This is a genomic window from Paraburkholderia sp. BR10141 (genome assembly GCF_056155635.1).
The window spans coordinates 1-57,251 of sequence record NZ_JBMIQH010000018.1; the positions used below are offsets into that span (position 1 = coordinate 1).

Sequence of the window (57,251 nt, forward strand, 5' to 3'; positions counted from 1 at the left end):
AAAAACACGACATCTGTAAATAGCCAGAACACGACATTAGGACGTAGCCCCCACATATAAAACTGCGATAATTTATCTTATGTTAAATAAGAAAAATCCACGGGCGGCGCCACCTGCCAAGCTTGCGCCGCTCTGTCATTGAGCTTCCTCGAACGAAGGCCGCACGGCAGCCGGCTCCAGTTCGATTCGCTTCGCACCGGGTTTCACATGCAACGCGAATGTCGATGCGACGAACGACGGCGCCAGATTCCAGTGGTACGTCACTTCATGACGCGGCCTCGAAGGCTGGGTCGTGTCGGTCACGACCAGATGGCACGGCAGCGGTCGCCGTCCCTGCTCGATCCACATTTCCCAGTCGGCGCCACGCTGCTGAAACGCGTAATGCGTGCACCGGCGCGCATCGACCATTTCGACGCCGAGCACCTGCGCCGCCGTGATCGCCGCGTTGTCGTCCTTGCCGTTGCCCCAATAGAAAAGCTCCGCGAGCGGCGCCTCGATACGCCAGGTATTCGCGAGTTCACGTACGAGGCCATCGAGCGTCGGTGGCGCGTCATTGCGCGTGTAAAAGCCCTTCTTTTCGTTGAAGGTCATGAACTCGCGTCCGTCATAGACCAGCCCGCGCAAGTTGCCGTTGGCCGTGATTTCGGCGCGCAGCCGGTCGGGCCGCTTGACCTCGAGCACCGTATGGCGCAGCAACGCGGCGTTCTGGCCGTTGTCGAGCACGACGTCGGTCGACGTGTCCGCGTTGACCTCGAACTTGCGCAACGTGCGCAGATAAGCGCCCATGGCATTGAGCGCGTCGAGCGCCTGCGCATCGACGGCTGCCTGCGGCGTGTTCGCGGCGGCGGTTCCCTCGCCGTTATCGAGATCGGTGAGCGGCGATGGAACATTCGATTGCGCCTGCGTGTAGCCCCCGCTCTCCGGATGCGCACAGCCGGAGAGCGCAATAGCGGCGCAGAGCGACAAGGCGAACTCGGCAGGAACCCCGGAAAAGACTTTCTTCTTCAAGACGTCTCCTGACTGAGCATCCGCATAAAACGACGGGCTTGGAGCACACGGCATGCCCAGTGGACCGCTGTGAGGCACACGTCGCCTCTCCCTGCATGCACGACTCAGTAAAAGTCCTGGTCGGTTGGCCCACCGCCTCGCAGTATCATCGACCCATATTTTTAGAACGACGTTCTGTCAAACAGAACGGACAGACACGCAAACGAAGCGTTCAGGAGATTCCGATGTCCAGCTTGCCAATCGGAGCGACACGCGCGTCGCTCCGGGACCATGCCGCCGCGCCCGTCAGTGCGGCCGAGATCAACGCGCGCATTGACCGCCTGCCGGCCACGCGCGCCATCTGGACGCTCGTGCTCCTGCTTTCGCTGGGCGGCTGGTTCGAGTTCTACGATCTGTTCTTCACGGCCTATGTCGGGCCGGGCCTCGTGAAAAGCGGTCTCTACTCGACCACCACGGCTTCGTTCTTCGGCTTCTCGGGTCTCGGCGCCTTCGTCGCGGCGTCGTTCGCGGGGCTCTTCATCGGCACGTTCTGCTTGACAGGTCTCGCCGACCGCTATGGCCGCCGCACGCTGTTCACCGCATCGTTGCTCTGGTATTCGGTGGCGACATGCATCATGGCGCTGCAGACGGGCGCGCCCGGCATCAACCTGTGGCGCCTCATCGCGGGCATTGGCGTGGGCGTCGAACTCGTCACCATCGACACCTACGTGAGCGAACTCGTGCCCAAGCACATGCGCGGCCGCGCGTTCGCGTTCGTGCATCTGGTGCAGTACACGGCAGTGCCGGCCGTTGCGTTGCTTGCGTGGTGGTTCGTGCCGCGCGCGCCGCTCGGCTTCGACGGCTGGCGCTGGGTCGTGATGTTCGGCGCGTTCGGCGCGCTCATCGCCTGGGCGATCCGCCGTCGCGTGCCCGAGAGCGCGCGCTGGCTCGCGCAGCGCGGCCGCACCGAGGAAGCTGCACGCATTCTCGCGAGGCTCGAAGCGAAGATCGAGGCGCAGCACGGTCGCTCGCTGCCTGCGCCTGTCGTGGAACCTGCCAGCGCGCAAACACTTGCCAAGGCGCGTTTCGCCGAGATCTGGCAGCCGCCTTACCGCCGCCGCACGATCACGCTGCTCGTCTTCAATCTGTTTCAGGCCATCGGCTTCTACGGCTTCGCCTCGTGGGTGCCGACGCTGCTCGTTTCCAAGGGCGTCACGGTCACGCACAGCCTGCTCTACTCGTTCGTGATCGCGGCGTCGAATCCGTTCGGGCCGCTGCTCGGCATGGCGATTGCCGACCGCATCGAGCGCAAGACGCTCGTCGTACTCTCCGCGCTCGCCATCGCCGTCTGCGGCACGCTGTTCGCCATGCAAACCTCGGCCGGCATGCTCATGTTCCTCGGTGTGCTCATTACGCTGGGCGGTACCCTCCTCTCGGTCGGCTACCACGCGTACCAGGTCGAGCTCTTCCCCACGCGCATGCGCGCCACCGCTGTTGGCTTTGTCTATTCGATGTCGCGTCTTTCCGCGATGTTCTCGGGCTTCATGATCGCGTTCGCGTTGCGCCACTTCGGGGTGCCAGGCGTTTTCGCGCTGATTACCGGCGCGATGATCGTGGTGATGGCGGCCATTGGCATCTTCGGGCCGCGCACGAAGAATCGCGCGCTCGACGACATCTCCCACTAATTTTTTCAATACGAGGCGGTAACCATGCTCCCGTTAGCCGGCGTGCGCGTCCTGGATCTGTCGAATGTGCTCGCGGGTCCCTTCTGCGCCTATCAACTCGCGCTCTTCGGCGCCGAAGTCACCAAGGTCGAGCATCCTGAAGGCGGCGACCTGGCGCGCCGCCTCGGGGCCGACAAGGACGCCGCGGCGCGCAATATGGGCGCGTCGTTCGTGGCCGTGAATGCGGGCAAGCGCTCGATCACGCTGAACCTGAAAGACCCGCGCGGCAAGGCCATTTTGCTCGATCTGGTACGCCACGCCGACGTGCTCGTCGAAAACTTCCGGCCCGGCGTGATGGACCGCCTCGAACTCGGCTACGATCAGTTATCCAAAGTGAATCCGGCGCTGGTCTACTGTGCGATTTCCGGTTTCGGCGATGAAGGCGAGCTGTCGCGCCGCCCGGCCTACGACCAGATCATTCAGGGCATGTCCGGCGTGATGAGCGTGACGGGCGACGCGCACAGCGCGCCGCTGCGCGTAGGCTATCCCGTCTCCGATACCGTGGGCGGCCTCACCGCCGCATTCGGCATTTGCGCGGCGCTCGTCGACGCGCGAACGAGCGGCCGCGGGCGGCGCCTCGACGTTTCGATGCTCGAAGCCACGCTCGCGAGCATGGGCTGGGTCGTGTCGAACTACCTGAACGCCGGCGTCGAGCCCGCGCCGATGGGCAACGAGAATTTCACGGCCGCGCCGTCGGGCACCTTCCGCACGGGCGCGGGGCTGCTCAATATTGCGGCAAACGAAACGCGCCAGTTCGAAAGCCTGTGCGAGGTGATCGGCCGCCCGGACCTGCCGCGCGACGCGCGCTTCTCCGCGCGCCATTCGCGCAAGCAGCATCGCGAAGCGCTCAAGGCCGAGATCGAAACCGCGCTCGCCCCAGACAGCGCGGCCAACTGGGAAACGCGCCTGCTCGAGCGCGGCGTGCCCGTGGGCCGCGTGCTCTCGGTGCCCGAAATCCTCGCGCATCCGCATCTGGCCGAACGGCGCTTCATACGCGAGTTCGAACCGGCACAGGGCGAAGCCGCGCAACGCGTGACGCGCGCGGGCCTGCGGCTCGCCGATGCCGACGCCGCGCCCGCCACGCCCGCGCCGGTTCTTGGCGCCCACACGCGCGAAACGCTCGCACAACTCGGTTACGAAGCCGCCCAAATCGAAGCTCTCCACGATGACGGAGTGATCTGACCATGCCGACGACGAACACAGCCACGCCCGATCTCGCCGCCCTTTGCGCCGACTACTGGAGCACCTCGATCATCGACATCCATCCGGGCTCCATCAAGGTGCGCGGCTATCCGATCCAGGAGCTGATCGGCAGCGTGAGTTTCCCGCAGATGATCTGGCTGATGCTGCGCGGCGAACTGCCCGGCGACGAAGAGGCCACGCTGCTCGAAGCAGCGCTCGTAGCCTCGGTCGATCACGGACCACACGCGCCTTCGATCGCGATCTCGCGCATGGCCACGAGCTGCGGCTTGCCGATCAACGGCGCAATGGCCTCGGCGCTCAACGCACTCGACGACGTGCACGGCGGCGCCGGCCAGCAGGCGGTCGAACTCTATGCCGACATCGCCGCGCGCATCGTGGCAGGCGCCCCATTCGACGCGGCGGTCGAAGCCGGCGTCGACGAGTTCATCTCCGCTCACGGCAAGTATCTCCCGGGCTTCGGCCATCGCTTCCATCCGGTCGATCCGCGCGCCGGACGGCTGCTCGCGCTCGTCGACGCACGTGTGGCGTCGGGCACCATCAAGGGCCGCTACGCCGCGATTGCGCGCGGCATCGAAGCACTGCTGAAAAAGCGCAAGGACCGCCCCGTGCCGATGAACATCGACGGCGTAACGGCCGTTATCTACGCCGAACTGGGCTTTGCGCCCGAACTGGCGCGCGGCGTGTTTTGCCTCTCGCGCGCGGTGGGCATCCTCGCGCATGCGTGGGAGCAGCGCGGGCGCGGCGAGCGTAACAAGGGGCCCATGCCGCGTCAGATTCCGTATGCCTATACTGGTGCGCCGGAGCGGCATCTAGAGCAGTCCTGATCAACGCCCCGTGAAAGCGACCGTGTGCAAACGGTGCTTTGCGCCTGCAATGTATGCGCTAGCCGCGCGTGGCTTCAGGCGTCCTGACGTGCGTGCGCGGCGTGCGCACGTTGGGCGGCGCGCAGCGCGCGCGAGTCGCCGCCGAGCGCGTCGGTAGCGCGTATCGCGCACTCGAACAGCGCGTCGAGATGACGCTCGACGAACGCCGCGTCGATACGCGAACTCGGCCCGGCGAGCGTGAGCACGCCACGCAAGGTGTCGTGAACGCCGAACACGGGCATGGACACGCCGGCGGTTTCGCGGTCGCGCTCACCGATCGAGATGCAGTAGAAGTCGTGGCGAATGGTCTCGAACGGCTCGCCCGGTTCGCCGCCGAATGCCAGCAGCGCGCGGCCGCCAGATCCGCTTTCGAGCGGCAGCACGTCGCCCTCTCGCACATGGTGACGCACCACATGATGCGAATCGACGCGATGCAGGCACACGCGCACCGCGTTGTCACGCACGTAGAACGAAACGCTCTCGCCGCTCGCCGCGGCCAGTTCACGCATGAGCGGCAGCAGAATGTCTCCCATGTTGAGACCGCGCTGATAGAGCGCGCCCAGCGCGAACGTGGCGGGGCCGAGCTGGTAGCGGCCGTCGTCGAGGCGCAGCAGCAGGCGATGCTGAATCAGCGCACCGGCCAGCCGCAGCAACGTGCTTTTATAGAGGCCCGTGCGCGCTGCGAGTTCGGCGAGCGTGAGCGCGCTGTCTCCGGGGCGAAACGCAAACAGGATGGCACACGCGCGGTCGATGACAGCGACGCCTTCTTCTTTCTTGACCGTACCAGCCGGGTCTTGCGCGGGCATGAATGGAAAACGTGGGGATTGGGAATGCGTTCGATTTTACGCGACTTGCCGTCTCCCGGGTGCGCCCCCCTCACCTTCGACTCCAGCGCTGCTGCTCGTTGCACGGGACGCGCGCGTTACTTTGCCCGCGCCACCGAATCGCGCAGCGTCACGCTTACGGGAAACGTGCGCTCGATCGGCCACTGCGTGCCGTAGCACTGGTTGATGAGCCAGCGCACCGCATTGCGCGTGAGCTCCGCTGTGGGAATGTGCACCGAGGTCAGCGCAGGCGCCATGTAGGCCGCCGAATAATCGTCGTCGTAGCCGATCACCGAAACGTCGTGGGGCACGCGCAACCCTGCCTGCTGCAGACGCGCGAGCGCACTCATGGCCATCGTGTCGTTCGCGCAGAAAAGCCCGGTGAAGCGATGTTTGCGTTCGAGGAGCGTCCCGGCCGCCACATAGCCACCCTCGGGCGAGAAGTCCGAGACGATATGCGGCACGGTCCTGCGCTCGATGCCGTGACGCGCCAGCTCGGCGAAAAAACCATGCAGACGCGCCGCATTGTCCGAGGACGTGGACGGGCCGCCGATCACCGCAAGCTCGCGATGGCCGTGCTCGATGAGCGTGCGGGCTGCCATCTCGCCGCCGTGAAAGTGATCGGCGCAAAACGATGCTTCGGGTAACTGATCGAATGAGCGGTTCAGGAAGGCCATGCGCGGGTGCATGGCGTGCAGCATCTGCAGGTCGTCGTCGTACAGATCGTGGCTGATGACCACGACGCCGTCGCAATCGCGGCCGATGAGGAAGCGCACGGCCTCGATGGCCTGCTCGCGCGGCGAGGCTTCACCGCAACCGGTTGCCACGACCACATGACGCCGCACGGCGCGCAGCTGCGTGTCGGTTTCCTTCAGGATAGTGCCGTAGTACGAGCCGAAAAACGTCGGTACGAAGATACCGATGATGCCGAGCGACTTCGTGGCCATCGCCCGCCCGATGGACGAAGGCCGGAAATTGAGCTGTTCGATCGCAGCCTGCACGCGCGCGGCTGCTTCTGCCGATACCGGGCCGTTGCCCGATATCGCCCGCGAAGCTGTCGAAAGGCCCACGCCGGCCAACGCCGCCACGTCTTTCAGGGTCGCCACGTTCCTGGCCTCTCTGTCTTTATCGGTTGTGTGCATCAAATGCGTGCGCCGGTTTCTTCGTCGAATAGCGAAACATGCGCACCGTCGATGGAGAACGGCACCGCCGCCCCACTCGCCAGCGGCGTCTTGTCCTGATCGATCGACGCGATCTGCCCCCCCTGATGCTCGATCCACAGGACACGATGATTGCCCATGGGCTCCACGAGCGTCAAGTGGCCTTCCCACGACGCCTCGTGCGGGCGCACTGCACCGCCTGCACGCACGTCTTCCGGGCGCACGCCGAGCACGCAGGGGCGTGTCGGATCCGGCGTGCCCTTGAACGCGTAAGCCGACACATCCACGTCGAGGCCTGACCCGCGAAAGCGCAGCCGGCCTTCGTCGGCTTCGAGCCTGCCACGCAGCAGGTTCATCGGCGGCGCGCCGAGGAAGGTCGCGACGAACAGGTTCTCTGGGCGCGCGTAGACTTCGGCCGGTGTGCCGAACTGCTGGATCGCCCCGCCCTTCATCACCGCCATGCGCGTGGCGAGCGTCATCGCCTCGACCTGGTCGTGCGTCACGTAGATCATCGTCGCGCCGAGTTGCTGATGCAACTGCTTGAGTTCGCGGCGCAATTCGGTGCGCAGCTTGGCGTCGAGATTCGAGAGCGGCTCGTCGAACAGGAACACGTCCGCCTCGCGTACGAGTGCGCGCCCGATCGCCACACGCTGGCGCTGGCCGCCCGAGAGCTGCGCGGGTTTGCGCGAAAGCAGTGGCCCGAGCTGCAGCATGTCGGCGGCGCGTTTCACGCGGCGGTCGATCTCCGCCTTCGGCGTGCCATTGATACGCAGTGCGAACGAGAGATTGCGCTCCACGTTCATGGTCGGATAGAGCGCGTACGACTGGAACACGAGCGCCACGCCCCGATCCTTCGGGTCGGCCCACGTCATGTCCTCGCCGCCGATCTCGATGCTGCCGTCGGTCACGTCGACGAGGCCCGCGATGCTGTGCAGCAAGGTGGATTTGCCACAGCCCGAAGGCCCGAGCAACACGACGAACTCGCCTGCGCGCACATCGAGATCGAGTTCGTCGATCACCGTGTTCGCGCCGAGGTCGATGCGCAGGTTGCGTACGGAAACGTTCGTGAGATTGCCCATGCCCTGCTCCTAGCCTTTCACCGCGCCCGAGGCGATGCCGCGCACGAACCAGCGCCCCGAAATGAAGTAGATCGCGAGCGGCACGGCCGACGTGAGGATCGTCGCGGCCATGTTGACGTTATAGATACGCTCGCCGGTCGTCGTGTTGATGATGTTGTTCAGCTGCACCGTCATCGGCAGGTTTCTCGTGCCCGCGAACACGAGGCCGAGAATGTAGTCGTTCCAGATGCCGGTGACCTGCATGATGATCGCCACGACAATGATCGGCACCGACATCGGCAGCATGAGCTGCATGAAGATGCGCCAGAACCCGCCGCCGTCGATGCGCGCGGCCTTGAACAGCTCCTGTGGCAACGACGCATAGTAGTTGCGGAACAGGAGCGTCATGACCGGCATGCCGAAGATCGTGTGTATCAGGACGATGCCCGGCAGCGAGCTGAACAGATGCACGAAGGCCAGCACGCGCACGAGCGGGTACACCATCACCTGCACGGGAATGAACGCGCCCGCGAGCAGAATGCCGAACAGCACGCCCGCGCCGCGCGGCCGCCAGAACGACAGCGCGTAACCGTTCACGGCGCCCACGGCAATGGAGATGACCGTGCTCGGCACGACGATGCGCACCGAATTCCAGAAGCCCACGCGAATGCCGCTGCAGTCGAGCCCCGTGCACGCGGAGGACCACGCGTCGCGCCACGGCGCGAGCGTCCACTGCACCGGCAGTGCGAGCAGATGACCGAGGCGGATCTCGGTCATCGGCTTGACCGAAGTCACCAGCATCACATAGAGCGGCAGCAGGAAGAACAGCGCCGCCGTGAACAGAAACGCATAGACGCCGAGCCGCGCGGGCGTGAAGCGGCTGCGCGGCTTGCGCCGCTTTTGCGCCGCACGCGCGGAAGCGGGCGCGGGACGCAGCGAATCGGCCAAAGGCGTGCTCATGCCCGGTCTCCTTTGAGCGCCGCGCGGCTGCGCGCGTAGAAGAATGGCGCAAGAATCGCGAGGACGGTAGCGAGCAGCACGATCGACGCTGCCGAAGCGAGCCCGATGTTCGCGCGATTGAACAGGTAATCCATGATGAATTTCGCCGGCACCTCGCTCGCGGTGCCGGGGCCGCCTTGGGTCATCGCGACCACGGCGTCGTAAAGCTTCACGACCATCACGAAGAGCAGCACGAATGCCGTGGAAAGCGAGGTCTTGAGCATCGGCACGACGATGCTCGCGTACACGCGCCAGCGCGGAATGCCGTCGAGGCGCGCGGCCTTCCATATTTCGTCGTCGATGCCGCGCAGCCCCGCGAGCATCAGCGCCATCACGAGACCCGAGGCCTGCCACACGGTGGCGATCACGAGCGTGTAGATCGCGAAGCGCTGCGTGACGATCCAGTCGAAGCGCGCGTGCTCGAATCCCATGTGCCGCAGCACGGCCTGCACGCCGAGTTCGGGGTTGAGGATCCACTGCCAGACGAGGCCCGTTGCGACGAACGACATCGCATAGGGATAGAGAAACACCGTGCGCAGCGCGCCTTCCGCCACGACGCGCTGGTCGATGAAGATCGCGAGCAGTAGCCCGATCACGAGGCACGCCGCGATGAAGCACACGCCGTAGATCACGAGATTCTGCAGCGACAGGATCCAGCGGTCGTTCTCGAAGAGCCGCACGTACTGCGTCACGCCCGCGAAGGTATTGGTGGGCAGCGAGCGCGAGAGGCTGAGCGAGACGCGCGCCGTCCACAGCATGGTGCCGAGATACGCGAACAGGACCGTCGCCGCCATCGGCGCGAGCGCGATCCAGGCGGCGAGCGAGAGCCGCCGCCGCGCGGGGCGCGCGCTGCGCACTTGCCCCGCTTGGCGTTTGGCCGGGTGCAGCTTGGCGGCGTACATGGTTGCGCTCAGCTCTGGATTGCCGTGGCAAAGGCTTTCTGCGCGTCTTCGGCCGACTGGTTCTTGTTCCAGAAGTTCGTGATGACGTCCTGCAGCGCGCCCTGGACATCAGGCGGAATCAGCATTTCCGGATTCGGCAGTTGCCGCGACTTGTCCTTCATGATCGTCATGCCCTCCTTCGCGCAGATGTCGAAGCCCGAGGTGTCCACGTCGGGGCGAATCGGAATCGAGCCCTTCTTCTGGTTGAACGCGACCTGTGCGGCAGGCGACGTCATCACCGTGGCGAGCAGTTGCTGCGCCTTGACCTGCTCGGGATTGTCGGTCTTCGGGAACACGAACACGTCGCCGGCGATCATGTACGGCGACTTCGGGAAACCGGGGAAGCATCCGAAGTCCTTGCCCGCCACCTGGTTCGCGGCCGAAAATTCGCCCTTGGCCCAGTCGCCCATGATCTGCATGCCCGCCTTGCCGGAAATCACGAGCGCCGTGGCGTCGTTCCAGTTGCGGCCAGGCGAGCCCGGATCCACGTAATTATGCAGCCGCTTGAAGGTCGTGAGCACGTTGCGGAACGCGGGCGAATTCACGGCGTTCGCGTCGCGGTCGCGGTAGACCTTCATGTAGAGATCGCGGTCCATGTCGGCGAAGATGGCGTCGAAGGTGATCTTCTCCTGCCATGCCTGACCACCCAGCGCGAGCGGAATCACCCCAGCCGACTTGAGCTTGTCGAGATCGGCGAAGAGTTCGTCGAAATTCTGCGGTTCGCCCTTGATCCCGGCCTTGGCGAACGCGGGCTTGGAATAGAAGAACCAGTCCTGCATGTGGATGTTCACGGGCGCGGCATAGTAGTGCCCTTTGACCTTGATCGCCGTGAGAATCGATTCAGGGAAGCTGGCGCTCCAGTTCTCCTTCGTTGCGACCGCATCGACATTGTTCAGGAGTCCCTGGTCGATGAGATCGTGAAACTGCCTGGACGTATTGAACTGCGCAGCGGTGGGCGGATCGCCGCCCACGATGCGGTTGATTGCCGTTGCGCGCGCCTGGTCCCCGCCGGCGATCGCGTTGTCCACCCACTTTCCACCCGCCTGATCGTAGGCAAGCGCGAACTGCTTGATCGCGGCCGACTCGCCGCCCGACGTCCACCAGTGAATCACGTTGGCCTTCAGCGGCTCCGCGGCGTGGGCCGCGAGCGCGCCGGCCAGCGCGAGAGCGGCCACGATGCCGCGCAGAACGGGTGCGTTGTGCTTCATTGCGTCTCCTGTCGATCCGGAGCTGGCGCTTCAGCTGTCGCCTGGCGTCAGTGCTTTCGGCACCGGCGTCGGGCCCATGCAGGGCTCCGGTTGCTCCGGGTTGGTCTGCAAAAGCTTTTGGGTTGGAAATTTCGTCGGCCCACGGCGCGTCGTACGGCATGCCCGAGCGTCGCATGCCCTGCCGTGGTTGTCACGCTAGTTGTTGCCCTTGCTCGGTAACCCTGTCAAGCGCCCTTGATGTGCCATCAAGCGCCGTCGAGCGCGCGCCGCTGCGCGATGAAACGCGCAATGAGTTCCGCACTGCGCTTGGGCGTGCGAACCTGCGTGTCGTAATCGACATGCACGACACCGAAGCGCCGCTCATAGCCAAACGCCCATTCGAAGTTGTCGAGCAGCGACCAGACGAAATAGCCGCGCACGTCCACGCCCGCCTTGATCGCGGCGTCCACCGCGGCGAGATGGCGCTTGAGGAACGAGATGCGTTGCGTATCGTTGACCTCGCCTTCGCTCACGCGGTCGTCCGAAGCCATGCCGTTCTCGGTGATATAGATCGGCGGCAGGTTCTCGTAGGTGCGACCGAAACCGATCAGCAGGTCGCGCAGACCGTCGGGGTGAACCTCCCACCCCATCTGCGTGCGCTCGACGTCCTTCAGCGGCACTTCGACGAAGCCGTGCGCGCCGTCGCTCTTCACGTTGGTGCGGAAATAGTAGTTGATGCCGAGGAAATCGAGCGGCGCCGAGATCGTCTTCATGTCGCCTTCGAGCACGAGCGGCTCGGTGCCCGGCCACAGCTCGAAGAGTTCTTCGGGGTACGCGCCCTTGAGCAGCGGATCGAGAATCCACGCGTTGTGCTGCACTTCGAAGCGGCGTGCGGCGCGCACATCTTCCGGCGACGAGGAATCGGGCGTGCCGCGTCCCACGTTCGCCACGATGCCCTTGGTCGAGCCCGGATCGTTCGCGCGCAGCACGCCGGTAGCGAGGCCGTGGCCGAGCAGCAGATGATGCATCGCCTGGGTGGCATAGCGGCCGTTCGCGAGGCCCGGCGCGTGATGGCCGTTGCCGTAGCCGAGGTACGCCGAGCACCACGGCTCGTTGAGCGTCATCCATGCGTCGACGAGGCCGGACAGTTCGCGGCTCATGAGGTCGGCGTAGTCGGCGAAGCGGTATGCGGTGTCGCGATTGAGCCAGCCGCCGCGATCTTCCAGATGCTGCGGCAGGTCCCAGTGGTAGAGCGTGGCGAAGGTGCGCACGCCCTTCTCCCTCAGGCGCTCCAGCAAGCGCTTGTAGAAGGCGATGCCTTTGGCATTGGGCCGGCCCGCCTCGTCCATGACGCGCGGCCACGCGATCGAAAAGCGATAGGCCTCGAAGTTAAGGCTCTCGAGCAGATCGAGATCGGACTCCCAACGGTGATAGTGGTCGCAGGCCACGGCGCCCGTGTCGCCCGCGAGCACCTTGCCCGGCGTGGCGCTGAACGTGTCCCAGATCGAGGGGATGCGCCCGTCCTCGTGAATGGCGCCTTCGATCTGATACGAAGCCGTGGCCGCGCCCAGGAGGAAGTCGCTGCGCCACAGTGCGGAGCTGGCGGGCGGAGTGAACGGATCGTCGGCAACTGCGGCGGCGGAATGCGGCAATGCGGTGTCCTGAGTCACGAAGCCTCCTGCGCGGAAGTCACCGGCGTTCTGGGTAGCCGGATCGGGTTGGAGTGGAAGCGCTTCCACAGCGCTTGAGGCGCACAATAGCAGCGGCGAATTCCGGCGGGCAATCGGGGTTTTTATGGACGTTATTATGTAGCTGCTTCACACGTTTTCCGCATACACGCTCGTCTGGCTTGTAGCATGGCTACACGGGCGTCACGCATCCGAGCGCGACTCCAGTTCGGGACGCACTGCCGCGAGCGCTTCGTGCAGGGTCGGAAAGATGTTCGCACGGCCCACCACGGCTGTGATGCCATGCCGATCCATGTCCGAAAGCAGATAGCGGTTCACGCGCCCGAAAATCACCTTCACGCCGCGCTCCGCGAGTTCCGCGCAGAGGTCGATGACGGAGCGCCCCGCGGAATAGTCGAGATCGGTGATCGCCCCCGCATCCACGACCACGCAGTGCACGGGCGACGGCGCGCGATCGATCAGCATGCGCAGTTCGTCGACGAACAAATGGTCGTTCGCATAGAACAGGTCCGCACCGAAGCGATAGACGATCAGCCCTGCCGCCGTGAGCTGGCCCGCTTGCGCGGGCTCGGGCAGCCAGTGCCCCTCGTCGTTCGGCACGAGCACCATGGTGTGCGGCCGGTAGCTATGGCGCACGTGGCGCAGTAACGACAGGCCGATCGCGATGAGGATACCGTTCTCCACGCCGATCACGACGACGGCGAGCGCCGTCGTCACCGCGAGCCGGAATTCGCCGGGACTTTCGCGGCGAATGTCGATCAGCTGGCGAATGTTCACGAGCCCCACGGCAATCGTGAAGACGATCGCGGCCAGCACGCAGTGCGGCAGATATTGCAGCAGGTGGCTGAAGAACAACAGCACCACGAGCACGACGCCCGCGAACACGAGCTGCGCGAACTGGCTGCGCGCGCCGGCCTGATCGGCCATGGCGGTCTGCGTGAGGCTGCCGTTCACGACGAACGCGCCGCTCATCGAAGCCGCCGCATTGGCCGCCGCGAGGCCGAGGAGATTGGTGTCTTCGTCGGTGCGCTCGCCGTAGCGCTCGGCAAACGCGCGGCTCGTGGCGGCGCTTTGCGCGACGATGATGACGAAGCACGACGCCGCCACCTGCAGCAGATCGATCATCTGGAACCAGCCCACCGCGGGAAAGCTCAGGCGCGGCAAGCCGCCCTGCACTGGCCCGATCACCGAAATGCCGTGGGCCGCGAAGTTCAGCATGGCGCTCGCGGCGATGCTGCCCGCCACGGCGACGAGCGGCACCGGCCAGCGCGGCCGGTACGTCTTGAAGACCAGAATCGCCGCTACGACCACCACGGCGATGGCAAGCGTCTGCCAGTGAATCGTGCCCAGTTGCGTGACGATCTGCTTGATCTGCAGGACCGTGCGGCGTGAATTGACAGTAATGCCAAGCATGTCGCCGAGCATCGCCACGCCCACTTGCACGCCCACGCCCGTGAGAAAACCTGCGAGGACGGTGCGCGAGAGAAAGTCCGCGAGAAAGCCGAGCCGAAACAGGCGTGCGATCAACAACATCACGGCCGTGAGCAAGGCGGTCATGCCCGCGAGCGCGACATACTCAGCGCTCGAAGGCGCTGCCATGGTCGTGAGACGGCTCGCGAAAATGGTGGCCGTGGCGGAATCGGCGGCAACCACGAGATGGCGCGACGCGCCAAAGAGTGCAAACGCAACGAGCGGCAGAAAGCCTGTGTACAGACCGGTGACGGCAGGCATGCCCGCGATGCGCGCATAGCCAAGCAGTTGCGGCACGTTCATCGAGGCAAGCTGCACGCCGGCGAGCGCATCACGCAATGCAGACGCACGAGACAGCGGACGCACGCCGCGAAACAGTTCAAACGCCATTACGCCATCCTTTCGAAATCCGCCTCTTCGGGCGGTGTTTTTTTTAGCTGCGGGCTCACTGGCGCAGTATGTTAGCGCGCGGGCGCGTTCCAGTACGTGTTCGATTGCAACGTCGTTGCTCGCGCATCAATGAAAGAGGCCAGCCCGCAGGCTGGCCTCATGACTGATCCGCTCAACCGCGTCACGCAGCGCGATGGCTATACCCGAATCGGCGGCGGCATATAACGGCATTCGTAGCGTTTTCGTACCGTGCCGTTCTCATCCACGCTTTCGAGGAACACGTCGAACTGCCAGAGGCGCGCCATGTGGCGCAGCACTTCGTCGGTGTCACCCGATAGATGGCGATTGTCGCTCATGAAGTGACGCAGCGTGAGGCTACGATCGCCGCGCGTGTTCACCGACCACACCTGAATATTCGGTTCGCGGTGATGCATGTCGTACTGACGCGAGAGCGCCTGGCGTACGTACTGGTAGCCGCTTTCGTCGTGGATGGCCGAGACTTCGAGTGCGTCGCGCATGTCGTCGTCGAGCACCGAAAAGAGCCGCATTTCGCGGATCAGATGCGGCGACAGGTATTGCGCCACGAAGCTCTCGTCCTTGAAGTTGCGCATGGCATAGTGCAGCGCCTTGAGCCACGGACTGCCGGCCAGCTCGGGGAACCACTTGCGGTCCTCCTCCGTGGGGTTCTCGCAGATGCGGCGAATGTCGCTCATCATCGAAAAGCCGAGCGCATACGGATTGATGCCGCTGTAATACGGCTTCGTCACCGGCGGCTGATAGATCACGTTGCTGTGCGAATGCAGGAACTCCATCATGAAGCCGTCTTCGAGCTTGCCCTGCGTATAGAGCGTGTTGAGCAGCGTGTAATGCCAGAATGTGGCCCAGCCTTCGTTCATGACCTGGGTTTGCCGCTGCGGATAGAAGTACTGCCCGATCTTGCGCACGATGCGTATGACTTCGCGCTCCCACGGCTCGAGCAGCGGCGAGTTCTTTTCGGCGAAATACAGCAGGTTTTCCTGCGGCTCCGGCGGAAAGCGCTCGTCGATCTCCTCGGCAACGGGCATTTGCTGCTTCGGCAGCGTGCGCCATAGTTCATTGACCTGGGACTGCAGATAAGCCTCGCGTTCCCGGCGCAATGCGGCCTCGCGCTCGAGCGACAGCTTTTGCGGACGTTTGTAGCGGTCTACGCCGTAATTCATGAGCGCGTGGCACGAGTCGAGCAACTCTTCCACGCGGTCGAGACCATAACGCTCCTCGCATTCGGCGATGTAATTCTTCGCATACACGAGGTAATCGATGATGGCGTGCGCGTCCGTCCAGAGACGGAACAGATAATTGCCCTTGAAGAACGAGTTGTGCCCGTACGCGGCGTGCGCGATCACGAGCGCCTGCATCGTCATGGTGTTCTCTTCCATGAGATACGCGATGCAGGGGTTGGAGTTGATGACGATCTCGTAGGCGAGGCCCATCTGGCCGCGGCGATAGCTCTTTTCGGTGGAGAGAAAGTGCTTGCCGAATGACCAGTGGCGATAGTTCACCGGCATGCCGACGGACGCATAGGCGTCCATCATCTGCTCGGCGCTGATCAGTTCGAGCTGGATCGGATAAACATCCAGTTCGTATTGCTCTGCAACATGCGAGATATGAGTGTCGTACTCCTCGATGAGTTCGAAGGTCCAGTCGGAGGGGCACGGCAACGGCCGTTTGTCGGCTACGTTCATTTGCACTTCCCTTTGCTGGGCGAGCCCATGCTCCTTGTGGCGAGCAGCCCCGGCGGCATGTCCCGGCGCTTCGGCGTCTTCATGGTGGCCGGGCTTGCGCTCGTCACCGTGTTCGCCATGATGCCCTTTTTCGTGGCCGCTCGTCTTCCGGCGCTCCGGCTGGTAGCCGCGCGCCTCATTGTGCAGGTGGCGTGTCGTCATGAGTGTTCCACCTGCTTTTCGAAAAGCTCCCGGAACACCGGGTAGATGTCCGCCGCGGTGTCGACTTTCTTCATCGCCAGATGCGGTTCGGTGAGTGCGAGCTGCGCGTATTCGAGCCAGAGGTTCTGCTCCTCCGGCGTGACCTGAATATACGCAAAATAGCGCACCTGCGGCAGTATGTCATCCGCGAGAATCTTGCGGCATTTGGGCGAATCGTCAGTCCAATTGTCGCCGTCCGAAGCCTGTGCGCCGTAGATGTTCCAGTCGCTTGGCGAATAACGGTCCTCGATCACTTTTTTCATCAGCTCCAGTGCGCTCGACACGACCGTGCCGCCGCTTTCGGTGGAATGAAAGAAGGTGTCCTCGTCCACTTCCTCGGCGCGCGTGTGGTGGCGAATGAAGACCACCTCGATCTTTTCGTAATTGCGCTTGAGGAACAGGTACAGCAGGATGAAGAAGCGCTTGGACAAGTCCTTGCGCTGCTCGTCCATCGAGCCCGACACGTCCATTAGGCAGAACATCACGGCCTGGCTCGACGGTTGCGGCTGCTTCACGCGATTCACGTAACGCAGATCGAACGGGTCGATGAACGGAATGCGCCAGATGCGCCCGCGCAGGTGATGGATCTGCTCTTCGAGCCGCGCGATTTCTTCACGCCGGTCGGCCGGGTCGGCCTTGAGCGCTTCGAGCTGCTCCTCGAGTTCGTGCAGTTCGTTGACGAGCGGCGCGCCGAGCGCGATGCGACGGCCAAGCGCGCTGCGCAGCGATCTCACGACATCGATGTTGTTCGGCGTGCCTTCGGCAGCCCAGCCCGCGCGGATGCTCTTCCACGTTGGCACGGCCATGAGATGGGTTTTGACGAGGCGCGGCAGTTCGAGGTCGTCGAAGAAGTACTGCATGAATTCTTCGCGGGAGAGTTCGAACACGAAGTCGTCCTGACCTTCGCCCTCGTTGCTCGCCTGGCTGCCGCCACCGCCGCCGCCGCCCTGTGGACGCGGAATGCGGTCGCCGCGAATATAGTCCTCGTTGCCTGGGTGAACCATTTCGCGCTTGCCGCCGGGGCCGTGCCGGAACGACGGCTCTGCGATGTCCTTGCGCGGAATGGTGATGCTCTGGTTGCTCTGTATGTCCTTGATGCTGCGGTCACGCACCGCTTCCGAAACGGCGTGACGAATATAGTTCTTCACGCGGCGCAAAAAGCGCTCGCGGTTAGCAATGCTCTTGTTCTTTCCGGCTAGCCTGCGGTCGATGATTTGATGAAGCACATCCAGTCTCCCGCTCCAGTTGCGAATGGGCGAGGTGCGCAGTGTTCATTGCCGCGTCTGCCATCGTGCGTGCCGCGTTCACCCGCTCATGGCCACGCCGCCTGCGCCCCGCCGGGGGTCCTTTTGCGCCGCCGCAAAACTGCGGCAGCGCACTCGGACGGTAAAGCCTCTTCGTTCACGACGACTTGCGCACCCGCAGATACCAGTCGCAGAGCAACCGGACCTGCTTCGGCGTATAACCCTTCGCCACCATGCGGTTGACGAAGTCTTCGTGCTTGCGCTGCTCTTCCGCCGAGCCTTTCGCATTGAACGAGATGACCGGCAAAAGTTCTTCCGTGTTCGAAAACATTTTCTTTTCGATCACTACGCGCAGCTTCTCGTAGCTGATCCAGGCCGGGTTCTTGCCGGCGTTGGCCGCACGCGCACGCAGCACGAAATTCACGATCTCGTTGCGGAAGTCCTTCGGGTTGCTGATGCCCGCGGGCTTCTCGATCTTCTCGAGCTCGGCATTCAATGCCGCGCGATCGAAGCTTTCGCCCGTGTCGTGATCGCGGAACTCCTGGTCCTGAATCCAGAAGTCGGCGTAGGTGACATAGCGGTCGAAGATGTTCTGCCCATATTCGGAATACGACTCGAGGTAGGCGGTCTGGATCTCCTTGCCGATGAACTCCGCGTAACGCGAGGCCAGCACGTCCTTCACGAACGACAGATACTTCTGCTCGGTTTCCGGCGGGAACTGCTCGCGCTCGATCTGCTGTTCGAGCACATACATGAGGTGCACCGGATTCGCGGCCACTTCAGTCGAGTCGAAGTTGAACACGCGCGAGAGGATCTTGAACGCGAAGCGCGTCGAAACCCCGTTCATCCCTTCGTCCACGCCCGCGAAGTCGCGGTACTCCTGGTACGACTTCGCTTTTGGATCGGTGTCCTTGAGGTTTTCGCCGTCGTACACCTGCATCTTCGAGAAGAGACTCGAGTTCTCCGGCTCCTGCAGGCGCGTGAGCACCGACATCTGCGCCATCATCTTCAGCGTGCCAGGCGCGCACACGGCCTCGGCCAGCGACGAATTGCGCAACAGCTTCTCGTAGATCTTCATCTCTTCCGAGTAGCGCAGGCAGTACGGCACCTTCACCACGAAGATACGATCGAGCAGTGCCTCGTTGTTGCGGTTGTTGCGGAACGCCTTCCACTCCGACTCGTTCGAGTGCGCGAGGATGATGCCGTTGAACGGAATCGCCCCGAATCCTTCGGTGCCCTTGAAGTTGCCTTCCTGGGTGGCCGTGAGCAGCGGGTGCAGCACCTTGATCGGCGCCTTGAACATTTCGACGAATTCGAGCAGGCCCTGATTCGCGAGACACAGGCCGCCCGAGTAGCTGTAGGCGTCGGCGTCGTCCTGGGCATATTGCTCGAGCTTGCGGATGTCCACCTTGCCGACGAGCGACGAGATGTCCTGATTGTTCTCGTCGCCAGGTTCGGTCTTCGCGATGCCGATCTGGCGCAGGATGGACGGGAAGCGGCGCACCACGCGGAACTTGCGGATGTCGCCGTTGTATTCGTGCAGGCGCTTCACGGCCCACGGGCTCAAGATGCTGCGCAGGTAACGGCGCGGTATGCCGTATTGCTCTTCGAGTATCGGGCCATCTTCGTCGTAGTCGAACAGCCCGAGCGGAGACTCGTTCACGGGCGAGCCCTTGATCGAGTAGAACGGCACGCGCTCCATGAGCTGCTTCAGCCGCTCGGCGATGGAGGACTTGCCGCCGCCCACCGGACCGAGCAGATAGAGAATCTGCTTCTTCTCTTCGAGTCCTTGCGCCGCATGGCGGAAGTACGCGACGACCTGCTCGATCACGTCTTCCATGCCATAGAACTCGCGGAATGCGGGATACACCTTGATGACCTTGTTCGCAAAGATGCGCGACAGACGCGGATCGTTGCGGGTGTCGATCTGTTCGGGTTCGCCGATTGCCGTCAGCATGCGTTCGCCAGCCGTGGCGTACGCATTGGGATCTTCCTTGCAGAGCGCGAGATACTCCTCGAGCGAGAACTCCTCCTCTCGCGTTTTTTCGAAGCGGGTCGCGAAGCTGCTATAGATATCCATGCTACCTCCTCGCCAAGATCTGCGACCGATGTCGTGCGCGGCGCGCTATTCGGAAACGACATCGCTCAAATTCATCCTAAACCCTTTTGAAATTTTTCGCACCGTTAAATCGCGCCTGATGTGCCCTCTAAAGCTAAGCATTATTGAGCGCTTGGAGGGCGCCAGACAACGACTTACAATGATCTTCCCTACTGGTGCAAATTTCAGACCGGGGTCACGCTCCTTCCCACATGCTGTGCCTGCGTGTTGGCTAATTCCATCGGGCCGGGCATTCGCAGCACGCCACTTTCTACCTGATGTTCGACCGGCTTTTCGCCTTGTCATGCGGCCTGTCCGGCACTCCGGCATACGCAGCGCCTCTTCATCAAACGCACCAACGCAGCGCCGGTGCACACCCATTCGTTACGATTTGTTCGCGAGCCCGCAGAACGCGCGCGCATTGCGAACTGCCACGCAAATGTTGTGAGCACGCGTCAATGCGATTTTTTTCCCGTTTTACGCGTCGATTTCGCCGTCGTCGGTGACCTGCCGCGCATTCTTGCGCGGATGCCAACCGCCGCTGACCGGCCCTGTCGGCAGTAATGGTTTTCCCGCTCCAATCGGACGATGCGCGAAGGACTCGCGATGAAGATGACGCGCGTGACAGGTTGCCAGGTTTACACCCATGGGACGCACAACGCGTACAAAAAAATAAAGCCGCCGCGCAATGCGCGCGGCGGCCGTTCGTGAGAGCAAATATGACAGGTGCGACAGTTACACGATGCGCCCCTGGGCGACCTAGACGAACTCGACTTCGACTTCCCCTAGCCCGTCGATGTGGCCGTGCAGGAGGCCCGGTGTATCGATGCGGTGCGCACCGACATAGGTGCCGGTCGTAATAGTCCATTCGGGCTCGATCGTGATGCCCATGGCGGCGCAATGATTGACGAACCAGACCAGCAGTTCGCGCGGATCGCCCGCGGGGTTGCCCGGCGCCTCCGGCACGAGCGAGGCGCCGTCGAACGTCAGTTCGAGCTCAGGCGCGACGAAATCGAGCACGCGGGCAAGCGCTGGGTACGGCAGCGCATGGCCGGTCACGAGTGCACCATTGTTCTGTGCATCGGCGAGCTGGGCGAGCGGCGCGACGTTGGGCCACTGCGCGAAACGGCTGTCGACGATCTCGATGGCCGGCACGATCTGGCCTACGCGCGCGAGCACCTCGTCGCGCGCATAGGCTTCGGCGCGCGGGACGATCGGTTCCGAAAAACGAAACGCGATTTCCAGTTCCACGAGCACGCGGAAAAAGTGGCGGCGCTCGAAGCGCGCCGGCGAGGCGTGCACGAGCGGCGCCGGGATCGGCGCGCCGGAGGCAGGGCCGCCGGGGGCGCGTGCGCCCACTTTCCAGCCGCCCGTGGTCGTCTCGAGCCCGGCGAGCACCGCCTGCTGGATCGCGTAGGCCGTGGCCGCGTCGGGCGGCACGCGCTCGGGTTCCAGCGTTTCGATTAGATGATGATGCCGGCGCGCATTCACGAGGCGTTGCGCGAGATCGTCATGCGTCATGTCGGGTTCCTTGTTTGTGCTGTCATGCGGCGCTGGCGCTCGATGCCGGCCAATCCGTCCTGCCTGGCGCGGTGCGCCTGCCTTGCCCCTGCGGGGCGGGTCGTTCCTCCTGCGGTGCCACCCCGTTTGGGCCGCGCCCGGACATCGGCGCGGGCTGAACCGTCCAGCACGACGCCATGCCGCTCGCGGGCACCGCTGGGCGCCGCAGTGTAGCGCGCCGACCGGGCCGCGCAGATGACACGGCTGACAATGTACCGTAACGGCGCCCACATGGCGCATGGCGGGGCCGCACAACGGGGTCAAAGGCGTAAAAAAGCCGCTGCGGCACAGCGGCTGGCTCTCGTGCGCGGACGGCCCGCGCGGCTTGGCGGATGAATGTCAGAAGGTTTCCCAGTCGCCGTTCGAACCGGCAGCCGACGCCACCGCGCTCATGGGCGCGCGGGGGGCTGCCACGGGCCGTGCGGCCGGCTGGGCGGCGGCGGCAGCCGGAGTGCTGCGCGGCGCGCGCTTTGCGGCAGGCGCCGCTGCCCCGGCTCCCGATGCCTGGCGCGTGGCAGCAGCACGGGCGACGGAAGCCGTCCTGGCGGCTGCCGGCGCAGGCTTCACCTGCGCTGCGCCGAGCGCTGCGTCTTCCAGATTGAATACGGCGACGGCCTCGCGCAGGCGTCCCGCCTGGTCCTCAAGCGACTGCGCCGCGGCGGCGGCCTCCTCGACGAGTGCCGCGTTCTGCTGGGTCACCTCGTCCATCTGCGTGACCGCACGCGCGACCTGGTCGATGCCGCCCGACTGCTCCTGCGAAGCCGCCGCGATCTCGCCCATGATGTCGGTCACGCGCTGCACCGCGGCGATGATCTCGGTCATCGTGCGGCCCGCCTCGTCGACGAGCGCCGAGCCCGCCTGCACGCGCTCGACCGAGGTGTCGATGAGCCCCTTGATCTCCTTGGCCGCCGCCGACGAGCGTTGCGCGAGGCTGCGCACCTCGCCCGCCACCACGGCGAAGCCGCGCCCTTCCTCGCCCGCGCGTGCCGCTTCGACGGCCGCATTGAGCGCGAGGATGTTGGTCTGGAACGCGATGCCCTCGATGATCGTGATGATGTCGGCGATCTTCGCGGAGCTGTCGTTGATGTCGCCCATCGTGCCGACCACCTGATTGACGACCGAGCTGCCCTTGTTGGCGATTTCCGAGGCGTTGGCGGCGAGCGCGCTGGCCTGGCGGGCGTTGTCGGCGTTCTGCTTCACGGTGCCCGTGAGCTGTTCCATGCTCGACGCGGTCTGCTGGAGCGCCGATGCCTGCTCTTCGGTACGCGACGAGAGGTCGAGGTTGCCCGCGGCGATCTCACGCGTGGCCGTGGCGATCGATTCGGTGCCCGAGCGCACCGAACGCACCGTTTCGGTGAGGCTGCGCTGCATCTGCGCGACGCCGCCCAGCAGTTCGCCCATCTCGTCGTTGCGGCGCACGACCACGGGCCGGCGCAGATCGCCGGCGGCGATCGCATGGAAAGCGCCAAGCGCTTCGCCGAGCGGCTCCGCAATAGCGCGGCGCAGCGAGAAGAACGAATAGGCGGCGGCGCCGATACCTACGAGCAGCGCCGCGATGCACGCGACGCGCAGCTCCGAGAACGCGGCCTGGGCGTCGTCGAAGCCCTGCTGCGCTTGCGTCATCTGGAACTTGTCGAGCACGGCGTCGGCCTTCGAGAGCCCGTCGTAGGCCTCCTTCAGCGCCTTGGCGCCGGCCACCACCTTCGCCTGATCGCCCGACTGGACGGTCGTCATGAACTGGTCCGCGATCTGGTGCAGGGCCTCGCGCCGGGCTCCGACATCCTGAGCGAGGCGCGCTTCCTCGCCGGCGTGCGGCAAGGCCATGTACTTCTTCCAGAAGTCGTCCGACACGCCACGCAGCATGCGCGCACGGTCGACCGTCGCCGCGGCGTCGGACGTACCCTGTTCGAAGGCGGCCCGGTCGAGCGCGAGACGCTCGCGTGCCGCATAGATTTCGGCCAGATTGACCGCGTGCGAACTGGGCATCTGGTCGGTGAAAGTCTCGCGATACGCGTCGTTCGAACGCGTGAGACCCAGCAGCCCGACCGCACTGATCGCGACGATCAACGTCGCCAGAAAGCCCATTGTGATGCCAATGCGCGCCTTGATACTGATGCCCTTGCCCATGACTCCCCCAACGCTTGTGATATGGTCGGGCCCAACGCCCGACATCGAGTGGTCGCTCTAACAGGCGTTTACGGCACAGGATTTCAAGGTCTTGAAATGTGTATATGGTATGAAGTATTGGCGAAATACAATCAGGCGCGGCGCGAATAAGCCGCGCCGTGGCCGGTCATGGCTTAGATGCCAGCGAGACGTGCTGATGCGCTCAGCCCGCGAGTTCGGCGAGCGTGGGAATAGAGGGTTGAGCGCCCGCGCGCGTGACTGAAACCGACGCCGCGCGCAATGCGAAAGCAATGGCTTCGAGCGCGGGCGCCCCGGCAGCCAGGCGCGCGGCCAGGCCGCCGACGAAGGTGTCGCCGGCCGCCGTCGTATCCACCGCATTGACGCGTGGCGCGGGCAGATGGACCGGCGCGGCGCCGTCGAGCAGCGCACATACGCCCTGCGCTCCGAGCGTCACCAGCACATTGCGTGCGCCCGCCTCCCGCAGCGCCGACGCCGCCCGCGCCGCCTCTTCCGGCGTGCTCGCGGGCAAGCCGGTGAGCGCGGCCGCCTCCAGTTCGTTCGGTACGAGATAGTCGATGAGCGGGAGCCACTGCGCGGGCAGCGGCCCCGTGGCGGGTGCTGGATTGAGGATGGTGATCGTGCCCAGGCGCCGTGCAGCGGCGAGCGCGGCCGCCACAGCGTCGGTGGGCGTTTCGAGCTGGCAGACCACGACGCCGGCCCGCGCGAGCACGGCCTCATGGCGCGCGATCGTTTCGGGCGCGAGTTCGCCGTTGCTGCCGGCCACGATGACGATGGCATTCTGGCTCGCGTCGTCGACGATGATCAACGCCACGCCGGTCGGCGCGCCAGGCGACGTTTCGAGCGCGCCGCAGTCGATACCTTCTGCCATCAGCCCCGCGCGCAATACCTCGCCGTTGCTGTCGGCGCCGACCCGGCCGATCATCGCCACCTGGGCGCCCAGGCGCGCCGCGGCCACCGCCTGGTTGCCGCCCTTGCCGCCGGCCACCTGCGCAAAGGCATGGCCCGCGAGCGTCTCGCCGGGAGACGGCAAGCGCGGCGCGCGCGCGACGAGATCCATGTTCAGACTGCCGACCACGGCCACGCGAGCGCGTGCGTCGGTCGGCTTTGCTGCGTCAGTCGTCACGATGCCTCCTCGATGGCTTGCGCCTTCGCTACGGCCGCCCTGCCTCAGGCCGCGAGCGGCGCGTATTCCTCCGCACCGACCCAGGGCCCCGTCGATTCGCGAGCGAAGAGCGTAGGCGGCATGACGCGCCGGCGCGCCCTCGCGCCTTCCTCACGCGCGTTCGCGATGCGCTCGATCAGCGTGAGCGCCGCCATGTCGCCGAGCGCACGCGCGGGCTGGCCGACCGTCGAGAGCGCGGGCCAGGTGAAGTTGCCGAGCTCGATATCGTCGAAGCCGATGATCGAGCAGTCGCCCGGCACGCGCAAGCCGCGCTCGGCGGCCGCGCGCAAGGCGCCAATGCCCATCATGTCGTTGCCGGCGAAGATCGCAGTGGGCCGCACGCTGTCGAACAGTTGCGCCGCCGCGCGGTAACCGCCCGCCCCGGAAAAGTCGCTTTCGACGATCGCGCCCGGCGCGATCTCCACGCCCCGCTCGGACATGGCGCGCAGGAAGCCGTGCATGCGCATCGCGCTCACCGCGGTCGTCACCGGCCCGGTGATGCAGCCGATGCGCGAGTGCCCGAACTCGAGCAGATGCCGCGTGGCGAGCCAGGCGCCGCGCTCGTGGTCGATCTGCACGAGATCGGCGTCGAGTCCCTCGATGTTGCGGTCGATGACGACGATCGGCTCGCGCGTATCGGCAAGCGTCGAGGCGAGCACGGCGTCGTCACCGGCCGAGGCGACGATGAGGCCGTCGATGCGCTTTTCCTGCAGCACGCGCAGGTAGCTGCGCTGCTTGGCCGGGTCGTCGTCGGAGTTGCAGAAGAACACGCAATAGCCCTTGCGCGCGCAGGCGTCCTCGACGCCGCGCGCAAGCTCCGCGAAATACGGGTTGGTGCCGTTCGGCACGAGCAGACCGACGGTCGCCGTGGCACGCGCCTTGAGCGAGCGCGCCACCGCCGACGGCACGTAGTTCAGGTCGCGGATCGCGCGCTCGACCTTGGCCCGCACGTCCGCCGACACCGGACGCGAATTGTTCACCACATGCGACACCGTCGTGAAAGATACCCCCGCCACGGCGGCCACATCCTTGATCGTCGCCATCTTTATGTTGCTCCTGCTTTTTTGCTGCCCTGTTGCTGCCGGCTCTCTGCGCGCCCGTTGTAAGTTTGGTCTGGCGTCGCTTTCCCGGTCATTTCCGTCGGCCCGCGCTGCATTGCGGACCGCGCCCTCGAAAAAATTGTTATGTCCTGCTGCCTCTGCGACTTCGCCTGCTGCGGTACGTGTCGAGCACGACCGCCACGACGATCACCGCGCCGGTGATGATCCGTTTGGTGGGCTCGTTCGCGCCGATCTGCGCGAGCCCCGCGGCCAGCACCGAGATGATCAGCACGCCGAAGAACGTGCTGATGACCGAGCCGCGCCCGCCCATCAGACTGGTGCCGCCGATCACCACGGCCGCGATCACCTGCAGCTCCAGCCCCGCGCCCGCGTTTGGATCGGCGGCTTCGAGGCGCGAAATCTGAAACAGCGCCGCAAGTCCGGCAAGCGCGCCCATCAGCGCGAACACGATCACCTTGTACGGCCGCGGATCGACGCCCGCCAGGCGCACCGCCTCTTCGTTGGTACCGATACCGATCAGATACCGTCCGAACACCGTGCGCGTCAGCGTGAGCTGCGCGATCACCATCACCGCCACCGCGATCAGGAACGCCGGCGAGATGCCGAATGCGATCGGGTTCGAGAGAAAGTCGAACGCGTCGCCGATATACGCCGTGCGCGAATTCGTCATCTGGTACGCAAGCCCGCGCGCCGCTTCGAGCACGCCGAGCGAAACGATGAACGACGGGATGCGCCAGCCCACCGTCACCGCGCCCGTGAGCGTGCCCGTGGCCGCCGCGGCGACGAGGCCGAGCAGCGCCGCCGGCAGCGCGCCCCAGCCCCACTTGAGCGACGCCACGCTCACCACCGAAGCGCCGAGCGCGAGCACCGAACCCACCGAAAGATCGATACCCGCGATGATCAGCACGAAGGTCATGCCCACTGCCATCACCACGAGATCGGGAATCTGGTTCGCGATCGTGCTGAACGTATCGTACGTGAGGAAGTGCGAACTCAGCAGCGAGAACAACACGATCATCGCGATCAGCGCGAGCGCGAGGCCCAGGTAGTTCGAAAAGCCGAAGCGCGTGCCCACGGGCTTGCCGCTCGCCTGCATCGCATGCGGCGCCGACACCGGCGCAGCGCCCGGCGCGATTTTGGTCGAACTGGTACGCCCACCGATTTCGTCGCCGTGCGGCGACGGTTGCCCGCGCAACGGGTCGTTCGTCATGAAGCGCTCCCTCGTGGGTCGTCGTTGCGTTCCTGGGGCTTGCGCGTTTCCCTGTGTGGCGGCACGTCGCCCATCTCCGGCAGATCGCGCGCGTTCGCGACCAGCGCATCCTCGGCGCGCAGCCCCGCGAAGGCGGCGGCGAGCAGCTTGTCCTGGCTCCACTCGTCGCGACCGTAGATGGCCGTCATCTTCCCCGCCGACATCACGCCGATGCGGTCGCAGATCAGCATCAGCTCGCGCAGGTCGCTCGATACCACCACGAGCGCCCGGCCTTCACGTGCGAGCGCGCCCATCAGCGCGTAGATGTCGAACTTCGCCCCGACGTCGATGCCACGCGTAGGCTCGTCGAACAGCACGACGCGCATCGACTGCGTAATGTCGCGCGCGAGCCAGCGGCCGATCACCACCTTCTGCTGGTTGCCGCCCGACAGCTCGCCCACCGGCTGCGCGGGTCCGGATGCGCGGATTCGCAGCGCGTCGATCTGCGTGCGGGCCAGCGTGTTCTCGCGCGCCGCGTCCACCACGCCATAGCGCGAGACCGCGCCTACGTTGCCGAGCGTCACGTTCGCGGCGAGCGGCTGCGGCAACAGCAGCCCTTCGCCCTTGCGGTCCTCGGTGATGAGCGCGATGCCAAGCTTAACCGCATCGGCGGGCGAGGCAATCTGCACGGGTTCCGGCGCCGCGCCCGGGGTGGGCGCCAGCGCCACCGTGCCGCGCTCCATGCGGTCGGCGCCGTAGATGAGCCGCATCAGCTCCGTTCTGCCCGCGCCGATCAGCCCCGACACGCCGAAAATCTCGCCGGCGCGCACTTCGAACGACACGTCGCGCACAGCCTTCGCGCGCGTGAGCCCGTCCACCTTCAGGAGCGGCGCGCCGATGCGCCGCTGCCCCAGATCGATGCGCTCGCCAAGCTCGCGCCCCACCATCAGCGCGACGATGCGCTCGGGCGTGAGGTTGGCCATGGCGTCCACCCGCACGAGCTTGCCGTCGCGCAGCACCGCGACGCGCTGCGCGATGCGCTCGAGTTCTTCGAGCCGGTGCGAGATGTAGACGATCGCCACGCCGCGCGCCTTCAGCCGCGCGATCTGCTCGAACAGCAATTCGACCTCGCGAGCCGTGAGCATGGCCGTCGGCTCGTCGAGGATCAGCACGCGCATGTCGCCGCCATCGCCATGATCGGCCGCAGCGGCGCTGCCGACCAGGTTGCGCGCGATCTCCACGAGTTGCTGATGCCCGATTCCCAACTCCCCGACCGGCGTATCGGGGTCGATCGCCTCGAGTCCGACCTGCGCCATCGCGGCCCGCGCGTCGTCACGCAGCCGCCTGCGATCGATCCAGCCGAACCGCAGCGGCCCCGACTGCGGCAGGCGGTCCAGAAACAGGTTCTCCGCAACAGTGAGCGTGGGCAGCAGGTTCAACTCCTGCATGACCATGCGCACGCCGAGCGCCTCGGCTTCGCGGCGGCTCGCCGGGGCGTAGGGGTGGCCCATCAGCGTCATGCTGCCCGCACTCGACGCTGTGAGGCCGCTCACGATCTTCGAGAGCGTGCTCTTGCCCGCGCCGTTTTCCCCCGTAAGCGCAAGCACTTCGCCGGCGTGCAGCGCGAGGCTGACGTCGGCGAGCACCGGCTGCTCGTAGGTCTTCCCGACGCCCGTCACCGTAAGCACGGCGGGCGCAGGTGACGCTACGTCGGGGACATTTGCATCCATCACGATCCTGTAGTCGCGAGCCGCGCCGCCGGGTTCAACCGGTGAGTCGCGCCGCCCGGATACTGCGGGTCCGCACCGCCGCCGCACGCTCCGGTAGAGCATGCCTCGAACGGCGCGCTGGGCAGCGATACGCCGCCCAGCGGAAGACGGCCGCCCATGCGGTCATCCCGGTACAAATAACGGCTGCGCGGCGAGATTCTTGAGCGCTTATTGCGTTGCGCACGCAAATACCGCCGCGGCACGGCATGGCGCCTGCCGGCAGCGCTTTACTTCGTGACGAGCACCACGGGCGTTTCGACGATACCCGACAGCTCCGACTGCTTCTTGTGCTCCTTGAGCGCCTTCAGGGCCGTGTCGATGCCGAACACGGCCTGTTTCGCCGCGAACTGGTCGGCAGTGGCGAGCACGCGGCCGTCCTTGAGCATGGGCTTGATGGCGCCGATGTTGTCGTAGCCGACCACGTACACCTTGCCCTGCTTGCCCGCCGCGCGCACGGCCGACACGGCGCCGATCGCCATGTTGTCGTTGCCGCACAGGAGCGCCTTGATGTCGGGGTATTCATTGAGCATGGCGGAGGCGACGGCGTTGCCCTTGTCGATCTCCCATTCGCCCGACTGCGTCGAGACGATCTTCGCGCTCACGGCGTCCATCGCGTCCTTGAAGCCCGCGGTGCGCTGCTGCGCGTTGGTCGTGGTGGAGACGCCCTCGACGATGCCCACCTGGTCGCCCGACTTCAGGCGCTTGGCCAGGTAGTCGCCCACGAGGCGGGCGCCCTTGCGGTTGTCCGGGCCGACGAACGGCACGTTCAGGTCCTTGGACTTGAGCACGTCGGCGTCGAGCTTGTTGTCGATGTTCACGACGATGATGCCCGCGTCCACCGCCTTCTTCACGACGGGCACGAGCGCCTTGGAGTCGGCGGGCGCGAGCACGATGGCGTCGACCTTCGAGACGATCATCTGCTCGACGATCTGGATTTGGGCGGCCGTGTCGGTCTCGTTCTTGATGCCGTTGGTGATGAGATCGAACTGGTCGGCGTTGTGCTTCTGATAGTCCTTCGCGCCGGTCTCCATGGTGAGGAAGAACTCGTTGGCGAGCGACTTCATGACGAGCGCGACTTTCGGCTTGTGAGGCGCCTGTGCGCGGGCCGCGAGCGGCAAAGCGCCTGTTACGGCGGTCGTGGCGAGCGCGCTGGCGGCCAGAAGGATGCGGCGGCGAATGCGGGAGTTCATGTCTGGAAGTCTCCGGTTTGTCGGGCCCGGCTGGGCCCTGCTTTCTGGTTATGCGCAAACGTTTTCTGCCGGCCCATTCTCGGCGCAGGCGCTCAACGATGTCAACTTCGCTCTGTCACTGGCGTCGCTGCCGGCCATGCGGCGGCGCAACAACGCCCGCACCGCCTTAGAGCCAGTTAATACGACGAAACAGGAAAAACAGGAAGATATCGAGCACGAGCATGGCGGCGAGGCAGATCTGGTAGCCGAACCTGAAGTGCAGCTCGGGAATGTGCTCGAAGTTCATGCCGTAGATGCCCGCGATCATGGTCGGCACGGCGAAGAGCGCGGCGAAGGAACCGAGCCGCTTGGTCACTTCGTTCTCCGCGAGCGAGATCATGCCGAGGTTCACCTGGATCGCCGTGACGATCATTTCGCGGCGCGCGTCGATCATGTTGGACACGCGCACGAGGTGGTCGTACACGTCGCGGTAGTACGCCTGCATGCCCACGCAGATCTGCGGAATGCGCCCGCCCACGAGCTTGCCGACGGCATCGACGAGCGGCGTGACGTGATGCGCGAGGATCACGAGACGACGCTTGAGCGAATAGAGATCCTCGATGATCGCGCGCGAGCCCGCGAGGTCGTGCTTGTCGAAGATGCGGTCCTCCAGCTCCTCGATCTCGCCGGAGAGCGTTTCGAGCACCGGCGCGTAGCGATCGACCACGCTGTCCATCAGCGCGTAGAGCACGAACCCGGAGCCTTCGCGCAGCAATTCGGGCTCGCGCTCGCAGCGCGCGCGAACATCGCTGAAACCCTGCTGCGCGCGGTGGCGCACCGAAAGCACGAAATTGGGGCCGGCGAAGACGTTCACCTGGCCTGTGATGACTTCGCCGTCGTCGTCGAGTTCGAGCGTGTGGAGCACGCAAAAAAGCGTGTCGCCATATTCCTCGATCTTCGGCCGCTGGTTGCCGTTCATCACGTCTTCGATGGCGAGCGCATGCAGGCCGAACTCCTCCTTCATCGCCGCCATTTCTCCGGCGTCCGGGTCCTTGAGCGCGACCCAGACGAAACACTCGGGCTTCGCCAGATAGTCGCTGATGGCTTCGACTGTGACGTCGGCCAGTTTCTTGCCGCCTTGATACGCGACGCAATTGATTAGCATGTTCCTTTTCTTCCGCGCGGCGGGTCGCGCCCGCGCCGCTTCGAGTTGCACCGGTTGCCAAGTGTAAGGTGTTCCGCCGACCGACGGCGTCTGGACGGGGTGCCCGAGCGGCGCGCGTCCGGCTGACTGGGCGTGAGAGCACTGCCCGTGCCCGCCATGCAACGGCGGCGGCGAACTGGGAGGCTACTGCGCGACGCGGCGGATGCCGATGCGGTCATCCTTGTCGAAGGTGATGCTCGCGCGGTTGGTGTAGCGCGGATCCACAAGCAAGCGCAGCTCGATCACGGGATCGAACTGCGTCGTCACGGCGATGCGGCGCACGCCGGGCTTCAGGTAGAACGTGACGTGTTCGCCGTCCATGAGGTCGGTCACGCGTTCACCGTCGATGTAGACGGGCGCGTCGCGGAATTTGACGATGACGTTGCGGGTGCGCTCGCGGCGCACGTCCACGGCCACGAGGCCCTCGCCCGGCTCGGTGTAGCCAGGCTTCAGGATGCGTTCGGCCGGCACGGGCTTGAACGGCATGGGCTGCGGCTGCTCCTCGGCACAGCCGCCGAGTGCGAACGCGGCGACCACCGTGACGGCGGCGGCGAGACTCGCAATCGATCTGCGCGACGGCAAAGGCGGCATGGGCGCTTTCCCCTTTTCTGACGTCTGGCTCCCGGTTCGCGCCCATCATATCCGTACGGGCGCCAGACCGATCATCGTTGTTATATGCTTTGGGGACTGCGCGGCAGCGCTCGCAACCGGCATTGAGAGGAGGCAACGGCCATGTGGTACTTCTCGTGGATTCTCGGCATCGGCGTTGCGCTCGGCTTTGGCATCATCAACGTGATGTGGCTCGAGGCCAACGGCAAATTCCTGAACGGACACGGACCCGAGCAAAACGGCCTGGATAACGCCCCGTCGGCAAACGCCGGCACGCAACCCGGCGAGGCACGCCGCCCGTGACAAGACTGGTGTTCTTCTGCGGCCACGCCGGCGCCGGCAAGACCTCGCTCGCCAAACGCCTGTTCGCCCCGCTCGCCCGCGAGACCGGCGAGCCGTTCTGCCTGCTCGACAAGGACACGCTCTACGGCAGCTATAGCGCAGCCGCGATGGGCGCGCTCACGCACGACCCGAACGATCGCGACAGCCCGCTTTTCCTGCAGCATTTTCGCGAACCCGAGTACCGCGGGCTCATCGACACCGCCCGCGAAAACCTCGAACTTGGCGTGAGCGCGCTCGTGGTCGGCCCGCTGTCGCGCGAAGTGCGCGAGCGCAAGCTGTTCGACCGCGCGTGGCTCGGTGTCGGTCAGGAGGTGGGACTCACCGTGGTGTGGGTGCATACGAGCGAGGAAACGGCGCACGCGCGCATCGGCGCGCGCGCCCATCCGATCGACGCCTACAAGCTCACTCACTGGAACGAATACCGGCAGCGGCGCTTCATGCCGTCGGGCGCGCAGCTCGACGGCCTTCTGCTCTTCGACAACAGCGCGCCCGCCGCGGCCGACTACGACGCGCTGCTCGAGCGCATCGTGTCGGCAACGGCATCGACCTGAGACGTCAGGCCGCCACCTTCGCGCGGCTCTCGAGCGTCGCGCCTTCGTACACCTGACCGAAGCGGTTCGCGAGGAACTGCTGGAGCGACACCTGCTCCTGGCGCACGAACCCGGCTTGCGGCAGACGCTTTTCGCGGAACAGATCGAGCACCGCGCACATGGCGCCGGCGGTGGTGATCTGGATCGCGCTCATGGGCACGCCGCACACCGTCTTCGCGAAGATCTTGCGCGTGAACACTTCCTGCACGAGCTTGCCGTCGCGCATGCCGGTCACCGTCATGAAGATGAGCACGACGTCCTGCTCGGTTGCGGGCACCGAGCGGCGCAGGATGGACTTGAGCGTGTCGCGGTCGCTGGAAAGGCGCAGGTCTTCGAGCAGGAACTGCATGAGCGCGCGATGACCCGGATAACGCACCGACTTGTAGTCGAGCGATTCGACCTTGCCCGAAAGCGTTTCGCAGAGCGTACCCAGGCCGCCCGACGTATTGAAGGCCTCGTACTCGACGCCGTCGAGCGAGAAATGCTCGAGACCTTCGAGCGGCTGCACCCACTGCGTGCGGCTTTCGCGAATCGCTTCGCACGGCTGGCAATACTCGTTGATGAGACCGTCGACGCTCCATGTGAGGTTGTACTTGAGCGCGTTGGTGGGAAACTGCGGCAGCGCGCCTACGCGCATCTTGACGTCGCGGATCTCGGTGAAGCGGCTCGCGAGCGCATGCGCCGCTATGCCGATGAAGCCGGGCGCGAGACCACATTGCGGCATGAAGACATGATCGGCGTCGTCGGCCAGCGCGCGAATCGCGTGGGTCGCACGAACGTCTTCGGTCAGGTCGAAGTAATGGACGCCTGCGCCCTTCGCCGCCGAGGCGACGTTCACGGCAAGGTAATACGGCAGCGCGTTGATCAGCACGTCATAACCTTCCAGCGCGCCGCGCAGCGCGGCGGCGTCGCCGGAATCGACACGCGCGGTGGGAATGCCCTGCGCCGCAAGCGGCTCGAGCGATTTCGCATCGCGGTCGAACGCCGCGACTTCATAGTCGCCGCTCTCACGCAGCATGTGGGCAATCGTGTGGCCGATCAGGCCGGCGCCTGCAATTGCAACTTTCATGTGTCATCTCCTTTGGTTTTCTATGCTTGGGGATGGGCAGCGCCCGCTCAAACACAGTCTAGGGAGAGACAAATACGGTTCATAGACGCAAAACGATGCGTTTCGACCGCCATTTTCGTCATTCTGACGACCGTTCTCGTCGAAATGACGAAACCATTCATTTTCGATGGCGAATACCTCGCCGTTCGGGCCGCGGCTCAGCCCTCGATTCAGCCCGTCACCGAGCCGCGATCGACCTTGCGCGCAAGCACGATCGATGTGGTCGTGCGTTCCACGCCGGGTATGCCGCCAATCTGGTCGAGCAGATCGTTGAGGCGGTCGGGCGAATCGGCGCGCAGCCACGCCACGTAGTCGTACTCGCCGCTTACCGCGCACAGCAACTGCACTTCGGGCATTTTGCCGAGGCGCTTTTGCACATCGGGCCCATGGCGCGGCGCGATGATGAGTCCGACCCACGCCTGCAGGCTCGCGTCGAGCACATCCTGGCCGAGGCGCACGCCGTAGCCGGCGATCACCTGAGTGCGTTCGAGCCGCTCGATGCGCGCAAGCACCGTGGTGCGCGCGACGCCCAGGCGCCGTGCGAGATTCGCGACGCTTTCGCGCGCATTTTCCTGCAGCAGCGCGACGAGGCTGCGGTCGAGGTCGTCGAGTTGATCGAGGCGCGGAGGTCTCATCGGGCGGCGTCTGTATGGGAAGTCTGAACGGCGTCATTATCGCGCGCGGGTGAGCACGCCGGCGGCGCTCGCGGCGCGCAAGTCCTGCGCGACGGGTATTTCCACGCGTTTCGTTTGTAAGCAAGTGTCGCAGCCGGGGCGTCGCGAAGCGAGAACGTGGTACTAATAGCGCCTGCAGCCATTCTGGCCATGCTACCCGCTACGAAATGATTCAAGGAGTCACAATGAAGAAAGCTTTCGTCATCCTTGCCGTCTCGCTCTCGATGAGCGGCGCGTTCGCGCAAAGCGCTGCGCCGGCCGCTTCGGCAACCGCCGCGGCCGCGTCGAGCGCCGATGTGCGCGCCGCGCAGCATCAGCAGCGTGTCGAGGAGCGCATCACGTGGCTGCATACGCAGCTCAAGATCACGCCCGAGCAAGAGCCGCAATGGAAGACGTTCGCCGACACCATGCGCAGCAACGGCGAGACCATGGCGAATCTCTTCAAGCAGCGCGCGGAGAGCGAAAGCTCGCGCAACGCGCTCGACGACATGAAGCAGTATGCGCAGATCGCCCAGGCGCACGCGGACGACATGCAGAAGCTCGTCTCGGCGTTCGAGCCGCTCTACACGAGCCTCTCGCCGGAACAGAAGAAGCTCGCCGATCAGTCCTTCCGCCACGGCAATGAGCACGGCCCGTCGGGCAAGCCGGGCCATCCGAAGCACAAGGGCAAGGCCAAGCCGTCGGCAGACGACGCAGCAGCCAGCGACACCGAAGCGGCCAGCACGCCGGCCGCGCAGTAAGACGGAGTAAGGCACCCGCGAATCGGGCTGCGCGCCCATGCGTGCGCGACGGCCCGATCCAGGGTACCCTTGCGGACCGCGCGACGGCCGGGCGAAACTGCCCGGCCGTCGCTTCTTTGAAAGCCGCTTTTTGTGAAGCCCGTCCGCTGCTGCCGCCATGATTGAACTGACCCAACTCGACCTGCGTGTCGACCCCGCCGCACAGCGCGTCGTCAAGGACGAGACCGTGAGCGTCGAGTTCGCGGCCGTTGCCGGCGAGCTGATGAGCCTCGAAGGCCCGAACCGCTATGCGCCCGGCGACGCGATCATCACCGGTTCGACCGGCGATCGCTGGGTCGTCTCGCGCGACCGGTTCGATGCGAAGTACCTGCCGGCGAGCGACGCCCTCGCTCACGGCGACGCAGGCGCGTATCGCAACCACCAGGTCGTGGTGCTCGCAAGGCGCATGGACGAGCCGTTCACGCTCGTGCGTTCTGCCGGCGGCGACCGGCTTGGCGGCGTGGCCGGCGACTGGGTCATGCAATACGCACCCGGCGACTATGGCGTCGTGCAGGCCGCACGTTTCGCCAAGGTCTACAAGCTCGCCGACTGAATCTCAGCGCAACGCAAACTGGGCGCACTGCGCCCATCGCTTCAAGCCAATGCGCTTCGAGCAAGCGCTTTACGCAAATTCTTCGTCCAGCGCGATCGTCACCTCGCGCGGCACGTCTTCGCCCTTCGCGTGCTGTTCCTCGAGCGATTCGATCGTCGCCTCCACGTAGGCTCGCAACACCGCGAAGCTGCGCCCGCGCAGCCGCGGCGGCAATGCGCGATAGCGTGCGAGCGCGGCGGGTGCGATTGCCACCGTGAGCACCATGCGGCGCGCCTTCGAGCCGAAGCGCATCGCCACCCAGTGCACGACCAGTTGCGGCACGCCGTTTTCATTCGGCTCTTCGGCAAAGCGCGTCTGCTCGGGAAAGATGTCGGCGATCACGCGGGCGAGCTCGTCGAATTCGGGGCTCGCGCATTCAAACAGATAGGCTTCCATTGACGCCAGAAAAAAGAAGTGAGACGCGCGCACTTACGCCGCGCGTGCGACGCGCCGCTGCGGGCGGCACGTCCTGAAAAGCACGACGGCGACCACCACGGCCGCCGCCACATACAAACCGTCCACGGCCACGAGCGGCACGAGACGCGCCTGATACATCGCGGCAGGCACGTCGATGAGCGCGTGCACGAGGATCGCGAGCGGCAAAATCCCCTTCCATCCTGCGCGCACACCGCGCCACATCAGCACCGACAAGCCAATCTGGAACACGAACGCGGCCGTGCGCTCGAGCGCGAACACGCCCGCGAACAGCGGCGAAAGGCTAGCGAGAATCAGATGCACGCGCAAGACCGAGTCCATCGTGAGATTGGAGAGATGCTCGTCGAGATCGCCGCGATTCGCGAGCACCGCGAACACGATCCATTGCAACTGCACGAGCACGCCGACGAACCACGCCTCCGCACCCGCATGGCCGATGCCGTAGCCGAAGGCCGAGCTGTCTGCGGGCGCGTTGGACTTGCCTGCGCCGCGGCGCGCGATGAGCCGCATGGCGATATAACGCCCGACCTCCTCGCAGACGCCCGCCGCGAGCGCGCCGTACAGCACGAAGAAAACGGGGTTCGAAAGGACCTGCGCGACGGCGGCGTTGCCGTGCAGCATGTAGTCGTTGATGGCGCGCTCGATCACAGCCACGAACAACGCGAAGATGGCGACGCCCGTGACCGTATCGCGCCAGTCGAGCGCGAACGGCACACGCAGCCGGCGATACAGCGATACGGGCAAGGCGGCGACAAACAGCGTCGCGAGCGATAGGCAGACGAGCGTGATCGGAGCTACGGACATGGGCTTCCTTATGACGTTCGGCACGCACGCACGCGCGCCGCAGCCCGAATGATCGCAGATATCGGCGCTTGCGCGCAGCCCCGGCTGCGCGAGAGCCCCGCAATCGCGCCGTCCTCACCCCAGCGTCGAAGCCCTCACCACCAGTTCGCCCTCGAAGGCCGCCGCGCGTGCCTTGGGCGCCGCGCCCTCGATGCGCTCGTGCAGAAACTCCACCGCGCGATAGCCGATCTCGCGCGTCGGCTGGCGGATCGTCGTGATGCCGGCAAGCTCGGCCCACTCCGGATCGTCGATGACGACGAGCGCCACGCGCTGCTGCCACTGCGCGCCGAGGGCCGCTTTCAGATGCAAGGCGAGGCGCAGCGCCACCGGCGCATTGGCCGCGAACAACGCGCAACGCGCACCGCGTGCCAGCGCCTGGGCCACGTGGGTGTCGAGCGCCGCGAGCGCGGTTTGCACGGTGGCTTCGTCGTGGAGATCGAGCACGTGCGTGAGGCCGCGGGCCGCGCCCTTCGTAGCCTGCATCGACTCGCGAAACGCCGCTTCGCGCTCGCGCCGCGAACTCACCTGTTCGAACGGCTGCACGACGAACACGATGTCGTCGTAGCCGCGCGCAAGCAGATGCTCCGTGCCGAGGCGCACGGCCGCCGCGTTGTCGAGGCCGACCATGTCCGCATCGAGGCCGTCGACGGTCCGGTCGATCAGCACGGCCGGAATGCCGCCGCTGCCCACGGGTTTCAACATCGATTCGCGCACGCCGAGTGCGTTGACGATCACGCCTTCCACGCGATACGTGGTGAGCAGCTGGAGATAGCGCCGCTCCATGTCGATCTCGTTCGCCGCGTGGCAGATGAGCGGCATGTAGCCGAGCGCGTGACACGCCTCTTCCACGCCCTGCAGAATCTCCACCGAATAGGGATTGGCGAGATCGGCGATCAGCAGGCCGAGCAGACGGTTGCGGCCGCGCTTGAGCCCGCGCGCCATCTGGTTGGGGCGATAGTCGAGCCGCTCGATCGCCGCCTCGATGCGCGCGCGCAGGTCGGGCGAAAGCACACCCAGCTCGCCGTTCAGATAGCGCGAGATGCTGGTCTTGCCGGTGCCGGCTTCGCGCGCCACGTCGCTGATGGTCGCGCGGCGCGGCGCCGTGGCCGCGGCGCCCTTTTCCGCCGTATCGACGTCATGCTCGCGATCCGCGCCGCCCGCAGCCATGCTCATCGCGCGAGCACCTCGCGGTTGACGACGTTCACATCGAGCGTGCCAGCGAGCGCCGCGACGAGGTTCTCCGCTGCGCAGCGCGCCATCGCGTGACGCGTCTCGTGCGTGGCCGAGCCGATGTGCGGCAGCGCCACCACGTTCGGCATGCGCAGCAGCGGCGACGCGGGATCGATCGGCTCGCGCTCGAACACATCGAGGCCCGCGCCGTGGATCGTGCGAGCTTCGAGCGCGGCGATCAGCGCTTTTTCGTCGACGGTCGCGCCGCGCGAGGCGTTGATGAGAATCGCGCTCTTCTTCATCTTCTTCAACTGTTCCGCGCCGATGAGATGGCGCGTGGCGTCGGTGAGCGGCACCTGGAGGCACACGAAGTCCGAGCTTGCGAGCAGCTCGTCGAGTTCGACCCGGCGCGCGCCATAGTTGCGCTCGGCCGCTTCGTTCGGACTGCGGTTCGTGTAGAGCACCTTCATGTTGAAGCCGAGCGCGGCACGGCGCGCCACGGCGCCGCCGATGCGCCCGAGCCCCACGATGCCGAGCGTTTTGCCCTGCACGTCCACGCCGAATTGCGCCGGGCCGATGCTGCCCTTCCACTGGCCCGCCTTGACCCAGTCGGCCAGCTCGACCACGCGGCGCGCGCTCGCGAGGATCAACGAGAAGACAGTGTCGGCCGTCGATTCGGTCAGCACGTCGGGCGTGTGGGCGAGCACGATGCCGCGCTTGGTGAGATCGGGCACGTCGAACTGGTCGTAGCCCACGGAGATCGTCGAGAGCGCCTTCACGCGCGAACCGTCCAGCATCGCCGGTGTGATCTTCACGCTCGCGCCGATCGCGCCGTCGGCGTCTTTTAGCGCGGCGGCGAGTGCGCCGGGCTGGTCGGCATCGACGTCGATCAGTTCGGCATGCTCGCGCAGATAGTCGGCGACATCGGCGGGCAAGGCTTTGTAGACAACGATTTTCGGCTTCATAAGTGCGCTAGAAAAGAGAGGTTATTTTCCGTGAGCCGGCGATGCATAACCACGGGCGGCGGCGCGCTGCGGCTTGACGGCGAGCGTGAGGCCCACTGAAACGAGCAGCGCCGCGCTCATGAACGCATAGGATGCCGCAGGCGAGCCCGTCGCGCCATTCAGATACCCGACCACATAGGAGCCGACGAACGAGCCGAGCGCGCCCATGCTGTTGATGAGCGCCATCGCACCGCCGGCCACGTTCTTCGGCAGCAGCTCCGGCACGATCGCGAAGAACGGGCCATACGGCGCGTACATCGCCGCACCCGCCACCACGAGCAGCGCGTACGAGATCCAGAAGTGCGTCGAGCCGAGTGCGTAGGAGAGCGCGAAGGCGAGCGCGCCGACCAGCAGGAACGGCCACACGAAGGCGCGGCGATTGTCGAGCTTGTCCGACGCCCACGAGGCGGCCAGCATCGCAATGGTCGCCGCGAGATACGGCACGGCGGAGAGCCAGCCCGTTTCGACCATGCCGAGCGCCGAGCCGTTCTTCACGATAGAGGGCAGCCACAGCACGAAGCCGTACACGCCGATGCTCCAGCAGAAGTACTGCGCCGAGAGCAGCATCACGGCAGGCGTGCGGAACGCCTCGGCATAGTTGCGCACCGGCTTGATGGCGGCCTGCTCGGCGCGCATCGCGGCGTCGAGTGCGCGCTTTTCATCGTCGGAGAGCCAGTTGACTTGTGCGGGCTTGTCGCGCACGAGCAACCACCAGCACACGGCCCACAGCACAGCCGGCACGCCTTCGGCGATGAACATGTGACGCCAGCCGAAGGCATGCACGAGATAGCCCGAGACCACCGACATCCACAGCACCGTGACCGGATTGCCGAGGATCAGGAACGTGTTGGCGCGCGAGCGCTCCTTCTTCGTGAACCAGTTGCTGATGAAGATGAGCATGGCGGGCATCACGGCCGCCTCGACCACGCCGAGCACGAAACGGATCGCCATGAGCGACGGAATGTTCGTGACGACGCCCGTGAGCGCGGCGCAGCCGCCCCACAGCACGAGGCTCACGAACACGAGCGTGCGCACGCTGCGGCGCTCCGCATACACGGCGCCCGGCAGCTGGAAGAAGAAGTAGCCGAGGAAGAACAGCGCGCCGATCAGCGACGAGAGCCCCGGGCTGATGCCGAGATCGCGATTGATGCCGGCCGCCGAGGCGAAGCCGTAGTTGGCGCGGTCGAGATAGGCGAGGCTGTACGTGATGAACACGATCGGCATGATTGCCCACCAGCGGCGCGGTGCGAGCGAGGTTGAGGTCATCGGTGTCTCCAGTTGAATGGGGCTCGGTACCTGACAGTGCCGCCCTCTGGTCTCATGTTGTCTGGCGCGCCGCACTTTGCGTTGCGCCGCCTGTTCCGCTATGCGGCTGCCTGCGTTTGCGCGGCTTCGAGCGCATCGAGCTGCGCGCGCGTCGGCAAGCCTTCCGAGTCGCCGATCACCTGAACGGCCAGCGCGCCGATGCGGTTGCCGCGAGCCACGGCCGCGGCAAGCGACCGGCCCTCGAGCAGCGCGCTCACCACGCCCACGGCAAAGCCGTCGCCGGCGCCCACGGTATCGACCACGCGCTCCACGCGCTGCGCCGCGACGCGGCCCTGCTCGCCTTCGGCCGTGGCGTAGTACGCGCCCTCTGCGCCGAGCTTTACGATCACGCCGCGTGCGCCGCGCGCAAGATAGAACTGCGCGATGGCTTCCGGGTCGTCCGAACCCGTCAGCACAAGGCCTTCACCGACGCCGGGCAGTACCCAGTCGGCGAAGCTCGCGAGTTCGTTGAGCGTGCCAACCATTTCGGCTTGCGAGCCCCACAGCGTCGGGCGCAGATTCGGGTCGAACGAGATCGTGCGCCCCGCGGCGCGCATCTCGTGTGCAAGCTTGAACGCCAGTTCGCGTGAAGAGGAAGAGATGGCGGGCGCCACGCCGCTCAGGTGCAGATGGCGCGCGCCGAGCACATAGTCGGCCTGATAGTCGCGAGCCGAGAGCTTGCTCGCCGCCGAGCCGCGACGGAAATACTCGACAGCGGGATCGCTGCCGTCGTCGTTCTTCGACTTGAGCTGGAAGCCGGTCGGAAAGCGTGTGTCGGTGCTCACGCAACGCGCGTCGATGCCTTCGTGCGCGAGCACGTCGCGCACGAACTGGCCGAACGAGTCGGCCCCCACGCGGCTCATCCAGCCCACCTTGAAACCGAGGCGCGCGAGGCCGGTCGCGACATTGAGCTCCGCACCCGCCGCGCGCTTCGTGAAATGCGCGACCTGGGCGAGCGGACCCGGCTCCGTGGCGACGAACATCGCCATCGCTTCGCCGTAGGTGATGACATCGAGTGCTTCGGTCATGAGATGCGTTCCTGATGAATCGTATGGAGTCTGGTGCGCGGTTTCGAGGCTTCGCGCGGCGCTCAAGCGGCCGCGAGCCATTCGACGTAATGCGCGGCGTCTGCGTGTACGCGCGCCGGATCGAACGGAAACTCGATGCCGCGCGGCACGTGTGTCGGCAGCAGCGCGAGTGCGGCGCGGCACAGCGCGTCGTCGTCGCCCGGCGCGGCAGCGAAGCGGCGCGCGCCCTCGCCCACCACGGCCTTGCAATGGATGTATTCGACGTGCGGCGCGAGCGCGGCGGCGGCGAGCAGCGGCGGCTCGCCCGGCCATTGCCAGTTGCCGATGTCGAATGTCATCCCGATCACACCCGGCGCGCCGCCGTCGCGCAGCGCGTTGAAGAGGCCGATGAACTGGTCGAGCTTGCCACCCTGGTCGAGCTGGCCGTTCTCGACGACGACGCGCGGGCCGTTGCGCGCGTCAACGATGTCGCCCGTGCGTGCGCCCAGTGCTTCGAGCAGGCTCGCGAGGCGCGCCGCGCTGGCGTCGCCGGAGAAACCGCCCAGTTGCAGCTTCACGAAACGCGCACCGAGCGCCCGTCCCGCGGCGACCGCGGCGCCAAGCGCCGCCTCGTTTAGCGCGCCATCGTCGCCATAGAGCGCGTCCGGTGTGGACCAGACGCGCCACAACCCTTCGTCCGCAAGCGCCTTTCCGAGCGCGCGCAGCGCTTCGGGCTGCGCGTCGGCATCGTGCATCAGCTCGCGCCGCACCTCGAACGCGTGCGCGCCCGCGCGCCGCGCGAGCCGGCTCCACGCCGCGTGACCGTCACGCCAGATTGCCTGCGCCCCGAACGCGCTCGCCACGATTGCTACTTCCGCCATTGCCGTCATCCCGTTGCCTGCCGTCGCGCACTTCGTTTTTTGGAACCGGTTCCAAATCCAGCCCGAAAAAAAGCGCCTGCGCGCCGGTTAATTAGAGCGGATAGTGCGCGTTAGCCGCTTGGGCCGCCATTCTGGATTGCCCTGGGTCTGGTGGATCAGGCGCCAGGAACATCGGCGAGACACAGTTCCAGGAAGCGCTGCGCAACGCGCGAAGCCGCGCCCGCGTGCGGCACCAGGATGGAAAAGCGCCGCGCAAGCGGCTCGGGCCCAAGGCGGATCTGCCGCAAGGCGCCGTTCTCGTGACGCATCGACATGGCTGATACGAAGCCGATGCCCATACCTGCTCGCACCGCCTCCTTCACGCCCTCCACGCCCGCGATCTCCAGCGCAACGCGCATGGGCACGCCGGCGCGAGCGAACGCCCGCTCGACCACCTGGCGCACGCCCGAGCCATCCTCGCGCAGGACCAGCGGCCACTGCGCGAGCGCTCCCACCGTGATGGCCGGCATCGCGGCGGCCGTCTCCCCCTGCGCGTCGAGCTGCGACGCCAGTGCGTGAGAGCGCGGCACGATCGCGACGATTTCGTCCTCGTGCCAGGCATGCACGGCGGTATCCGGCGGCAGTTGCTCGCCCACCGGGCCCTCGATCAGCGCGATATCGACTGCGCCGAGCATGCCCACGACGTCCGTCGAATTTCCGCTCGACGTTTCGAGCTTGACCTGCGGATAGCGGCCGTGGAACTGCGCCACCAGATACGGCAGCCGGTAGCTCGCGGGCGTGGTGGTCGCGCCGATGCGCAGCGTGCCGCGCTCGAGGCCGCGCAACGCGTCGCGGTAGGTGAGCGCGTCGCGCCAGGTGTCGCGCAGGCGCGCTGCGTAGCCCGCGAGCTGTTCGCCTGTGGGCGTGAGGCGCACCCCCCGGCCGTCGCGCTGATACAGCGGCTCACCGATCTCCTCCTGCAGCAGCCGCAACTGGCCCGAAACGGCCGGCTGCGACAAATGCAGTGCCAGTGCAGCTCGACTGATATTGAGATGCTCGGCGACAGCAGCGAAAGTTATCAGTTGTTCCGGGGTCATCGGGGGAAACCATCGTGTTGTCCTATATATTACGTCACAAATCACGATTTTTCATATCGATATACCTAAATTAGGATTAGGCCATTCGATAGCGACCTGTTCGCTACCCCATTTTTCCGCCGCATCGCCCGGTAGAGAGGCCGTCATGTCTACACCCAGTCTTGCCCGCTCGTTGCCGTCCACCCGCGGGCAGCTCAACGGCGTCCTGTTCGTCGCGCTCTTCGCGGCCGCCGTCACCAGCGTCGCTTCGCTGCCCGCCATCGCCGGGCTCGGCATGAGCCCGCTGATTGTCGGCATCGTCGCGGGCGCGATTTACGGCAATGCGCTTCGCGACGGCATGCCCGAAAGCTGGGCCGCCGGCGTGAACTTCTCCGCGCGCAAGCTGCTGCGCATCGCCGTGGCGTTCTTCGGACTGCGCGTGAGCCTGCAGGAAATCGCCCAGGTCGGCGTGCCGGGGCTCGTCGAGTCGGTCGTGATCGTCGTGAGCACACTCGTGATCGGCACCTGGGTCGGCATGAAACTGCTCAAGCTCGACCGCGACACCGCCATTCTCACGGCGGCCGGCAGCGCGATCTGCGGCGCAGCGGCCGTGCTCGCCTTCGAATCCACATTGCAATCGAAGCCGCACAAGAGCGCCATGGCTGTCGGCAGCGTCGTGCTGTTCGGCACGCTTTCGATGTTCCTCTACCCGGTGCTGTTCCGCGCGGGCTGGCTGCATCTCGACACGCTCGGCGCGGGGCTCTTCTTCGGCGGCACGATTCACGAGGTCGCGCAGGTGGTGGGCGCCGCGAGCAACGTGAGCCCGGAGGCCACGCACATCGCCACCATCGTCAAGATGACGCGCGTGATGCTGCTCGTGCCTGTGCTGCTCGTGCTCGGCGTGTGGCTCAATCGCTCGGCGCGCAGCAAGGCAACGGCCGACGGCCACGCCAGCCAAGGCGGCGCGCGCAAGCTCGCGGTACCCTGGTTCGCGCTCGGTTTCCTCGCGCTCGTGATCGTCAATTCGCTCCACGTGCTGCCCGAGACGGCCACCCACGCGGTCAACACGCTCGACACCTTCGCGCTGACCATGGCGATGACGGCCCTCGGCATCGAGACGCGCGTCTCGCAGATTCGCCAGGCCGGCCCGCGGGCGCTGACCGCCGGTTTCATCATCTACCTCTGGCTGGTCGGCGGCGGTCTCGCGATCACCTGGGGCGTGCAGCGCCTGTTCGGATGACCCGGCGCCCGAGGGCCGCGCGCCCCGACCCGATCCCTTGTGCGCCGGCGCTCCCGGCCACCGGCCCCGCCTGCGGCGGGGCTGTTTGCGTTTCTGCGCGCGGCCCCCTTACGCCATCTCGCGTGCGCACGCCACACGCGAACCAGGCGCGAGCGTTGCGAGCGATACTGTGCGTTGCTGCCCGTTGCGTGGGCAGCGGCCGCGCGGGCCGTGGCGAGCACGGCCATGAACGCAAGGGGACGACCGATGGCATACGAACTCTATTACTGGGACGGTCTGCAGGGCCGGGGCGAATTCGTGCGGCTCGCGCTGGAAGAGGCGCAGGCGCCCTACGTGGACGTGGCGCGCGGCGAGAAGAAGGACGGCCTCGGCATCGGCGCGATGATGGGCGAACTGGGGAGCGACGAACCGTATCCGCCCTACGCCCCGCCCTTCCTCAAGGACGGCGACCTGATCGTGCCGCAAACCGCCAATATCCTTTTCTATCTCGGCCCGAAGCTCAAGCTCGCGCCGCGCGACGAGAGCTTGCGCATCGTCGCGAACGGCCTGCAACTGACGATCGCGGACCTCGTGACCGAAGCGCACGACACCCATCATCCGATCGCGAGCGGGCTCTACTACGAGGACCAGAAGGACGCAGCGAAGGCGCGCTCGGCGGATTTCATCGCGCATCGCATTCCGAAATTCATGAGCTATTTCGAGCGCGTGCTCGCGCAGAATCCGGAAGGCCCGCGCCACATGGTGGGCAACGCGCTCAGCTATGTCGATCTGTCGATGTTTCAGATCGTCGAGGGCCTGCGCTACGCCTTTCCAAAAGCGACGAAGCATTTCGCGGATCACTATCCGCATGTCGTCGCGCTGCGCGACGCCGTGGCCAAGCGCCCGAATATCGCCGCCTATCTCGACTCGGAGCGGCGGCTGCCGTTCAACGAAACGGGCATCTTCCGGCACTACCCCGAACTCGACCGGGCCGTGCGCTGAATGCGCGCGGGCCGAGGAAGGCGTCCGCCACCGCCTGGTTTCGTGCACGCGGCGCGCAATTGCCGCGCAGTTGCTGCATTGACCCGTTATGCTTCCCGCCGCACGTCGCGCCCTGCGCGCACGCGCGGCTTTCTTTCACCCGTAACCTGACCTGCCCGCCGTGCTGTCATTCCTGCTGAAACTGCGCACCCGCGCCCGCGATCTCTTTCGCTTGTCCGACGCCCATACGATGCTGATCTGGTCGGTCATCGTCGGCGTGGCGGGCGCGTTTGCGACCGTGATCTTTCGCGAGGGCATCGCGCATGTGCAGATGCTCTTCGCGGGCAGCGAAGGCAGCCTCGTCGAGATGGCGCGTCACCTGCCGTGGCACCGGCGCATCTGGATGCCGGCGGCAGGCGGCTTCATCGCGGGATGCCTGCTGCTGCTCGCGCGGCCCAAGGCGCCCGGCAGCAGCGGCAAGGCGATGCACGCCGACTACATCGAGGCGGTGGCGATCGGCGACGGCGTCATGCCCGTGGGCACGAGCATCTGGCGCAGCCTCTCGTCGCTCTTCACGATCGCGAGCGGCGGCTCGATCGGCCGTGAAGGCCCGATGGTGCAGCTCGCCGCCCTCGCCGCTTCGCTGATCGGCCGCTGGGTCCACTTCGATCCGTCGCGGCTGCGCCTGCTCGTCGCGTGCGGCGCGGCGGCCGGTATCACCTCGGCGTACAACGCGCCCATCGCCGGCGCCTTCTTCGTGACCGAAATCGTGCTCGGCTCCATTGTCATGGAAAGCTTCGGGCCGATCGTCGTTTCCTCCGTGGTCGCCAACATCACGATGCGCGAGTTCGCGGGCTACAAGCCGCCGTACGAGATGCCCGTGTTCCCGCCGGTGACGGGCGTCGAGGTGCTGCTCTTCGTGGCGCTCGGCCTCCTTTGCGGCGCGCTCGCCCCGCAGTTCCTCATGATGATGGCCACCGCGAAAAAGGGCTTTGGGCGCATCAACGCGCCGCTGCCCGTGCGGCTCGCGCTCGGCGGTCTGGTGGTCGGCATTCTTTCGGTGTGGACGCCCGAGGTGTGGGGCAACGGCTATAGCGTCGTGAACTCCATCCTCCATTCGCCGTGGACCTGGACGGCGCTCGCCACGGTGCTCGTTTTCAAGCTCATCGCGACGGCCGCGACGGTCGGCTCGGGCGCCGTGGGCGGTGTGTTCACGCCGACGCTCTTCATGGGCGCCGTGCTCGGCTGCCTGTTCGGCCAGGGCATGCACACGCTCTGGCCCGACGGCACCTCGGCGTCGTACGCCTACGCGATGGTGGGCATGGGCGCGTTCCTCGCGGGCGCGACCCAGGCGCCGCTCATGGCGATTCTGATGATCTTCGAGATGACGCTGAGCTATCAGGTGGTGCTGCCGCTGATGCTCTCGTGCGTCGTTGCGTATTTCGTCGCGCGCGCGATCGGCAAGGCGTCGATGTACGAAATCACGCTGCATCGCAATCGCGAGGAAGCCGAACGCATGCGCCTGCGCATGACGCAGATGCGCGAGCTGGTGCGCCCCGCGCAGACGGTCGTGCTGGAGAGCGCCACGGTGCAGGAGATGACGCGCGTATTCCTCGAATATCCGGTCAAGTACCTCTACGTGACCGACGAGACGGGGCGCTTTCTCGGCGCGGTTGCGCTCGCCGACATCACCTCGGACCTGCTGCAAAAGCGCGATACCGCGCACAAGCACGCCCGCGACTACCTGAAGCCGACGTTCGACGTGCTCACGCCCGACATGCCGCTCGCCGTCGGCCTGCAGCACTTCATGTCGTTTCAGGGCGAGCGTCTGCCCGTAGTCGAAAGCACGCGCGAGCCGACGCTCGCGGGCGTGGTGTACAAGACGTCGCTGCTCGATGCCTATCAGCGCATGAACGCGGAGCGGTAGGCTTCGCCCGCGCGCGAGGCGCGTGGCAAAGCGCAGCGGATTTTCTAGAATCTAGAGGGAAACGCGCTTCGCGGCCCGCGCTGTGCGTGCGCGCACCGTCGTGCGCACAGGGGGCCAGCGAGAATCGACGCGGGGATGACCGGAGCGAAGATGAGCGAACCCTCACTCGAAGCCGTACGCCGCGACCACGCGGGCTGGATATTCTTGCACTTGCAGGGCGAGCCGTACGACCGCGGCGAGCAGCACGGCAAATTGCTCGCCACCGAAATCCGCAATGCGATTCGCACCGCGCGCTACCTCGCGAAGTGGGACACGGGCGAGGACTTCGACACCTTCGTCGACGCCGCGATCGTGCAGTTCGCGCCGCGCCTCGACACCGAATTCGCCGACGAGATCCAGGGCATCGCCGACGGCGCCGGTCTCAAGTTCGCCGAAGTGCTCGCCTGGAACGGCTACATGGACCTGCTGCAGAGCTGGTGGCCGGTTCATGTTGCGACACAGCAAGCGCAGCCCGCGGTGCGCCCCTGGCGCGGGCGGCGCGGCCACCATTGCAGCGCCTTCATCGCGACGGGCAGCGCGACGCGCGACGGCCGCATCGTCATGGCGCACAACTCGTGGGACCGCTACGCGGCCGGCGATGCCTTCAATATCGTGTTCGACATCGTGCCCGACTCGGGGCACCGTATCCTCATGCAGGGCCTGCCCGGCTGCATCTCGAGTCTCACCGACTTCTGGATCAACGGCGCGGGCCTGATGGTGACGGAGACGACCATCTCGAACTTCGTCGGCTACCGCGCGAACGGCGCGCCTGAGTTCTATCGCTCGCGACGGGCGACGCAGTATGCGTCGAGCATTGCGCAATGGTGCGAGATGTTCGCGCAGGCGAACAACGCGGGCTATGTGAACAGCTGGCTGCTCGGCGACACCAAAACGGGCGAGATCGCGCGCTACGAACTGGGCCTGCAGCACGCGGGCTTCGAGAGCACGAAAGACGGCTTCTACAGCGGCTTCAACGCGGCCACGGACCTCAAGATCCGCAACCAGGAGTGCACCGGCGAAGCCGACGACTACACCGACGTGCGCCGCAACGGCGCGCGCCGCCTGCGCTTCATGCAACTCGCGCAGGAGCACCGCGGCGCGATCGACGCCGAACTCGCCAAGGCGATGATCGCGGACCACCACGACGTCTACCTCGAGCGTAGCGACAACCCGTGCTCGCGCACGATCTGCGGCCATCTCGAACTCGACGACGCGCGCTTCGGCGGCGCCGACCACGGGCCGTTCAACCCATGGGGCGCGAACGACGGCAAGGTGGTCGACAGCGAAATGGTGCGCGATCTGTCGTTCTGGGCGCGCTGGGGCCATCCCTGCGGCCGCCCGTTCGACGCCCAGGCGTTCATGCAGCGCCATCCGCAATGGAACTGGCTCAACGGCTATATGCGCGACCGCCCGTCGTGGCCGTGGACGCGCTTCGAAGCGCTGCGCAGGCCCTCGCCTTAATCCCGCGTAACGGCAGTGCCGGCAAAAAAGCACGCGCGTTCGAGACGTGCCGGCTCATTTCCTGCCATCATGGTATTTCCGTATGCGCGTCGCGCACATGAGCCGTCCAGGCGGCTCGTTGCGCCTTCGCGTAGCGGCGCGCCGGACCGCCCCGGCTGGCGCGGCTGCCTGCGCCGCTAACCCACGTGGCGGATGCGGTACGGCGCTTGCTGCGACCTATGGGCCGCATGAGAAAGGAGGTCGAGCGATGAAAACCTCGACACTGATGACCACCGTGCTGTTGTCGGCGTCCTGCTTCGCCGCTCCGGTACGTACCGCGCAGGACTCACCGGTCACCCCGACCAGCGCGCACATCCCGCTCGCAAGTGGACAGTCCCACGCCTACGACGCCCCCGTCGCGCCCCCGGCCCCCAACGTGCCCGCGACCGCAAACGGTCCGCAACACTGGGAGTACCTCACGCTGCCCAGGTCGCATCGGCTGGACAAGACGCTCAGCCCGGACCTGCACGAGCAGACCTGAGCCTGACCGGTACCCCCGTTTGCGAACAAGCGGCAAACCAAAGTGGCGCGCATGAGCGGCAAATGAGCAGCGCGTGCGCACGCGGCGAGGGCGTGCGAGGCGGATTGTGTATGCTTGAGGCGCGGCGCTAGCGCTGCGCGCCGCAAAGCAGACCGGGCGCGAACAGAATCTGAAAAACAAACCGCACAACAAACGAGACGACGACGCGGACCGCCAACGCCGGCCGCCCGCGCAAAGGACGCCACGCATGTCAGCCTCTCGCATTCCCGACGAACCCATCGATCTGCAATTCGCCGACGTGCTGCGCGAGGTGCGCTGGCCCGCCAACAAGGACGAACTCGTGGACGCCGCGCGCGAGGCCGGCGCGAGCAACGAGGTGCTCGGCATCCTCGACGGCATGCCCGAGCAGGATTACCAGGACGTCGCGTCCGTTACGCGGCTGATCGGCAGCAACTACGGCCCTGGCCTCGGCTCCTGACGCGCGCGCGTCGTGGGCTGGCTGCACGCCGGGCTCACGCGTCGCGGCCGAACACCACGCGCGCGAGGAAAGTCCCCAGCACGGCTTCGACGACTGGCGGCGTGACATGCTGCGGATCGGCCGTGGCGAGAAACTGCACCCCGTCGCACAGCCCCATCAGCCCGAGCGCGAGCAATTGGGGATCGAGCGGCACCGGCATGCCCGCGCGCGCCGCGAACTCCTCGATGTACACGGCAAGACTCTCGCGCTTTTCCTTCATGAAGGCGTTGTAGCGCGTGCGAAAGCGCGCGTCGCGCGCAGCCAGCAGCCTGGCTTCCGCCCACAGCAGGAAGACCTTGTTGTCCTGCGGCATGCGGCTGTAGTAGGCGAGCACGCGCGCCTCCATCTGCTCGCGCGAGACCTCGGTCTCGAAGATGGCGCGCAGGTCGGCCTGCATGGCTTCGTGATCGCGCCGCAGCAGTTCCACGAGCAGGTCCGACTTGCCCGAAAAGTTCGAGTAGAACGCGCCGCGCGTGTACCCCGCCGCGTGCGCGATGTCTTCGACGCTCGCGCCCACGAACCCTTTTTTCATGAACACGGCCTGCGCGGCGTCGAGCAGGCGCTCGCGCGTCTGGTCGCGGCTTTGTTCGCGGGTGAGTCGAATGCGCTTCATGGCGTGGGGCGTCGTTATGTATCACGGATGGACGCGAGTCTAGCACTGAAACATTCCTCGGATTCAGATTCGCACTCAGATACAAGGTTGTATTAGAATCCGGCTCATCATCCCAAGTCCGGGTCGGTGCGCGAGCCGCGCCGCGCCCGCGACTCAACGGCGGCGCAGCCGGTCCGGCGGCATTGCGGTCTGCGTGCGCACCCAGCCTATCGAGGTCCAGGTGAATCGTCGCGGTCGTGGCGCATCGAGCAGAATGCGCAGTGGTACCGGTAAGTTCAGTGCACCGTGGCGGCATGCCGCGAATGTGCTTCTCGTGCTCGGTGTGGCCGCGCTGGCTGCCTGCGGCAAGGAAAAGGAAGCCCCGCCGCAGCCGCGCCCGGTCGTCTCGATGACCGTGCACCCCGACGGCGGCGGCGTGAGCCCCGTCTATCCAGGCGATATCGAGGCGCGCAACGCCACGCCGCTTTCGTTTCGCGTGAACGGCAAGATCATCGAGCGCAGCGTGCGCCTGGGCGACAGCGTCAAGCCCGGCCAGACCCTCGCGCGGCTCGATCCTGCAGACTTCGAAAAGAACGCGGCCAGCGCGCAGGCCCAGTTCGACGCCGCGCAGCATCGCCTCGTCTTCGCGAAGCAGCAGCTCGATCGCGACACGGCCCAGTCGGCGGCCAATCTCATCGCCCGCGCGCAGCTCGAACAGACGCAGGATGCCTACGCCTCGGCCGCGGCCCAGCGCGATCAGGCGCAGCAGCAGCTCGCGCTGGCAAAGAACCAGTTGCGCTACACACAGATCGTAGCGGACCACGCGGGCGTCATCACCGCCGAAAACGCCGACACCGGCCAGAACGTGCAGGCCGGCCAGGCCGTCTACCAGCTCGCATGGAGCGGCGACGTCGACGTGGTATGCGACCTGCCAGAGCGCGCCGTGGCCGCGCTGCACACCGGCGACACCGCGCAGGTCACGCTCGGCGCCCTGCCCGGTCGCCACTACACGGCGCGCCTGCGCGAACTCGCCGCCGCGGCGGACCCGCAAAGCCGCACGTGGCGCGCGAGGCTCACGCTCGAACGTCCCGATGCCGACGTGCGTCTCGGCATGACCGCCAACGTGGCGTTCGCGGCACCGAGCGAGGCCAACGCGCCGGCCGCGTTTACCGTGCCGGCCACCGCGCTCTTCCACGACGGCGCAGCGCCCGCCATCTGGGTCGTCCACGCGCCCGACAACGTGCTGCAATTGCGGCGCGTGAACATCGCGCGCTACGACGCGCGCACGATCACCGTGGCGGGGGGATTGCAGGACGGCGAACGCATCGTGCTGCAAGGCGTCCATACCGTCCACGCGGGCGAGCAGGTACGGCCGGTGGCGCCGCTGCATCCCGAGGACTTCGCGTCATGAGCCAGACGATGGACTCGGGTCCCGGCGCCGATCACGAAGAGGGCCGCTTCAACCTGTCGGCGTGGGCACTGCGGCATCGGGCGCTCGTCACCTTTCTCGTTGTGCTGGCAACGATATTCGGCGCGCTCGCTTATACGCGTCTTGCGCAGTCGGAAGATCCGCCCTTCACGTTCCGCGTGATGGTCATCCAGACCTTCTGGCCCGGTGCGAGCGCGCGCCAGGTCGAGGACCAGGTGACGACCCGCATCGGCCGCAAGCTGCAGGAAACGCCTTATATCGACTTTCTGCGCAGCTATTCGCGGCCCGGCGAATCGCTCGTGTTCTTCACGATGAAGGACTCCGCGCCCGTGAGCGAAGTGCGTGAGACCTGGTACCAGGTACGCAAGAAGGTCGGCGACATCGCGTACACGCTGCCCCAGGGCGTGCAAGGGCCGTTCTTCAACGACGAGTTCGGCGACGTCTACACCAACATCTACGCGCTGGAGGGCGACGGCTTTTCGCCTGCGCAACTGCACGACTACGCGGACAAGCTGCGCGAGCAGCTGCTGCGCGTGCCCGACGTCGGCAAGGTCGATTATTTCGGCGATCCGCAGCAGCGCATCTACATCGAAATTCCGAACACGCAGCTCACACGCCTCGGCATCTCGCCCACGCAACTCGGCCAGGTGATCGGCGCGCAGAACAGCGTCTCCGCCGCAGGTACGCTCACGACCGCCGACGACCGCGTGTTCGTGCGCCCGAGCGGCCAGTACGAGGACCTCGAGGCGCTCGCCGATACACTGATCCGCGTGAACGACCGCACGTTTCGCCTCGGCGACATCGCGACGATCCGGCGCGGCTACGACGAGCCGCTCGCCACGCAGATGCGCTTCCAGAACCAGGCCGTGCTCGGTATCGGCCTCACGATGCAGCCGGGCGGCGACGTGATCCGTCTCGGCAAGGCGCTCGATGCGCGCGTCGAGCAGTTGCGCGCGCAACTTCCCGCGGGCCTGAGGCTCGTGGAGGTGTCGAGCATGCCCGATGCGGTCTCGCGCTCGGTGGACGACTTCGTCGAAGCCGTGGCCGAGGCCGTGGGCATCGTGCTGCTCGTGAGCCTCGTTTCGCTGGGCGTGCGCACGGGCATGGTGGTCGTCATCACCATTCCGATCGTGCTCGCCGTCACCTCGCTCGCGATGTACCTCTTCGGCATCGGTCTGCACAAGGTGTCGCTCGGCACGCTCGTGCTCGCGCTCGGCCTGCTCGTGGACGACGCCATCATTTCCGTCGAGATGATGGCGGTGAAGCTCGCGCAGGGCTGGAACCGCACGCGCGCCGCTGCATTCGCCTACACCAGCACCGCGTTCCCGATGCTGACCGGCACGCTCGTCACCGTTTCGGGTTTCCTGCCCATCGTGCTCGCGAGGTCGAGCACCGGCGAGTACACCCGCTCGATCTTCCAGGTGTCCGCCATCGCGCTGATCGCCTCGTGGTTCGCGGCCGTCGTGCTGATTCCGCTGCTGGGCTACCGGCTGTTGCCGGAGCGCAAGCCCGATCCGGATGCGGCGCACGCCGCCCATGGCGACGATCACGAGCACGAGATCTACGACACGCGTTTCTATCGGCGGCTGCGTGGCTGGATCGGCTGGTGCATCGAGCGCCATGCCATCGTGCTCGTGCTGACCATCGCGCTGTTCGTGGCCGCGCTCGCGTGCTTCAAGCTCGTGCCGCAGCAATTCTTCCCGAGTTCCGACCGGCCCGAGTTGCTCGTGGACGTGCGCCTGCCCGAAAGCGCCTCGATCGATGCGACGCTGCGCCAGACGAAGCGCCTCGAAGCGGCGATCAAGGGCCGCCCCGAGATCGACCATTTCATCGATTTCGTCGGCACCGGCGCGCCGCGTTTCTATCTGCCTCTCGATCAGCAGTTGCAGCAGCCCAATTTTGCGCAGTTCGTGATCACGACGAAGTCGGTCGAAGATCGCGAAAAGCTCGCCAGCTGGCTCGAACCGATGCTGCGCGACAAGTTCCCCGCCATCCGCACGCGCCTCTCGCGGCTCGAGAACGGGCCGCCGGTCGGCTACCCCGTGCAGTTCCGCGTGAGCGGCGACGACATTCCGACCGTGCGCGACATCGCGAACAAGGTGGCGGCGACGATGCGCGCCGATTCGCGCACCGACAACGTCAGTTTCGACTGGGACGAACCGGCGGGACGCTCGCTGCACTTCCAGATCGACCAGCAAAAGGCGCGCGCGCTCAATGTCTCGTCGCAGGACATCGCCAACTTCCTGCAGATGACGTATTCGGGCTATACCGTCACGCAGTTTCGCGAGCGCGACAAGCTCATCAGCGTCGATCTGCGCTCGCCCGCTGCCGAGCGCGTCGATCCGGCCCGCCTGCTCACGCTCGCCATGCCTACGCCCAACGGCCCGGTGCCGCTCGGAGCGCTCGGGCATCTCGCCAACGATCTGGAGTACGGCGTGATCTGGTCGCGCGACCGGCAGCCGACGATCACCGTGCAGTCCGACGTGCGAGCGGGCGCACAGGGCATCGACGTCACGCATGCGCTCGACGGCAAACTGGAGTCGATCAAGCGCGCGCTGCCGCCCGGCTACCACATCGAGGTGGGCGGCTCCGTCGAGGAAAGCGCGAAGGGCCAGGCGTCCATCTTCGCGCAGTTGCCGGTGCTCGCCATTGCCGTGCTCACGCTGCTCATGATCCAGCTGCAAAGCCTCACGCGCGTGCTGATGGTCGTGCTGACCGCGCCGCTCGGCCTGATCGGCGTGGTGATCGCCCTGCTCCTGTTCGGGCAGCCGTTCGGCTTCGTGGCCATGCTGGGCGTGATCGCCATGTTCGGGATCATCATGCGCAACTCGGTGATCCTCGTGGACCAGATCGAAACGGACATCCGCGCCGGGAACAAGCGCTTCGACGCCGTGGTGGGCGCCACGGTGCGCCGCTTCCGGCCCATCATGCTGACCGCCGCGGCCGCCGTGCTCGCGCTCATCCCGCTCTTGCGTTCGAACTTCTTCGGACCGATGGCGACGGCGCTAATGGGCGGCATCACGATTGCGACCGTGCTCACGCTGTTTTTCCTGCCCGCGGCTTACGCGGCCGCGTTCCGCGTGCGCAGCAGCGAGACTGACGAGACCGGCACGACGCCGGAACAGGCATCATGAAGACGGATTCTTGGACATTGGCGTCGGGCCCGCGTGCAACGGCGCGTTCGCCCGCAACACGTTTTCCGCACGCGCCCGGCTTGCTCGCCGCATGCGCCGCGCTCGCGCTGGCCGGCTGCGCGATGGGACCGACCGGTGAGCCGCCCGCCATGCCGCAGCCCGAGCACTACGGTGTGCAGGCGCAACCGGCACAGACGGTCGCCGCCCAGGGCGTCGCGCAGCAGTTCGTGACGGGCGCGGAACCGGTGCCGCAATGGTGGACGCTCTACGGCTGCGACGCGCTCGATGCGCTCGTGAACGAGGGCCTCGCCAACAGCCCGAACCTCGCCGCCGCCGACCACAACCTGCAAGCGGCGCGCGAGCAGTTGCGCGGCCAGATCGGCAGCTCGCTGCTGCCGACGGTCGACGCCATCGGCATCGCGCAACGCCAGCAGCAACCCGCGATCCCACAGTTCGGCATCGACCGGCTGCAATACGCGATCTTTGCGGGCTTGATCGACGTTCGCTACACCTTCGACGTGTTCGGCGCGACCCGCCTGAACAACGCGGCGCTCGCCTCGCGCGTGAACGTGCAGGCGTTCCAGTTCGAGGCCGCGCAGCGCGCGCTCGCGGCGAACATCGTGGCAAGTGCGCTCGGCGCGGCAACGCTGCATGCGCAGATCGACACGACCGAACAGCTGATCGCGCTCGCCAATGCGCAGGCCGACGACGTGCAAAAGCGCTACGCGCTCGGCTCGGCCTCGCGCACCGATCTGCTCAGCGCGCAGCAGAGCGCGGCGTCGCTCGCGGCGAGCCTGCCGGGGCTGCGTCAGCAATGGGTCGCACAGCGCCATGCGCTCGCCGTGCTGATCGGCCGCACACCCGACCAGGCGCCGCCCGACCTCGATCTCGCCAGCCTGACCTTGCCCGCGCAGGTACCGGTAGTCATCCCTTCAGAACTCCTGAGAACCCGACCCGACATCGAAGCCGCCGAAGCCACGCTCAAGGCGGCCGCGGCGGGCGTCGGCGCCGCCACCGCGCAGATGTACCCGAGCATCACGCTTTCGGCGGCGCTCGGCCAGGGCGGCTTCAGCTGGCCGGTGGTGACTTCCGGCGCGGGCGCGCTGTGGGCGATCGGCGCTTCGCTTTCGCAGCCGATTTTCCACGGCGGCGCACTCGTTGCGCAGCGGCGTGCGGCGTTGCAGTCCTATGAGGCAGCCAACGACACCTATAAGCAAACGGTGCTCACGGCGTTCCAGGATGTCGCCGATCGTCTCGCCGCGCTCGATCACGACGCCCAGGCGCTCGACGCAGCCAGTACCTCGGCACGCACGGCCCAGGGCGTCTACGAGGACACCCACGCGCGCTACAGGTTGGGCGCGGTGCCGTGGTACGCGGTGCGCCAAAGCGAGCAGCAATGGCGTAACGCGCGGCTCGACGAAATCCGCTACCGCGGCACCCGGCTTGCCGATACGGCCGCCCTCTTCCAGGCGATGGGCAATCCGCCGGTCAACCCGGCGACGCTCGGCAGCGGGCGCGGGACGGACACGGCCGCTGCCGCATCGGACGCTGGAGCCGCCGCACAAGGCAAGTAACACTCGCGATTGTCCGGGCGTCTCGGCGTACCATGATCGCAAGCGCCGCGCACCTCGGTGCAACCGCTTCATGGAGACGACAGCATGTCCCGTCCATCGCTCGACTTCTGGTTCGACCTCGCCAGCAACTACAGCTATCTCAGCGTAATGCGCATCGCCGCGCTCGCCGAACGAAATGGCGTGGATGTTTACTGGCGGCCCTTCCTCCTCGGCCCCATTCTCGACGCACTCGGCTGGGAAGGTCCGCCCTTCGTCGTGCAGAAGGAAAAAGGCGCCTATGTGTGGCAGGACATGCGCCGGCAGTGCCGCAAATACGTGCTGCCGTGGCAACAACCCAGCGAGTTTCCCCGCCGCACCGTGCTCGCGACGCGCATCGCCGTGCTCGCCGCCGACGAGCCGTGGCTG

General features: G+C 66.0%; 50 protein-coding genes (1 of these 50 running past the window's edge). 17 read left to right on the top strand and 33 right to left on the bottom strand.

Features of this window, described 5'->3' with window-relative positions; all coding sequences use genetic code 11:
- Positions 1–135 precede the first annotated feature (135 nt).
- Positions 136–1,008: a DUF2092 domain-containing protein gene (locus ACOJB8_RS23505; RefSeq protein ID WP_475014601.1), complete on the bottom strand. Its 873-nt coding sequence runs from the start codon at positions 1,006–1,008 to the stop codon at positions 136–138.
- A 224-nt stretch (positions 1,009–1,232) separates the two neighbouring features.
- On the opposite strand from ACOJB8_RS23505, the gene ACOJB8_RS23510 reads away from it, so the two are divergent.
- Genes ACOJB8_RS23510 through ACOJB8_RS23520 form a run of 3 tightly spaced genes read left to right on the top strand, consistent with a single transcriptional unit; the run spans position 1,233 to position 4,738 of the window.
- Complete coding sequence (locus ACOJB8_RS23510; RefSeq protein ID WP_368606774.1) at positions 1,233–2,672, top strand: MFS transporter; 1,440 nt, start codon at positions 1,233–1,235, stop codon at positions 2,670–2,672.
- A 24-nt stretch (positions 2,673–2,696) separates the two neighbouring features.
- Complete coding sequence (locus ACOJB8_RS23515; RefSeq protein WP_368606775.1) at positions 2,697–3,893, top strand: CaiB/BaiF CoA transferase family protein; 1,197 nt, start codon at positions 2,697–2,699, stop codon at positions 3,891–3,893.
- A 2-nt stretch (positions 3,894–3,895) separates the two neighbouring features.
- Complete coding sequence (locus ACOJB8_RS23520) at positions 3,896–4,738, top strand: citryl-CoA lyase (RefSeq protein ID WP_475014604.1); 843 nt, start codon at positions 3,896–3,898, stop codon at positions 4,736–4,738.
- A gap of 74 nt (positions 4,739–4,812) precedes the next feature.
- Here the strand turns inward: ACOJB8_RS23520 and ACOJB8_RS23525 are convergent, their stop codons facing one another.
- The 21 genes from ACOJB8_RS23525 to ACOJB8_RS23625 all read right to left on the bottom strand — a co-directional run bounded on the left by ACOJB8_RS23525 (position 4,813) and on the right by ACOJB8_RS23625 (position 31,650).
- Complete coding sequence (locus ACOJB8_RS23525) at positions 4,813–5,583, bottom strand: IclR family transcriptional regulator (protein WP_069265711.1); 771 nt, start codon at positions 5,581–5,583, stop codon at positions 4,813–4,815.
- Between the two features lie 116 nt (positions 5,584–5,699).
- Positions 5,700–6,707, bottom strand: a complete 1,008-nt coding sequence (locus ACOJB8_RS23530; protein ID WP_176732901.1) for a LacI family DNA-binding transcriptional regulator — start codon at positions 6,705–6,707, stop codon at positions 5,700–5,702.
- Between the two features lie 35 nt (positions 6,708–6,742).
- On the bottom strand, positions 6,743–7,840 hold the full coding sequence (locus ACOJB8_RS23535; RefSeq protein ID WP_342945771.1) for an ABC transporter ATP-binding protein: 1,098 nt from the start codon (positions 7,838–7,840) through the stop codon (positions 6,743–6,745).
- A 9-nt stretch (positions 7,841–7,849) separates the two neighbouring features.
- On the bottom strand, positions 7,850–8,779 hold the full coding sequence (locus tag ACOJB8_RS23540) for a carbohydrate ABC transporter permease (protein WP_069265708.1): 930 nt from the start codon (positions 8,777–8,779) through the stop codon (positions 7,850–7,852).
- The gene (locus tag ACOJB8_RS23545) at positions 8,776–9,720 is read right to left on the bottom strand and encodes a carbohydrate ABC transporter permease (protein ID WP_342945772.1); all 945 of its coding nucleotides are present in this window, start codon (positions 9,718–9,720) and stop codon (positions 8,776–8,778) included. The genes ACOJB8_RS23540 and ACOJB8_RS23545 overlap by 4 nt, the downstream gene beginning before the upstream one ends.
- A gap of 8 nt (positions 9,721–9,728) precedes the next feature.
- Positions 9,729–10,967, bottom strand: coding sequence for an ABC transporter substrate-binding protein (locus tag ACOJB8_RS23550; protein ID WP_342945773.1), 1,239 nt, complete (start codon positions 10,965–10,967; stop codon positions 9,729–9,731).
- A gap of 245 nt (positions 10,968–11,212) precedes the next feature.
- Positions 11,213–12,616, bottom strand: a complete 1,404-nt coding sequence (locus ACOJB8_RS23555) for a GH1 family beta-glucosidase (RefSeq protein WP_342945774.1) — start codon at positions 12,614–12,616, stop codon at positions 11,213–11,215.
- Between the two features lie 201 nt (positions 12,617–12,817).
- Entirely contained in the window at positions 12,818–14,494 is a 1,677-nt protein-coding gene (locus tag ACOJB8_RS23560) for a SulP family inorganic anion transporter (protein WP_475014610.1), read from the bottom strand.
- Between the two features lie 197 nt (positions 14,495–14,691).
- Positions 14,692–16,416 (bottom strand): SpoVR family protein, encoded by a 1,725-nt coding sequence (locus ACOJB8_RS23565; RefSeq protein WP_069265703.1) that lies wholly within the window; start codon positions 16,414–16,416, stop codon positions 14,692–14,694.
- A complete protein-coding gene (locus tag ACOJB8_RS23570; RefSeq protein WP_069265702.1) occupies positions 16,413–17,681 on the bottom strand; it encodes a YeaH/YhbH family protein in 1,269 nt (422 codons plus the stop codon). Before ACOJB8_RS23570 ends, ACOJB8_RS23565 begins: the two co-directional genes overlap by 4 nt.
- A 175-nt stretch (positions 17,682–17,856) precedes the next feature.
- Positions 17,857–19,779: a PrkA family serine protein kinase gene (locus ACOJB8_RS23575; RefSeq protein WP_069265701.1), complete on the bottom strand. Its 1,923-nt coding sequence runs from the start codon at positions 19,777–19,779 to the stop codon at positions 17,857–17,859.
- A gap of 777 nt (positions 19,780–20,556) precedes the next feature.
- Complete coding sequence (locus ACOJB8_RS23580; protein WP_069265700.1) at positions 20,557–21,318, bottom strand: 2-keto-4-pentenoate hydratase; 762 nt, start codon at positions 21,316–21,318, stop codon at positions 20,557–20,559.
- Between the two features lie 378 nt (positions 21,319–21,696).
- On the bottom strand, positions 21,697–23,484 hold the full coding sequence (locus ACOJB8_RS23585) for a methyl-accepting chemotaxis protein (protein ID WP_368610264.1): 1,788 nt from the start codon (positions 23,482–23,484) through the stop codon (positions 21,697–21,699).
- A gap of 202 nt (positions 23,485–23,686) precedes the next feature.
- Positions 23,687–24,628: a ribokinase gene (gene rbsK, locus ACOJB8_RS23590; RefSeq protein ID WP_475014613.1), complete on the bottom strand. Its 942-nt coding sequence runs from the start codon at positions 24,626–24,628 to the stop codon at positions 23,687–23,689.
- A gap of 44 nt (positions 24,629–24,672) precedes the next feature.
- Positions 24,673–25,710: a LacI family DNA-binding transcriptional regulator gene (locus ACOJB8_RS23595; RefSeq protein WP_069265698.1), complete on the bottom strand. Its 1,038-nt coding sequence runs from the start codon at positions 25,708–25,710 to the stop codon at positions 24,673–24,675.
- Positions 25,711–25,849: 139 nt separating this feature from the next.
- A complete protein-coding gene (locus ACOJB8_RS23600) occupies positions 25,850–26,938 on the bottom strand; it encodes an ABC transporter permease (RefSeq protein ID WP_342945778.1) in 1,089 nt (362 codons plus the stop codon).
- The gene (locus ACOJB8_RS23605) at positions 26,935–28,647 is read right to left on the bottom strand and encodes a sugar ABC transporter ATP-binding protein (protein WP_475014616.1); all 1,713 of its coding nucleotides are present in this window, start codon (positions 28,645–28,647) and stop codon (positions 26,935–26,937) included. The genes ACOJB8_RS23600 and ACOJB8_RS23605 overlap by 4 nt, the downstream gene beginning before the upstream one ends.
- The gene (locus ACOJB8_RS23610; protein ID WP_368617599.1) at positions 28,647–28,805 is read right to left on the bottom strand and encodes a hypothetical protein; all 159 of its coding nucleotides are present in this window, start codon (positions 28,803–28,805) and stop codon (positions 28,647–28,649) included. The genes ACOJB8_RS23605 and ACOJB8_RS23610 overlap by 1 nt, the downstream gene beginning before the upstream one ends.
- Before the next feature lie 108 nt (positions 28,806–28,913).
- Entirely contained in the window at positions 28,914–29,876 is a 963-nt protein-coding gene (locus tag ACOJB8_RS23615) for a sugar ABC transporter substrate-binding protein (protein ID WP_069265696.1), read from the bottom strand.
- 166 nt (positions 29,877–30,042) lie between these two features.
- Positions 30,043–31,020, bottom strand: a complete 978-nt coding sequence (gene corA, locus ACOJB8_RS23620; protein ID WP_069265695.1) for a magnesium/cobalt transporter CorA — start codon at positions 31,018–31,020, stop codon at positions 30,043–30,045.
- Between the two features lie 183 nt (positions 31,021–31,203).
- Entirely contained in the window at positions 31,204–31,650 is a 447-nt protein-coding gene (locus ACOJB8_RS23625; RefSeq protein ID WP_368605377.1) for a hypothetical protein, read from the bottom strand.
- 141 nt (positions 31,651–31,791) lie between these two features.
- Between ACOJB8_RS23625 and cydX the strand changes: the two genes are divergently transcribed.
- Together cydX and ACOJB8_RS23635 are read left to right on the top strand one after the other, a co-directional pair.
- On the top strand, positions 31,792–31,971 hold the full coding sequence (cydX, locus tag ACOJB8_RS23630; RefSeq protein ID WP_069265693.1) for a cytochrome bd-I oxidase subunit CydX: 180 nt from the start codon (positions 31,792–31,794) through the stop codon (positions 31,969–31,971).
- Positions 31,968–32,561, top strand: coding sequence for a P-loop nucleotide/nucleoside kinase family protein (locus ACOJB8_RS23635; RefSeq protein ID WP_069265692.1), 594 nt, complete (start codon positions 31,968–31,970; stop codon positions 32,559–32,561). The genes cydX and ACOJB8_RS23635 overlap by 4 nt, the downstream gene beginning before the upstream one ends.
- Positions 32,562–32,565: 4 nt before the next feature.
- Here ACOJB8_RS23635 and ACOJB8_RS23640 read toward each other — a convergent pair whose 3' ends face one another.
- Both ACOJB8_RS23640 and ACOJB8_RS23645 read right to left on the bottom strand, forming a co-directional pair.
- Complete coding sequence (locus ACOJB8_RS23640) at positions 32,566–33,669, bottom strand: saccharopine dehydrogenase family protein (RefSeq protein ID WP_342945783.1); 1,104 nt, start codon at positions 33,667–33,669, stop codon at positions 32,566–32,568.
- Positions 33,670–33,878: 209 nt separating this feature from the next.
- Positions 33,879–34,343 (bottom strand): Lrp/AsnC family transcriptional regulator, encoded by a 465-nt coding sequence (locus tag ACOJB8_RS23645; protein ID WP_042265707.1) that lies wholly within the window; start codon positions 34,341–34,343, stop codon positions 33,879–33,881.
- A gap of 224 nt (positions 34,344–34,567) precedes the next feature.
- Between ACOJB8_RS23645 and ACOJB8_RS23650 the strand changes: the two genes are divergently transcribed.
- A complete protein-coding gene (locus ACOJB8_RS23650) occupies positions 34,568–35,122 on the top strand; it encodes a Spy/CpxP family protein refolding chaperone (protein WP_069265690.1) in 555 nt (184 codons plus the stop codon).
- A 157-nt stretch (positions 35,123–35,279) separates the two neighbouring features.
- Positions 35,280–35,714 carry a PGDYG domain-containing protein gene (locus tag ACOJB8_RS23655; RefSeq protein ID WP_475014623.1) on the top strand — a complete coding sequence of 145 codons (435 nt, stop codon included), beginning with the start codon at positions 35,280–35,282 and terminating at the stop codon, positions 35,712–35,714.
- Between the two features lie 69 nt (positions 35,715–35,783).
- Here the strand turns inward: ACOJB8_RS23655 and ACOJB8_RS23660 are convergent, their stop codons facing one another.
- From ACOJB8_RS23660 to ACOJB8_RS23695, 8 genes are all read right to left on the bottom strand, one after another.
- The gene (locus ACOJB8_RS23660; protein ID WP_368617604.1) at positions 35,784–36,149 is read right to left on the bottom strand and encodes a DUF3022 domain-containing protein; all 366 of its coding nucleotides are present in this window, start codon (positions 36,147–36,149) and stop codon (positions 35,784–35,786) included.
- Between the two features lie 33 nt (positions 36,150–36,182).
- Positions 36,183–36,992, bottom strand: a complete 810-nt coding sequence (locus ACOJB8_RS23665) for a YhfC family intramembrane metalloprotease (protein WP_475014626.1) — start codon at positions 36,990–36,992, stop codon at positions 36,183–36,185.
- A 114-nt stretch (positions 36,993–37,106) separates the two neighbouring features.
- Positions 37,107–38,204 (bottom strand): LacI family DNA-binding transcriptional regulator, encoded by a 1,098-nt coding sequence (locus tag ACOJB8_RS23670; protein WP_475014627.1) that lies wholly within the window; start codon positions 38,202–38,204, stop codon positions 37,107–37,109.
- On the bottom strand, positions 38,201–39,166 hold the full coding sequence (locus ACOJB8_RS23675) for a 2-hydroxyacid dehydrogenase (RefSeq protein ID WP_475014629.1): 966 nt from the start codon (positions 39,164–39,166) through the stop codon (positions 38,201–38,203). The genes ACOJB8_RS23670 and ACOJB8_RS23675 overlap by 4 nt, the downstream gene beginning before the upstream one ends.
- Positions 39,167–39,187: 21 nt before the next feature.
- Positions 39,188–40,471 (bottom strand): MFS transporter, encoded by a 1,284-nt coding sequence (locus ACOJB8_RS23680; protein ID WP_368605385.1) that lies wholly within the window; start codon positions 40,469–40,471, stop codon positions 39,188–39,190.
- Positions 40,472–40,569: 98 nt separating this feature from the next.
- A complete protein-coding gene (locus ACOJB8_RS23685) occupies positions 40,570–41,538 on the bottom strand; it encodes a sugar kinase (RefSeq protein ID WP_475014632.1) in 969 nt (322 codons plus the stop codon).
- Positions 41,539–41,600: 62 nt separating this feature from the next.
- Complete coding sequence (locus ACOJB8_RS23690; RefSeq protein ID WP_475014634.1) at positions 41,601–42,398, bottom strand: TIM barrel protein; 798 nt, start codon at positions 42,396–42,398, stop codon at positions 41,601–41,603.
- A 155-nt stretch (positions 42,399–42,553) separates the two neighbouring features.
- Positions 42,554–43,474: a LysR family transcriptional regulator gene (locus ACOJB8_RS23695; RefSeq protein WP_069265683.1), complete on the bottom strand. Its 921-nt coding sequence runs from the start codon at positions 43,472–43,474 to the stop codon at positions 42,554–42,556.
- A 145-nt stretch (positions 43,475–43,619) separates the two neighbouring features.
- Here ACOJB8_RS23695 and ACOJB8_RS23700 point away from each other — a divergent pair, with 145 nt between their 5' ends.
- From ACOJB8_RS23700 to ACOJB8_RS23725, 6 genes are all read left to right on the top strand, one after another.
- Positions 43,620–44,693, top strand: a complete 1,074-nt coding sequence (locus ACOJB8_RS23700) for a YeiH family protein (protein ID WP_342945792.1) — start codon at positions 43,620–43,622, stop codon at positions 44,691–44,693.
- 246 nt (positions 44,694–44,939) lie between these two features.
- Positions 44,940–45,674 carry a glutathione S-transferase gene (locus tag ACOJB8_RS23705; protein WP_342945793.1) on the top strand — a complete coding sequence of 245 codons (735 nt, stop codon included), beginning with the start codon at positions 44,940–44,942 and terminating at the stop codon, positions 45,672–45,674.
- 160 nt (positions 45,675–45,834) lie between these two features.
- Positions 45,835–47,580 carry a ClcB-like voltage-gated chloride channel protein gene (locus tag ACOJB8_RS23710; protein ID WP_342945794.1) on the top strand — a complete coding sequence of 582 codons (1,746 nt, stop codon included), beginning with the start codon at positions 45,835–45,837 and terminating at the stop codon, positions 47,578–47,580.
- A gap of 150 nt (positions 47,581–47,730) precedes the next feature.
- On the top strand, positions 47,731–49,080 hold the full coding sequence (locus ACOJB8_RS23715; protein WP_475014638.1) for a C45 family autoproteolytic acyltransferase/hydolase: 1,350 nt from the start codon (positions 47,731–47,733) through the stop codon (positions 49,078–49,080).
- Between the two features lie 247 nt (positions 49,081–49,327).
- Positions 49,328–49,600, top strand: a complete 273-nt coding sequence (locus ACOJB8_RS23720; protein ID WP_069265679.1) for a hypothetical protein — start codon at positions 49,328–49,330, stop codon at positions 49,598–49,600.
- A gap of 247 nt (positions 49,601–49,847) precedes the next feature.
- Positions 49,848–50,078: a DUF2795 domain-containing protein gene (locus ACOJB8_RS23725; protein ID WP_069265678.1), complete on the top strand. Its 231-nt coding sequence runs from the start codon at positions 49,848–49,850 to the stop codon at positions 50,076–50,078.
- A gap of 34 nt (positions 50,079–50,112) precedes the next feature.
- Here the strand turns inward: ACOJB8_RS23725 and ACOJB8_RS23730 are convergent, their stop codons facing one another.
- Complete coding sequence (locus ACOJB8_RS23730) at positions 50,113–50,730, bottom strand: TetR/AcrR family transcriptional regulator (protein ID WP_475014642.1); 618 nt, start codon at positions 50,728–50,730, stop codon at positions 50,113–50,115.
- 253 nt (positions 50,731–50,983) lie between these two features.
- Between ACOJB8_RS23730 and ACOJB8_RS23735 the strand changes: the two genes are divergently transcribed.
- From ACOJB8_RS23735 to ACOJB8_RS23750, 4 genes are all read left to right on the top strand, one after another.
- Positions 50,984–52,120 (top strand): efflux RND transporter periplasmic adaptor subunit, encoded by a 1,137-nt coding sequence (locus tag ACOJB8_RS23735; RefSeq protein ID WP_069265676.1) that lies wholly within the window; start codon positions 50,984–50,986, stop codon positions 52,118–52,120.
- Positions 52,117–55,272, top strand: coding sequence for an efflux RND transporter permease subunit (locus tag ACOJB8_RS23740; protein WP_475014644.1), 3,156 nt, complete (start codon positions 52,117–52,119; stop codon positions 55,270–55,272). Before ACOJB8_RS23735 ends, ACOJB8_RS23740 begins: the two co-directional genes overlap by 4 nt.
- On the top strand, positions 55,269–56,846 hold the full coding sequence (locus ACOJB8_RS23745; protein WP_475014646.1) for an efflux transporter outer membrane subunit: 1,578 nt from the start codon (positions 55,269–55,271) through the stop codon (positions 56,844–56,846). Before ACOJB8_RS23740 ends, ACOJB8_RS23745 begins: the two co-directional genes overlap by 4 nt.
- A gap of 84 nt (positions 56,847–56,930) precedes the next feature.
- Positions 56,931–57,251: the 5' portion of a DsbA family protein gene (locus tag ACOJB8_RS23750; RefSeq protein ID WP_475014648.1), read on the top strand. 300 nt of this gene lie beyond the right edge of the window; 321 of the gene's 621 nt are visible here — the first part of the coding sequence; the start codon lies at positions 56,931–56,933; its stop codon lies off the right edge, out of view.

Excerpts from the sequence above, each read along its gene's own strand:
- ACOJB8_RS23510 (WP_368606774.1), top strand. The coding sequence starts at position 1,233 with ATGTCCAGCTTGCCAATCGGAGCGACACGCGCGTCGCTCCGGGACCAT.
- ACOJB8_RS23515 (WP_368606775.1), top strand. The coding sequence starts at position 2,697 with ATGCTCCCGTTAGCCGGCGTGCGCGTCCTGGATCTGTCGAATGTGCTC.
- ACOJB8_RS23520 (WP_475014604.1), top strand. The coding sequence starts at position 3,896 with ATGCCGACGACGAACACAGCCACGCCCGATCTCGCCGCCCTTTGCGCC.
- ACOJB8_RS23525 (WP_069265711.1), bottom strand. The coding sequence starts at position 5,583 with ATGCCCGCGCAAGACCCGGCTGGTACGGTCAAGAAAGAAGAAGGCGTC.
- ACOJB8_RS23535 (WP_342945771.1), bottom strand. The coding sequence starts at position 7,840 with ATGGGCAATCTCACGAACGTTTCCGTACGCAACCTGCGCATCGACCTC.
- ACOJB8_RS23540 (WP_069265708.1), bottom strand. The coding sequence starts at position 8,779 with ATGAGCACGCCTTTGGCCGATTCGCTGCGTCCCGCGCCCGCTTCCGCG.
- ACOJB8_RS23545 (WP_342945772.1), bottom strand. The coding sequence starts at position 9,720 with ATGTACGCCGCCAAGCTGCACCCGGCCAAACGCCAAGCGGGGCAAGTG.
- ACOJB8_RS23550 (WP_342945773.1), bottom strand. The coding sequence starts at position 10,967 with ATGAAGCACAACGCACCCGTTCTGCGCGGCATCGTGGCCGCTCTCGCG.
- ACOJB8_RS23560 (WP_475014610.1), bottom strand. The coding sequence starts at position 14,494 with ATGGCGTTTGAACTGTTTCGCGGCGTGCGTCCGCTGTCTCGTGCGTCT.
- ACOJB8_RS23565 (WP_069265703.1), bottom strand. The coding sequence starts at position 16,416 with ATGACGACACGCCACCTGCACAATGAGGCGCGCGGCTACCAGCCGGAG.
- ACOJB8_RS23575 (WP_069265701.1), bottom strand. The coding sequence starts at position 19,779 with ATGGATATCTATAGCAGCTTCGCGACCCGCTTCGAAAAAACGCGAGAG.
- ACOJB8_RS23580 (WP_069265700.1), bottom strand. The coding sequence starts at position 21,318 with ATGACGCATGACGATCTCGCGCAACGCCTCGTGAATGCGCGCCGGCAT.
- ACOJB8_RS23585 (WP_368610264.1), bottom strand. The coding sequence starts at position 23,484 with ATGGGCAAGGGCATCAGTATCAAGGCGCGCATTGGCATCACAATGGGC.
- ACOJB8_RS23595 (WP_069265698.1), bottom strand. The coding sequence starts at position 25,710 with ATGGCGACGATCAAGGATGTGGCCGCCGTGGCGGGGGTATCTTTCACG.
- ACOJB8_RS23600 (WP_342945778.1), bottom strand. The coding sequence starts at position 26,938 with ATGACGAACGACCCGTTGCGCGGGCAACCGTCGCCGCACGGCGACGAA.
- ACOJB8_RS23605 (WP_475014616.1), bottom strand. The coding sequence starts at position 28,647 with ATGGATGCAAATGTCCCCGACGTAGCGTCACCTGCGCCCGCCGTGCTT.
- ACOJB8_RS23610 (WP_368617599.1), bottom strand. The coding sequence starts at position 28,805 with ATGGGCGGCCGTCTTCCGCTGGGCGGCGTATCGCTGCCCAGCGCGCCG.
- ACOJB8_RS23615 (WP_069265696.1), bottom strand. The coding sequence starts at position 29,876 with ATGAACTCCCGCATTCGCCGCCGCATCCTTCTGGCCGCCAGCGCGCTC.
- corA (WP_069265695.1), bottom strand. The coding sequence starts at position 31,020 with ATGCTAATCAATTGCGTCGCGTATCAAGGCGGCAAGAAACTGGCCGAC.
- ACOJB8_RS23625 (WP_368605377.1), bottom strand. The coding sequence starts at position 31,650 with ATGCCGCCTTTGCCGTCGCGCAGATCGATTGCGAGTCTCGCCGCCGCC.
- cydX (WP_069265693.1), top strand. The coding sequence starts at position 31,792 with ATGTGGTACTTCTCGTGGATTCTCGGCATCGGCGTTGCGCTCGGCTTT.
- ACOJB8_RS23640 (WP_342945783.1), bottom strand. The coding sequence starts at position 33,669 with ATGAAAGTTGCAATTGCAGGCGCCGGCCTGATCGGCCACACGATTGCC.
- ACOJB8_RS23645 (WP_042265707.1), bottom strand. The coding sequence starts at position 34,343 with ATGAGACCTCCGCGCCTCGATCAACTCGACGACCTCGACCGCAGCCTC.
- ACOJB8_RS23650 (WP_069265690.1), top strand. The coding sequence starts at position 34,568 with ATGAAGAAAGCTTTCGTCATCCTTGCCGTCTCGCTCTCGATGAGCGGC.
- ACOJB8_RS23655 (WP_475014623.1), top strand. The coding sequence starts at position 35,280 with ATGATTGAACTGACCCAACTCGACCTGCGTGTCGACCCCGCCGCACAG.
- ACOJB8_RS23660 (WP_368617604.1), bottom strand. The coding sequence starts at position 36,149 with ATGGAAGCCTATCTGTTTGAATGCGCGAGCCCCGAATTCGACGAGCTC.
- ACOJB8_RS23665 (WP_475014626.1), bottom strand. The coding sequence starts at position 36,992 with ATGTCCGTAGCTCCGATCACGCTCGTCTGCCTATCGCTCGCGACGCTG.
- ACOJB8_RS23670 (WP_475014627.1), bottom strand. The coding sequence starts at position 38,204 with ATGAGCATGGCTGCGGGCGGCGCGGATCGCGAGCATGACGTCGATACG.
- ACOJB8_RS23675 (WP_475014629.1), bottom strand. The coding sequence starts at position 39,166 with ATGAAGCCGAAAATCGTTGTCTACAAAGCCTTGCCCGCCGATGTCGCC.
- ACOJB8_RS23680 (WP_368605385.1), bottom strand. The coding sequence starts at position 40,471 with ATGACCTCAACCTCGCTCGCACCGCGCCGCTGGTGGGCAATCATGCCG.
- ACOJB8_RS23685 (WP_475014632.1), bottom strand. The coding sequence starts at position 41,538 with ATGACCGAAGCACTCGATGTCATCACCTACGGCGAAGCGATGGCGATG.
- ACOJB8_RS23690 (WP_475014634.1), bottom strand. The coding sequence starts at position 42,398 with ATGGCGGAAGTAGCAATCGTGGCGAGCGCGTTCGGGGCGCAGGCAATC.
- ACOJB8_RS23695 (WP_069265683.1), bottom strand. The coding sequence starts at position 43,474 with ATGACCCCGGAACAACTGATAACTTTCGCTGCTGTCGCCGAGCATCTC.
- ACOJB8_RS23700 (WP_342945792.1), top strand. The coding sequence starts at position 43,620 with ATGTCTACACCCAGTCTTGCCCGCTCGTTGCCGTCCACCCGCGGGCAG.
- ACOJB8_RS23705 (WP_342945793.1), top strand. The coding sequence starts at position 44,940 with ATGGCATACGAACTCTATTACTGGGACGGTCTGCAGGGCCGGGGCGAA.
- ACOJB8_RS23715 (WP_475014638.1), top strand. The coding sequence starts at position 47,731 with ATGAGCGAACCCTCACTCGAAGCCGTACGCCGCGACCACGCGGGCTGG.
- ACOJB8_RS23720 (WP_069265679.1), top strand. The coding sequence starts at position 49,328 with ATGAAAACCTCGACACTGATGACCACCGTGCTGTTGTCGGCGTCCTGC.
- ACOJB8_RS23725 (WP_069265678.1), top strand. The coding sequence starts at position 49,848 with ATGTCAGCCTCTCGCATTCCCGACGAACCCATCGATCTGCAATTCGCC.
- ACOJB8_RS23730 (WP_475014642.1), bottom strand. The coding sequence starts at position 50,730 with ATGAAGCGCATTCGACTCACCCGCGAACAAAGCCGCGACCAGACGCGC.
- ACOJB8_RS23735 (WP_069265676.1), top strand. The coding sequence starts at position 50,984 with ATGCGCAGTGGTACCGGTAAGTTCAGTGCACCGTGGCGGCATGCCGCG.
- ACOJB8_RS23740 (WP_475014644.1), top strand. The coding sequence starts at position 52,117 with ATGAGCCAGACGATGGACTCGGGTCCCGGCGCCGATCACGAAGAGGGC.
- ACOJB8_RS23745 (WP_475014646.1), top strand. The coding sequence starts at position 55,269 with ATGAAGACGGATTCTTGGACATTGGCGTCGGGCCCGCGTGCAACGGCG.